This is a genomic window from Paenibacillus sp. JT31N17 (assembly GCF_056269255.1).
The window spans coordinates 980,416-1,038,086 of sequence record NZ_JBWDNP010000001.1 but is presented as its reverse complement, the minus strand read 5'-3'; the positions used below and the strand labels follow the sequence as shown (position 1 = coordinate 1,038,086).

The 57,671-nt window shown below is 50.5% G+C and carries 48 protein-coding genes, 3 tRNA genes and 1 pseudogene (1 of these 52 running past the window's edge); 12 read left to right on the top strand and 40 right to left on the bottom strand.

Annotated elements, in window-relative coordinates:
* Nucleotides 1-125: 125 nt before the first annotated feature.
* Nucleotides 126-935, bottom strand: a complete 810-nt coding sequence (coaW, locus tag AC0YOB_RS04495) for a type II pantothenate kinase (RefSeq protein ID WP_475791732.1) — start codon at nucleotides 933-935, stop codon at nucleotides 126-128.
* Nucleotides 936-1,451: 516 nt separating this feature from the next.
* Here coaW and AC0YOB_RS04490 point away from each other — a divergent pair.
* Nucleotides 1,452-2,612: an L-dopachrome tautomerase-related protein gene (locus AC0YOB_RS04490; protein ID WP_475791731.1), complete on the top strand. Its 1,161-nt coding sequence runs from the start codon at nucleotides 1,452-1,454 to the stop codon at nucleotides 2,610-2,612.
* 21 nt (nucleotides 2,613-2,633) lie between these two features.
* Here the strand turns inward: AC0YOB_RS04490 and AC0YOB_RS04485 are convergent, their stop codons facing one another.
* On the bottom strand, nucleotides 2,634-3,080 hold the full coding sequence (locus AC0YOB_RS04485; RefSeq protein WP_475791730.1) for a hypothetical protein: 447 nt from the start codon (nucleotides 3,078-3,080) through the stop codon (nucleotides 2,634-2,636).
* Between the two features lie 403 nt (nucleotides 3,081-3,483).
* Here AC0YOB_RS04485 and AC0YOB_RS04480 point away from each other — a divergent pair, with 403 nt between their 5' ends.
* On the top strand, nucleotides 3,484-4,374 hold the full coding sequence (locus tag AC0YOB_RS04480; protein ID WP_475791729.1) for an ABC transporter ATP-binding protein: 891 nt from the start codon (nucleotides 3,484-3,486) through the stop codon (nucleotides 4,372-4,374).
* Entirely contained in the window at nucleotides 4,371-5,183 is an 813-nt protein-coding gene (locus tag AC0YOB_RS04475; protein ID WP_475791728.1) for an ABC transporter permease subunit, read from the top strand. Before AC0YOB_RS04480 ends, AC0YOB_RS04475 begins: the two co-directional genes overlap by 4 nt.
* A 131-nt stretch (nucleotides 5,184-5,314) precedes the next feature.
* Here the strand turns inward: AC0YOB_RS04475 and AC0YOB_RS04470 are convergent, their stop codons facing one another.
* The 7 genes from AC0YOB_RS04470 to AC0YOB_RS04440 form a co-directional block, all read right to left on the bottom strand.
* Nucleotides 5,315-6,085 (bottom strand): phytanoyl-CoA dioxygenase family protein, encoded by a 771-nt coding sequence (locus AC0YOB_RS04470; RefSeq protein WP_475791727.1) that lies wholly within the window; start codon nucleotides 6,083-6,085, stop codon nucleotides 5,315-5,317.
* A 39-nt stretch (nucleotides 6,086-6,124) separates the two neighbouring features.
* Nucleotides 6,125-7,000, bottom strand: a complete 876-nt coding sequence (locus tag AC0YOB_RS04465; protein ID WP_475791726.1) for an SMP-30/gluconolactonase/LRE family protein — start codon at nucleotides 6,998-7,000, stop codon at nucleotides 6,125-6,127.
* 28 nt (nucleotides 7,001-7,028) lie between these two features.
* Nucleotides 7,029-8,681, bottom strand: a complete 1,653-nt coding sequence (locus tag AC0YOB_RS04460; protein ID WP_475791725.1) for a response regulator transcription factor — start codon at nucleotides 8,679-8,681, stop codon at nucleotides 7,029-7,031.
* Nucleotides 8,656-10,425, bottom strand: coding sequence for a sensor histidine kinase (locus tag AC0YOB_RS04455; protein ID WP_475791724.1), 1,770 nt, complete (start codon nucleotides 10,423-10,425; stop codon nucleotides 8,656-8,658). Before AC0YOB_RS04455 ends, AC0YOB_RS04460 begins: the two co-directional genes overlap by 26 nt.
* Nucleotides 10,426-10,504: 79 nt before the next feature.
* Nucleotides 10,505-11,380, bottom strand: a complete 876-nt coding sequence (locus tag AC0YOB_RS04450) for a carbohydrate ABC transporter permease (RefSeq protein ID WP_475791723.1) — start codon at nucleotides 11,378-11,380, stop codon at nucleotides 10,505-10,507.
* Between the two features lie 10 nt (nucleotides 11,381-11,390).
* The gene (locus AC0YOB_RS04445; protein WP_475791722.1) at nucleotides 11,391-12,287 is read right to left on the bottom strand and encodes an ABC transporter permease; all 897 of its coding nucleotides are present in this window, start codon (nucleotides 12,285-12,287) and stop codon (nucleotides 11,391-11,393) included.
* A gap of 30 nt (nucleotides 12,288-12,317) precedes the next feature.
* On the bottom strand, nucleotides 12,318-14,024 hold the full coding sequence (locus AC0YOB_RS04440) for an extracellular solute-binding protein (protein WP_475791721.1): 1,707 nt from the start codon (nucleotides 14,022-14,024) through the stop codon (nucleotides 12,318-12,320).
* A 313-nt stretch (nucleotides 14,025-14,337) separates the two neighbouring features.
* Here AC0YOB_RS04440 and AC0YOB_RS04435 point away from each other — a divergent pair, with 313 nt between their 5' ends.
* Together AC0YOB_RS04435 and AC0YOB_RS04430 are read left to right on the top strand one after the other, a co-directional pair.
* Complete coding sequence (locus tag AC0YOB_RS04435) at nucleotides 14,338-14,835, top strand: hypothetical protein (protein ID WP_475791720.1); 498 nt, start codon at nucleotides 14,338-14,340, stop codon at nucleotides 14,833-14,835.
* A 1-nt stretch (nucleotide 14,836) separates the two neighbouring features.
* Entirely contained in the window at nucleotides 14,837-15,457 is a 621-nt protein-coding gene (locus tag AC0YOB_RS04430) for a TetR family transcriptional regulator (RefSeq protein WP_475791719.1), read from the top strand.
* A gap of 50 nt (nucleotides 15,458-15,507) precedes the next feature.
* Here AC0YOB_RS04430 and ald read toward each other — a convergent pair whose 3' ends face one another.
* The 3 genes from ald to AC0YOB_RS04415 all read right to left on the bottom strand — a co-directional run bounded on the left by ald (nucleotide 15,508) and on the right by AC0YOB_RS04415 (nucleotide 19,437).
* Nucleotides 15,508-16,641, bottom strand: coding sequence for an alanine dehydrogenase (gene ald, locus AC0YOB_RS04425; protein WP_475791718.1), 1,134 nt, complete (start codon nucleotides 16,639-16,641; stop codon nucleotides 15,508-15,510).
* A 154-nt stretch (nucleotides 16,642-16,795) separates the two neighbouring features.
* Nucleotides 16,796-18,031: a PucR family transcriptional regulator gene (locus AC0YOB_RS04420; RefSeq protein ID WP_475791717.1), complete on the bottom strand. Its 1,236-nt coding sequence runs from the start codon at nucleotides 18,029-18,031 to the stop codon at nucleotides 16,796-16,798.
* Nucleotides 18,032-18,063: 32 nt separating this feature from the next.
* Nucleotides 18,064-19,437, bottom strand: coding sequence for a hypothetical protein (locus tag AC0YOB_RS04415; RefSeq protein WP_475791716.1), 1,374 nt, complete (start codon nucleotides 19,435-19,437; stop codon nucleotides 18,064-18,066).
* 147 nt (nucleotides 19,438-19,584) lie between these two features.
* Between AC0YOB_RS04415 and AC0YOB_RS04410 the strand changes: the two genes are divergently transcribed.
* The 4 genes from AC0YOB_RS04410 to AC0YOB_RS04395 are packed head-to-tail and all read left to right on the top strand — an operon-like array spanning nucleotide 19,585 to nucleotide 23,483.
* Nucleotides 19,585-21,030 carry a spore germination protein gene (locus tag AC0YOB_RS04410; RefSeq protein WP_475792301.1) on the top strand — a complete coding sequence of 482 codons (1,446 nt, stop codon included), beginning with the start codon at nucleotides 19,585-19,587 and terminating at the stop codon, nucleotides 21,028-21,030.
* A gap of 14 nt (nucleotides 21,031-21,044) precedes the next feature.
* Nucleotides 21,045-22,172, top strand: a complete 1,128-nt coding sequence (locus AC0YOB_RS04405) for a Ger(x)C family spore germination protein (RefSeq protein WP_475791715.1) — start codon at nucleotides 21,045-21,047, stop codon at nucleotides 22,170-22,172.
* A 13-nt stretch (nucleotides 22,173-22,185) separates the two neighbouring features.
* Nucleotides 22,186-23,289, top strand: coding sequence for a GerAB/ArcD/ProY family transporter (locus tag AC0YOB_RS04400; protein ID WP_475791714.1), 1,104 nt, complete (start codon nucleotides 22,186-22,188; stop codon nucleotides 23,287-23,289).
* Nucleotides 23,286-23,483 (top strand): hypothetical protein, encoded by a 198-nt coding sequence (locus AC0YOB_RS04395; protein WP_475791713.1) that lies wholly within the window; start codon nucleotides 23,286-23,288, stop codon nucleotides 23,481-23,483. Before AC0YOB_RS04400 ends, AC0YOB_RS04395 begins: the two co-directional genes overlap by 4 nt.
* 67 nt (nucleotides 23,484-23,550) lie before the next feature.
* Here the strand turns inward: AC0YOB_RS04395 and AC0YOB_RS04390 are convergent, their stop codons facing one another.
* From AC0YOB_RS04390 to AC0YOB_RS04370, 5 genes are all read right to left on the bottom strand, one after another.
* The gene (locus tag AC0YOB_RS04390; RefSeq protein WP_475791712.1) at nucleotides 23,551-24,225 is read right to left on the bottom strand and encodes an SDR family NAD(P)-dependent oxidoreductase; all 675 of its coding nucleotides are present in this window, start codon (nucleotides 24,223-24,225) and stop codon (nucleotides 23,551-23,553) included.
* A gap of 150 nt (nucleotides 24,226-24,375) precedes the next feature.
* Nucleotides 24,376-24,945: a YdeI/OmpD-associated family protein gene (locus AC0YOB_RS04385; RefSeq protein WP_475792300.1), complete on the bottom strand. Its 570-nt coding sequence runs from the start codon at nucleotides 24,943-24,945 to the stop codon at nucleotides 24,376-24,378.
* A gap of 172 nt (nucleotides 24,946-25,117) precedes the next feature.
* Nucleotides 25,118-25,309, bottom strand: coding sequence for a YgaP family membrane protein (locus tag AC0YOB_RS04380; RefSeq protein ID WP_210045300.1), 192 nt, complete (start codon nucleotides 25,307-25,309; stop codon nucleotides 25,118-25,120).
* Between the two features lie 103 nt (nucleotides 25,310-25,412).
* A complete protein-coding gene (locus AC0YOB_RS04375) occupies nucleotides 25,413-26,084 on the bottom strand; it encodes a Crp/Fnr family transcriptional regulator (protein ID WP_475791711.1) in 672 nt (223 codons plus the stop codon).
* A gap of 153 nt (nucleotides 26,085-26,237) precedes the next feature.
* On the bottom strand, nucleotides 26,238-27,848 hold the full coding sequence (locus AC0YOB_RS04370) for an alkaline phosphatase family protein (protein WP_475791710.1): 1,611 nt from the start codon (nucleotides 27,846-27,848) through the stop codon (nucleotides 26,238-26,240).
* A gap of 215 nt (nucleotides 27,849-28,063) precedes the next feature.
* Between AC0YOB_RS04370 and AC0YOB_RS04365 the strand changes: the two genes are divergently transcribed.
* Nucleotides 28,064-29,725, top strand: a complete 1,662-nt coding sequence (locus AC0YOB_RS04365) for a CBM96 family carbohydrate-binding protein (RefSeq protein WP_475791709.1) — start codon at nucleotides 28,064-28,066, stop codon at nucleotides 29,723-29,725.
* A 75-nt stretch (nucleotides 29,726-29,800) separates the two neighbouring features.
* Here the strand turns inward: AC0YOB_RS04365 and AC0YOB_RS04360 are convergent.
* The 4 genes and pseudogenes from AC0YOB_RS04360 to AC0YOB_RS04345 all read right to left on the bottom strand — a co-directional run.
* Nucleotides 29,801-30,195, bottom strand: a pseudogene (locus AC0YOB_RS04360) (fructose-bisphosphatase class II); the annotation flags it as partial.
* A gap of 32 nt (nucleotides 30,196-30,227) precedes the next feature.
* Nucleotides 30,228-31,712: a glucose-6-phosphate dehydrogenase gene (gene zwf, locus AC0YOB_RS04355; RefSeq protein WP_475791708.1), complete on the bottom strand. Its 1,485-nt coding sequence runs from the start codon at nucleotides 31,710-31,712 to the stop codon at nucleotides 30,228-30,230.
* A 287-nt stretch (nucleotides 31,713-31,999) separates the two neighbouring features.
* The gene (locus AC0YOB_RS04350) at nucleotides 32,000-32,578 is read right to left on the bottom strand and encodes a TetR/AcrR family transcriptional regulator (RefSeq protein WP_475791707.1); all 579 of its coding nucleotides are present in this window, start codon (nucleotides 32,576-32,578) and stop codon (nucleotides 32,000-32,002) included.
* Between the two features lie 140 nt (nucleotides 32,579-32,718).
* A complete protein-coding gene (locus AC0YOB_RS04345; RefSeq protein WP_210045306.1) occupies nucleotides 32,719-33,516 on the bottom strand; it encodes a helix-turn-helix domain-containing protein in 798 nt (265 codons plus the stop codon).
* A gap of 227 nt (nucleotides 33,517-33,743) precedes the next feature.
* Between AC0YOB_RS04345 and AC0YOB_RS04340 the strand changes: the two genes are divergently transcribed.
* Nucleotides 33,744-35,897: an alpha-amylase family protein gene (locus AC0YOB_RS04340; protein WP_475791706.1), complete on the top strand. Its 2,154-nt coding sequence runs from the start codon at nucleotides 33,744-33,746 to the stop codon at nucleotides 35,895-35,897.
* Between the two features lie 81 nt (nucleotides 35,898-35,978).
* On the opposite strand, the gene AC0YOB_RS04335 is transcribed toward AC0YOB_RS04340, so the two are convergent.
* The 17 genes from AC0YOB_RS04335 to AC0YOB_RS04255 form a co-directional block, all read right to left on the bottom strand.
* Nucleotides 35,979-38,114, bottom strand: a complete 2,136-nt coding sequence (locus AC0YOB_RS04335) for an alpha-amylase family protein (RefSeq protein WP_475791705.1) — start codon at nucleotides 38,112-38,114, stop codon at nucleotides 35,979-35,981.
* Between the two features lie 59 nt (nucleotides 38,115-38,173).
* Entirely contained in the window at nucleotides 38,174-38,584 is a 411-nt protein-coding gene (locus tag AC0YOB_RS04330; RefSeq protein WP_475791704.1) for a Rieske (2Fe-2S) protein, read from the bottom strand.
* Nucleotides 38,585-38,625: 41 nt separating this feature from the next.
* Nucleotides 38,626-39,654: an amidohydrolase family protein gene (locus AC0YOB_RS04325; RefSeq protein WP_475791703.1), complete on the bottom strand. Its 1,029-nt coding sequence runs from the start codon at nucleotides 39,652-39,654 to the stop codon at nucleotides 38,626-38,628.
* 21 nt (nucleotides 39,655-39,675) lie between these two features.
* Complete coding sequence (locus tag AC0YOB_RS04320) at nucleotides 39,676-40,728, bottom strand: amidohydrolase family protein (protein ID WP_475791702.1); 1,053 nt, start codon at nucleotides 40,726-40,728, stop codon at nucleotides 39,676-39,678.
* A gap of 40 nt (nucleotides 40,729-40,768) precedes the next feature.
* Complete coding sequence (locus AC0YOB_RS04315) at nucleotides 40,769-42,799, bottom strand: alpha-amylase family protein (protein ID WP_475791701.1); 2,031 nt, start codon at nucleotides 42,797-42,799, stop codon at nucleotides 40,769-40,771.
* A gap of 96 nt (nucleotides 42,800-42,895) precedes the next feature.
* A complete protein-coding gene (locus AC0YOB_RS04310) occupies nucleotides 42,896-44,908 on the bottom strand; it encodes an alpha-amylase family protein (protein ID WP_475791700.1) in 2,013 nt (670 codons plus the stop codon).
* A 23-nt stretch (nucleotides 44,909-44,931) separates the two neighbouring features.
* Nucleotides 44,932-45,822 (bottom strand): carbohydrate ABC transporter permease, encoded by an 891-nt coding sequence (locus AC0YOB_RS04305; protein WP_475791699.1) that lies wholly within the window; start codon nucleotides 45,820-45,822, stop codon nucleotides 44,932-44,934.
* A gap of 22 nt (nucleotides 45,823-45,844) precedes the next feature.
* Nucleotides 45,845-46,735, bottom strand: a complete 891-nt coding sequence (locus AC0YOB_RS04300; protein WP_475791698.1) for an ABC transporter permease — start codon at nucleotides 46,733-46,735, stop codon at nucleotides 45,845-45,847.
* 73 nt (nucleotides 46,736-46,808) lie between these two features.
* Entirely contained in the window at nucleotides 46,809-48,527 is a 1,719-nt protein-coding gene (locus AC0YOB_RS04295; RefSeq protein WP_475791697.1) for an extracellular solute-binding protein, read from the bottom strand.
* Between the two features lie 143 nt (nucleotides 48,528-48,670).
* The gene (locus AC0YOB_RS04290) at nucleotides 48,671-50,089 is read right to left on the bottom strand and encodes a response regulator transcription factor (RefSeq protein WP_475791696.1); all 1,419 of its coding nucleotides are present in this window, start codon (nucleotides 50,087-50,089) and stop codon (nucleotides 48,671-48,673) included.
* Nucleotides 50,082-51,845: a sensor histidine kinase gene (locus AC0YOB_RS04285; RefSeq protein ID WP_475791695.1), complete on the bottom strand. Its 1,764-nt coding sequence runs from the start codon at nucleotides 51,843-51,845 to the stop codon at nucleotides 50,082-50,084. The genes AC0YOB_RS04290 and AC0YOB_RS04285 overlap by 8 nt, the downstream gene beginning before the upstream one ends.
* Before the next feature lie 519 nt (nucleotides 51,846-52,364).
* A complete protein-coding gene (locus tag AC0YOB_RS04280) occupies nucleotides 52,365-53,354 on the bottom strand; it encodes an aldo/keto reductase (RefSeq protein WP_475766624.1) in 990 nt (329 codons plus the stop codon).
* Between the two features lie 72 nt (nucleotides 53,355-53,426).
* Entirely contained in the window at nucleotides 53,427-54,380 is a 954-nt protein-coding gene (locus tag AC0YOB_RS04275) for an aldo/keto reductase (protein ID WP_475791694.1), read from the bottom strand.
* A gap of 295 nt (nucleotides 54,381-54,675) precedes the next feature.
* A complete protein-coding gene (locus AC0YOB_RS04270; protein WP_210045320.1) occupies nucleotides 54,676-55,254 on the bottom strand; it encodes a ribonuclease H-like YkuK family protein in 579 nt (192 codons plus the stop codon).
* Nucleotides 55,255-55,523: 269 nt separating this feature from the next.
* Nucleotides 55,524-55,597 (bottom strand) — tRNA-Gln (locus tag AC0YOB_RS04265).
* 24 nt (nucleotides 55,598-55,621) lie between these two features.
* Nucleotides 55,622-55,698: transfer RNA gene (locus AC0YOB_RS04260), tRNA-Pro, on the bottom strand.
* Between the two features lie 92 nt (nucleotides 55,699-55,790).
* Nucleotides 55,791-55,865 (bottom strand) — tRNA-His (locus tag AC0YOB_RS04255).
* A 243-nt stretch (nucleotides 55,866-56,108) separates the two neighbouring features.
* Between AC0YOB_RS04255 and AC0YOB_RS04250 the strand changes: the two genes are divergently transcribed.
* Nucleotides 56,109-56,264: a hypothetical protein gene (locus AC0YOB_RS04250; protein ID WP_475791693.1), complete on the top strand. Its 156-nt coding sequence runs from the start codon at nucleotides 56,109-56,111 to the stop codon at nucleotides 56,262-56,264.
* 177 nt (nucleotides 56,265-56,441) lie between these two features.
* On the opposite strand, the gene AC0YOB_RS04245 is transcribed toward AC0YOB_RS04250, so the two are convergent.
* Entirely contained in the window at nucleotides 56,442-56,573 is a 132-nt protein-coding gene (locus tag AC0YOB_RS04245) for a hypothetical protein (protein WP_475791692.1), read from the bottom strand.
* Nucleotides 56,574-56,831: 258 nt separating this feature from the next.
* Nucleotides 56,832-57,671, bottom strand: partial view of an MATE family efflux transporter gene (locus AC0YOB_RS04240; RefSeq protein WP_475791691.1) — the 3' portion only. 540 nt of this gene lie beyond the right edge of the window; 840 of the gene's 1,380 nt are visible here — the last part of the coding sequence; its start codon lies beyond the right edge, outside the window — the gene reads right to left on this strand; its stop codon occupies nucleotides 56,832-56,834.

Below are 57,671 nucleotides of genomic sequence, written 5' to 3'. Positions count from 1 at the left end.
CTTCCTCTCGGGATAATCAGACTTCATACCCCTACTTTAATCCCCGATCATAACCCCTATGTGAACAAATTTTTAAATGATTGTTAAGGTTTGCTTTCATTTGCAGGAACAGCTTGACCGGTTGGTCATATAAGAGACAATAATGCTCCAATGGCTCCACAATACTCGCCATTCTCAATAAACAAGGGTGAGGCCCCTCTCAGCTTCGTATACCGTTTTACAACATCCTGAAGAAGGTCATTCCCGATGAAAGTGGAGCCGATGAAAATAACAGATGAAACTCTGCATTGGCCGGCAGCAAGAACGCTGACGGTCGCTGCCGTTTCCCCCACCAGACCCATTACGGAAGCCAGCCGTTCTTCCTCCGTCAAATCGTCTATGGATGTCAACTGCAGAACATGACCGAAATTACTTGCTGTCAAATCACCCGGAATTGGAGGCTCAGCCCCCTCGTAAATATGACTTACCTTCAGATCTATCCGATCTCGGGCGCCCTTGGCTGCCAGCTGTACAATGGCTTCATAGTCTGATAAACCGGTTAACAGCCTCGATAATCCCAGTATGGTTCCGCCCCCGACTCCCGTTCCGCCAATCCGCTGCTGCTTGTCGTCTTCCACATGGTGAATCGATGTGCCGGTACCCACGTTGGTCAGGATGTAGGATTCCTCGGATATCGCGTTCCTGGCGAGAAGAAAACGCACCCCGCTGCAAGTTGCCTCGAATTCGACCATCTCTGCGGCTTTTTGATTTATTTTCGATTGTAATAGCGAGGCTTTGCCTCCGGTCATGCATATCCTGGCGTTCCCCAGCTCGTTGATCCAAGCGGCTGCCTCTTCCATCCGGGCTACGGGGAATTTTTTGAATTCGGGCGAGCCATTCTTCATCCAGGCGACCTTGATCAGCGTGCCACCGGCATCAATTCCAATATTCATCATGAAGTTCACTTCGCTTCCTTTTGCTCTGGCGTGAATAGTATTCCCAATGCTGGATCCATAGCTTCATTGTAGCTCTCAGGACGAGCTCTAAGTCAACAGGACCACGATAGCAAGAAAAAAAGCCGCTGATTCAGCGGCCTTTAAATGAATTATATTCGTTTATTGAGCGGAATGCCAGCCGATCCGGTCAACCAGACTTTGTCATGAGACTATATCACTTCGCAGTCTACCATGACGTGAATTAAATTGTTCGATCTGGGTGTGCCGGGCCTGTTGATACAAGACGAGGTATTATCATGAACTCATCGGATTTGGGCTGGTCTAACGTGGACATTGAGGAAATGGTAAATAAAAAGCATGGTTGGCCTACCGTGGCCATAAACAGGCATCATGCCTTCGGGCTTTCCGAATGCCGGTTCGGCTCTGGAATAACCGGAGCCAGCATCTTCTTCCGCAACAGACATATATCTATAAGACCAGGCTATTATCGTTAACCACTTGCGGGAGGTTAAATTGATGCAATCCCAACTCAGTCCTATAGGGCAATATCGAATGATCTTTCATTGGAGCCGATTGGATTGGAATTTTCCCGACCCTGACATGAAGCAGGACTTTGAAGCCAATCAATATTGGAAAAAAGCGCCGGCTTGCGGAGTAAAGGTGGATCAGCAGGGGCGCTATTATGTTTCGGTGCCGCGCTGGGCCGCGGGTATTCCCGCCACCATGAACCGAATCGTGATCAAGGACGGAAAACCGCTCCTCGACGCTTTTCCAAGCTGGGAGTGGAATCAGGCGGGAAATGTCCATGCTCTTCAATCCGTACTGGGTTACGAGATTGATGAGTTTAACCGGATTTGGCTGCTGGATCAAGGAAAGATCGCCTACGAGCCGTCTCCCGAAGGGTCGCAAAAGCTGGTCGTCTGGGATTTGAATACCAATCGGATGATCGATTCCATTACCATCCCGGATGAGATCGCATCTTACCGGACTTCGTTCCTGAATGATCTGGTCGTGGATAACAAGAACGGCTTTGTCTATATAACCGATTCCGGCAGCGGGTGGCCCGATCACCCGCTGGACGGGGGAATCATTGTGTACAACATGAGGACGAGAACGCTCAGGCGGGTGCTTGACCGGCATTACAGCACTCAGGATTTTCCCGGTTTTCAATTTCAAATTGACGATAAACCGATATACAAAAATCAGCCTGTACGAATCGGTGCAGACGGCATCGCTTTATCCGCGGACCGCTCCACCTTGTATTACTGCCCGCTCACAGGTCGCAATCTGTATGCGATTGATACCTCGCGATTAAGAAATTACAATACGCCCTTGGCGGAAATCAGCCAGGCTGTGCGGGCCATCGGCAGCAAGCGAACGACCTCCGGAGGAATTCACGCGGATAATAGAGGTAATGTGTTCTACAGCATGCTGGAAGGCAAGGGAGCAGGAGCCTACAGCCCTTTCAGCAATACCTTCCAGGATTTTGTGTCCGATGACCGCATGCTTTGGGTGGACGGGGTTGCTTTTGACCAGAAGGGCTCTCTTCTCTTCAACAGCAACCGGCTTTACGGGATGTTTGGGGGCTATGAAATGGATTGGACCTATCCCTATAACCTGATCATCTGGAAAGCCTTTGTCGGAAATGGCGTAAAGTCGTACCTGTATGCCCATTGATAACATAATCTTCCGCAGAAGTTAATCAATCAAATCATGTTCCTTCAATGCCGCTTCCTCATCACCCGCGATGTAAGCAAAGATTTTGGGGGTATCCCCGATAAATTGAAGCAGGTAGGTCTCATCAAAATCGATGCTGATCTCCTCCCCATCCTTCTGACGGCAGTAGACCGCTCTCCAATGGACAGCAGCGGCCGCATGCAAATCATCCATCTTGACGGTATGGATTGACGTGATGCTCATTGACTTTGTCCCGATACGCCGTTGCTTCTCGAACGCGGGCTTCAGTGCTTCCGCATATTGTTCATCATTCTGGAAAACTTGAACCCCTTTGGGGTTGGCCTCCAGGAAACTTTCTGTATACGCGGCAGTCATGGCCGGCACTTCTATGCTTTCGGGATCTGCAAGGGCATCATTAATACGCTGCTCATACGCGCGGAAGAACTGTGTTACCGTTTGAGTTCGCATGTTTCGGTCCTCCTCTTGAAATAGTTCATTCCTGACTTATTACCCATATCCCAGGGATAAGGATCCTATCATTGAAAAATCTTATCAAGACCGCCCTTTGGAGAGAGCGGTCTGATTCGGGCTGCGTTAGTAAAGGCAAGACTCGCTTTTCGATAATGTTCAATATTGGGCAAGAAACACATCCCCGATATCCCTGCGCATTCATCCTGCCAAGTCCATCCTCCCCTTCTAATCTTCAATACTCGGTTTACAGCCGAAGAATGCCCTGCATCGTCTCTAATTGATGAAATATAAAATTAAATATATTTCACAACCCATTGACTTCTTTATCCTGCAGATCTATCATAATTTATGTAATAATAAAATAAAATAATTTCATAATTAAGTTCGAGGTGAGCAATGCATGTTGATTGTGGAGGGACTGACCAAGGTTTTTGCCAATGGCAAAGGAATAGCGGATGTATCATTCACGGTGAACAGAGGCGAGATATTCGGATTTCTCGGGCCTAACGGTGCGGGCAAATCGACGACGATCCGTCATATTATGGGATTCATGAAGCCGGAACGGGGAAAAGTGTCCATCAAGGGGCTTGACACCTGGACGAAGCAGGGGATTGTGCAGAAGCTGGTCGGATACCTGCCTGGAGAGATCGCTTTTATCGAAGGCATGACAGGAAAGGATTTTCTTGAATTCATGTCCAGGATGCAAAGAGTCAATAACTCGGCCAAGCGGAGCCGTCTGATCGAAAGACTGCAATTCGACGTCAATACGCCAATCCGCAAGATGTCCAAAGGAATGAAACAAAAGGTCGGAATCGTGGCGGCGTTCATGCATGATCCCGAATTGATCATTCTGGACGAACCGACTTCCGGCCTCGATCCGCTGATGCAGCAAATATTCATTGAGCTTGTGCTTGAAGAGAAAGCGCAAGGGACCACCTTCCTCATGTCCTCCCACAGCTTTCCCGAGGTTGAGCGAACCTGCGACCGCGCCGCCATAATCAAGGATGGCAGGATCATAGCGGTTAAAAATATTCATGAGCTTCAATCCATGCAGCGGAAGCTGGTCGAGATCGTATTTGAGCATGAGGAGGATGCCGGGAAATTTGCGTCAGCGGGCAATATGCCGGTCGAATCGCATGACGGCCGCCGGATCACCGTCGCCGTGCAGGGCAATTATAACGATCTGATCCAGGAAACAGCCAAATTCCCGGTTCGCAGCCTTGATGTCAAAGCGCAAAATCTTGAGGATGTTTTTATGCATTATTATGACCGGAAGGAGAGCGTCCGATGAACCTCCCTCTTTTCAAGCAAATGATGAAAATCAATCTCAAAGGCATCAGCAATTACGCCTTCGGCTCGGCATTCTATATTCTGCTCATGTTCTGGCTTTATCCCGGAATCGCTGAGAATACAGGTGCTCTCAATGATCTGATGGAAGCGATGCCCGACGGTCTGGTGAACGCGTTCGGCATTCAGGGCGGTTTCGGAAGCATGGAAGCTTTCATCTCCGGAGAGTATTACGGGCTCATCCTCCCCCTCCTGCTTGCAATATTCAGCGTTATGCTGTCGACGCAGCTTATGGCAAGGCTGGTTGATCAAGGCTCCATGGCGTATCTGCTGTCAACCCCGACGACCCGGCAGCGCATTGCCGCGACCCAGGCTGGCGTGCTGGTTGCGGGACTTCTGCTGATTATGGTCGTTGCTACAGCGGCGGGCTTTCTTGGATATGCCTGGTTTATCGGCGATCAGTTCGAATTTGACGGCTCCCGTTTCATACTGATGAATGCGGTCGCTTGGACGCTGTTTATTGCGGTCAGCGGGATCTCCTTCCTCGTCTCCTCGCTTGCCAACGATGAGAAGAAAGCATTGGGAATTTCCGGTGTTCTTACCTTCGGCATGTTCGGTCTGGATATGCTCGGCAAAATAAGCGACAGCGTCGAATGGCTCAGGTTCGTTTCAGTCTTTTCTCTATACAAGCCCGGAGAAATTGTAAATGGCGGCGGCGACCCGCTGTTGGCCTCGATTATTCTGCTTGTGATCGGCATTGCCGGCTTCGCCGCCGGAATCGCTGCATTCAGCAAACGGGATCTGCCGCTCTAATTAAAATCCCCCCAGACTGACAATGCCGGGAGTCTTATTATAGACACCTTGAAGCATTGTCTGCCTTGGGGGGATTTTCCGGGTTTGAGAAGGCCCGGTCCTTCCGTTCTATTTTGTTAATCCGCAGCTTATCAGCTGTTAGTGGATAACAGCATCGGCTGCATGCCCGGCCAGTGCCGCCACATATCGATAAGCGGCGCCTTCCAGTCATTCTTGCGGTCAATATGATCGACCCGGAAGTACAGGGAATAGCGGATGCGTTCGGATACGTTCATCCCCCCCGCATGGATAAGCTGATAATGCGTAAGGATCAAATCTCCGGGCTCCCCCGTAATTTGCACCGGCTTGGGTAGAGGCACCCTGGTTGACCGGTGGATCTTCTGAAACCCTTCATCCTGGAATAAAATCTCGGGGCCATGCTCGCGGAAATAGGCCTCATAGGCCCGATGGGTTCCCGGATACACAGTGAAATTCCCCCGGTGCTGCCCGGTTTGATCGCTGAGGATAAGCCCGACAAGTGCAGTGAAGTTCTGGGCAATGCCGTCTTTGACGCGAAGGACGCCGTCCAGATGCGCACCATGATTATCATCCGCAGGATGATCCGGATAATCAGGGAAACGAAGCGCAATCTGTCCGAGTTGAATAGGATGATAGCTGTCTTCTCCGACAAGTGAATCGACAAGCGCTTTTGCAGGTGTTTTGTTAAACAAATCCGTAATGATCTGCTCCGACTCCAGTTCTCTGCAGTAGTTGGCCCCGCGATGATCAGCAGGAATGCCTTTGCCGATCGAATGATTAATCGCCTTCATGGCCTGCTCTACCATGATCCTGGGCACCACGCCCGGCACCTTGACATAGCCCTGCTCCAGAAGCTGCTTCTTCTGCTCATACGTTAACTGCATTTGATTGCCTCCTTGGAATTTAGGATCATCATTTCTTGGTCATGAGCCGAACGGATAGCTCGGCAGCCCTTGTACCCCTGGCTTCAAGCGGAAAATTCCGCCTGACAGCGGCCGCTGTCGAAGCTCCTCTTCGGGCAGCCCCGTCCTTGCCGTCGTAATGTAGAGCTCATCAAGCAGGTCTCCGCCGAAAACGCAAGAGGTTACCCGCGCGGCCGGCACCTCCACTTTAAGCAGCCGCTCTCCGGTTTCCGGATTGAAGCGGGATACACAGTAACCGTCCCACTGTGCGATCCAGAGCATGCCCTCCATGTCCGTTGTCATGCCGTCCGGCGATCCCTCGCCCTCCGGAATCGTGATGATGACGCGCCCTTCTCCAAGCCGCCCGGTATCGAGGTCAAACGGATAGGCCCTGACCTGCTTCGTCGGTGAATCGATATAATACATCATTGTGTGATCAGGGCTCCACGTGATGCCATTGGAGCAGGTAATGCCTGGCACCTTCTTCTCGATCTCGCCATTCGGATATAGACAGTATAAAGCGCCGCCCGGACTCCGCTCGGTCAGCTCCATCGTACCCGCCCAGAACCTTCCCATTGCATCGCATTTTCCATCGTTAAACCGGTTGGCCGCAATCCCCGCCTCCGGGTCGCCAATCGGGTGCAGCAGGCCGCTTGCGGGATCGAACCGGAAGAAACCGTCCCTGGCGGCAATAACAAATCCGTTATTCCGGTCAGGCACGACCGCCCCGACATACTGGCCAATCTCGTATTTCAGGTCCGTTCCCGACCCGGGATCGAAGATATGGATCTGCGATTCCAGAATGTCCACCCAGTAGAGCAGCCCTTTGCCGGCATCCCAGCTTGGACCTTCGCCAAGCGTCGCCCTGGCGTCCAACACCAATTCCAAATTGTCCATGTGCATCCCCTTCTCAAAATATAGATAATTATTGCACTGCGCGGTCATCACGAAAATGCTGCGGTGTCATCCCGTAATGATTCTTGAATACCTTGGAGAAATATGTGGCGTTCTGATAACCGAGCGAATAAGCGACATCCATGATTTTATGGTCGCTGCTTCTCAGCAGCTGGGCGGCTTTCTCCATCCGCAGCTTCAGCAGATAATGACCGATGCTCTGGCCGGTTTCAAGCTTATAGACTCTGGATAGATATGCGGGATGCAGAAAAACATGATCGGCAATGGATTGAATCGACACGTCCTCCGATAGCTTCCGGTTGATGAAAGCATGAATGCGCTCAACGATCCCTGAACGATTGTCTTTCATTTCCCGCTCCAAATGATTCTGGATCCGCTCGAAGACCCGCACTGCCCAGCATTGCAGATTGGGCGGTGCGCGGTGCAGCGGATTACAAATGGGCTCGGCGTCTTCCCCGAGGAGCCCGGCTAATGAGAGGCCGCTCTTATGTACGATATAGGCGGCAGAGCTGGACAACAACAGAAAAACCTCCAGATGATGCTCGGCGGACACTTCCTGAAGCTGTTCCACTTCCCCGAATATTGCCCGAAGCTTCACCTGTACCGCATCCCAGCGCCCGGCATCCAGCAAATGCTGCAGGAGAGGCGGCTCATACAGGCTGGATAATGATTGCATCCGGGTCCTTGCTTCGCATTCGCGGGCAGCCATGATCATAATGATCTCCCGGTCCCGGCCCAGACGCTCGCGGACCATGGCGAGCAGCTGCTGGTAAAGACCAGCCATATCCGCCGGGAAAATCGCCCATTCTCCAACGACGATCGAGATCCCTCCTTTGAGATAAACCTTCACTTTGCCCTGGATCTGTAGGGCAAACTGTTCGAGCAGTTTCTGCCGGACTTCTTCCCCGTTTGCCAGCCCAGCAAGTTCACCGTACTTTTCGGCAGTCAACTTTACGCAGAACACCAGGTGATCGTTAACGTCCTTGCACGACCACAGCTCAAACACGCCTTGGCTGAGCTCCTCCGCAATATTGCCGATGGCATATTCCAGCAGCGACAAGCTCTGAAAGTCATGGCGGGCGAACTCCTCTTCCAACCGCACCAGTATCATGGAGAAAGCATCGCCCGATCCGAACGATAATTCAAACAGCTCCAGCTTTTCATGCAAAGCGTCAGATGTCATCCTCTTGCCCTGCAGAAGCTCGCTGAGCAGATTACCCCTAAGCAGGGGAAGATGGTCACGAAGCGCCGATTGCGCCCGCTGGAATGAACTGATGCTTTCCCATTCACTTTGGATTTGCCCGATAACGCGTTCCACCGCCTGCATGAGATCGCTCTCGCGTATGGGCTTAAGCAAGTAGTCCACGGTATGATTTTGAAGCGCCTGCTTGGCGTAGTCGAAATCCGCGTAGCCGGATAGAATAAGGCACTTGACGCGGCTCCACCGTTCCGCAATCCTTTTTACGAGTTCCAGACCAGACATGCCGGGCATGCGGATATCGGTGATGACAATATGAATCGGGTGTGCCTCCAGAAGCGTCAATGCTTCGGGAGCGGAGCAGGCTTTATGAATTTCTGCGATCTGAAGCGTCTCCCACGGCATAGTCAGCATCAAATTATCCACGACCGCTTCTTCGTCATCCACAATAAGCAGCTGATACATCGCTCTCCCCCTCCGCTTGATATCTCCTCCAGGCTAGGACGACCCTGACCCCTCCGGTCGGCAATACATTGATATCCAGACCGGAACCCTCGCCGTACTGGTAGCCAAGCCGTTGATGGACATTCCACATGCCGCATCCCATCTCTTCGTCCATGCTCCGTTTCAAGCTCCCATTGAGCGCGCGTAAAACCTCTTGACTCATGCCAACTCCATTATCCTCCACGATTACATAATGATAATCGGCATCCTGCCGGCAATGAATCCGGATCGTCCCACTGCCGGGTTTATTTTCTATGCCGTGGACAACTGCATTTTCCACAATGGGCTGGATAATCAGCCGGGGTACCGTCAGCTCCATCATATGCGGCGGAACATGAATCTCATAGTTGAACCGTTTCATCCGCATTTGCTGTATTTCCAGGTAATTCTCTACGAATCCCAGCTCGCCGCGAAGCGAAATGCTCTGTTTCTCGACGCGGGTGGTATAGCGGTAATACTCGCCAAGGTTAAGCGCCATAGTCTCGGCAAGATCAAGCACGCCCAGCCGGATCATGCTTTGAATATAAAACAGGCAGTTATACAGAAAATGGGGATTGATCTGTGACTGCAGCTGCTTCAGCGTCGCCTCGCGCGTCTGGATCTTCTCCAAATATACTTTTTCCACCAGCACCTGAATCTCCTGCGCCATCTCATTGAATCTGGAGAACACGAATGAAAATTCGCTTGCCCGGCGAGGGTACATCCGTATGGAGAAGTTGCCCCGCTTCATCTCCCTGAGGCTGTGTATAAGCTGTTTTATCGGAATCTGGACATTGCGATACAGCATCAGCAGCGCGAGTATGCTCAAGATGAGAAGCAGGCAGACGGACATGTAAAATAAGTTCCGCACCTCATGAATCGGATTCAGAATCTGCTCAATGGGCACGTAATCGACGACATACCAATTCAGGCGCGAAATGAGCGCAACACTGATCATATAATTCTGACCGTCAAGCGTTATCGTCTCGGCCTCTGCATCCCGAAAAGTCCTGCCCACCAGGGCTTGCTTCAGCGCATGGACGAGCTTCTCATCCGATGAGCGGTTCGTTATCAGCCCCTGGGAGGGGTTGAAGAGGAACGGATCATCGCCGCCATTGCGCTTGAAATCATCCATCATCTTGCGAAGATTATCCACAGGGAAGGTGGTCTGAATGATGACATTGGCTTCTCCGGGTTGAAGGTACATGGAGAATGGCTCTACGGTATACCGGCTGAAATAATCGTTATTCTGCCCAAGCTCCCTGCTTTTCGGGTGCAGCTTCCAGTCTGTCGTCGACACGTCCTGCATGAAAGCCTTGCGGTCGAAGGGAGCCTCCGAGCCGGTTGTGATCGCCAGATCGCTCGCAGGCAAGTACAACGTAATCCGGTTCTGATAGCTCGATGAGATGCTGCCGAGCAGAAGCTTCTCATAAATGGTGTTGATCGTTTTATCCCGGTCATACCCGCTGCTTGCGTTTATTGCGTTTTGAAATTCAAGCACATCGGAATCCCGCATAAGCTGCATGGAATACATCGACAGCTGCTCGATCTGTGTATTCACCTGATTCATGAAGACGGAGAGCTGCTTCAGCTTGGATTTGCGGATTTCATCCTCGACCAGCCGTGTGCTCCGGTTATTCACATACGTGAATATGATAAGAATCGGGATGAGCAGGCAGCAAATGAGAATGGCGATTTTTCCGAAGATGCTGAACTTGATCCGCATGCCCGCAGCCACCCTTCCGTTGAAAGTGCTTTCACGTCCAATTGTACCAAGCTATCCTTGCCTTCGTATAGACCCTTTCTTACTCTTTGACCGAACCAAGCGTCATTCCGTGTACGAAATATTTCTGCAGAAACGGATAAACCACCAGCACAGGCAGAGCGGAAATGAAGATCAGCGACGCTTTAAGCGTCCGGTCGGATAAATTCGAGAATTCCCGCGGATCCATACTGAGCTTCGTGAAATCCGTTGCGGCAACGACCGTCTGCAGGAAGGTGGACATCGGGTAGTTCCGGAAGTCGGACATATAAATTAATCCATCGAACCAGGAATTCCAATTCCCAACGATCGTAAACAAACCGATTGTAGCCAGAGACGGCAGGGATATGGGCAGGTAGATTTTGAGAAGGGTCATAAAATGTCCGGCACCATCAATCAGCGCCGCTTCCTCCAGCTCCTTCGGTATGCCGCGGAAAAAGTTCATCATCAGCACGATATTGAAAACATTCACAGCCGACGGAAGAATCAGCGCCGCAAGCGTGTTGTTTAACCCCAGATGGTAGACGACGAGATATGACGGAATCAGCCCTCCGTTGAACAGCATGGTAAATACAATGATCCAGGCATACAGCGAACGTCCGCGGAATACACGGTCTTCTTTGGAAAGCGCATAGGCCGCCGTGCAGGTAAGCGTCATAGTCAGCAATGTGCTTAACGTTGTCCGTTCCACCGCGATCCAGAACGACCGGATAAAATTCGCATTGTCGAAGGTTTTCGCATAGGCGCTCAGGGTGAAATTCACCGGCCAGAACGTAACCATTCCCGCATCGGCCGGCTCCTTGGAACTGAAGGAAATAGCCAGTACATTGAGCAGCGGCGCAATACAAAGAAGGGCGAGGAATGCAAGAAAGACCATGTTAAGCCAGGTGAATATGCGATAGGATGGCGTGCTGTGCATGGTATCCTCCTTAGAAAATTCTGTAGTTGGCCACTTTCTTGGCTGCCCCGTAGGTCATCACGATCAGGATGAAACCGACCACGGACTTGAAGAGCCCCACAGCAGTCGCAAAGCTGTAATTGGAACCCTGCAAACCCACCCGATAAACGAAGGTGTCGATGATATCCCCCTTTTCATAAACGAGCGGGGAATACAGGTTGAAGATTTGATCAAAGCCTGCATTTAGTATATTGCCCAGAGATAGCGTCGCCAGAACGACAGTAATCGGCAGCAAGGATGGTATGGTGATCCGCATGGTCTGCTGCCAACGGTTCGCCCCGTCAATGCTTGATGCCTCATAAAGAGACGGGTTTATCCCTGTGAGCGCGGCCAGATATACAATCGTCGAGAATCCGAATTCCTTCCAGATATCGCTGATCACCACAGTCGCCCGGAACCAGTTGCCATCACTGAGAAACATGACCGGCTCCACGCCGAACACGGATCCGAGCAGACGGTTAACCAGTCCTTGCATCGAGAGAATATCGGTCAGTATTCCGCCCAATATGACCCAAGAGAGGAAATGCGGCAGATACACCAATGACTGGATGGTGCGTTTGAAGACCATCTTCCTGACTTCATTGAGCAATAGGGCAAACACAAAAGGCACGAACAGGCCGCCAACGATTTTCATAAAAGAAATCACGAAGGTATTCCAGATAACCTGAACGCTGTCCCTGTAGGTAAACATATATACGAAGTGGTCAAAGCCGACCCAAGGCGAGCCCGTAAAGCCAAGCCATGGCTTATAATCCTGGAATGAGATAACCAACCCCAGTATCGGCACATAGTTGAAAATGATCAGGAATACAAGCGTTGGCAGCAGAAGGATGTGCAGCTGCCATGTTTTTTGCAGATAAACCTTCATCAGCGTCAGCACCTTATCCTTTAAATATTCTTACTTTACACTTACCGCCTGCCACCATTCATTGACTTCTTTCGTGATCTCGTCCCCGCCCCCGGCTTTCCATTCCTGAACAAAACGGTCAAACTCATCGACCGGCGCTTTGCCGTAGACGATTTTGATGAATGTCTCCTTCTCATTCTTTTCCAGGAGCTCCGCCTTCGAGCTCATCGTCTTGGTGCTGGCGCCTGTAAAGTTATTCGCAATACTCTTCCCGATCAGATCGTCGTTGATGACCAGTCCCTCCAGTACCGGTTTGGGATCCTGCGCCCTCGATTGCAAGTATGGCGTGGAGACATCCCCTGCAAGTACCTTTTTCACCAAATCGTCCTTGGAGAATTGTCCCGCGGATACGCCGCCAACGATCGGAACAGGCGCATTCTTGCCCGGCAGCGATTCCTTCGGCAGGAGCTTGCCATCCTGCAATTTGTAGTCGTAATCCTCCGAATACCCGTATTTAAAAGGAGAATCCGGGTCAAGGAACGCCGGTCCGTAGAGGACGTCAAAATAACTGAAGAAGGCTTCATATTCCTTGAATTCTTTGCTGAATACCATAAAACCGTTTGCGCCTGCGGTTGATTTGCGGGCAACTTGGCCGCCGGCGCCTTCTGGCAATTTGATAGGCGCATAGGTGGCTCCCTTCACATTGGCTGTCACGTCCTGCAGCGGCCAGCCGCCCATCCATGCAGGTCCGGCAATGATGCCTGCCTTGCCCTTCTGCCACCATTCGGCTGCTTTGTAGGCGTCATTCAATGACAAATCCTGAGCCAGGTAGCCTTTGGCATACCAGTCATGCAGCTTGGCAAGTCCTTGCTTGATTGATGGCTGCACGGACGAATACTGAAGCGAGCCGTCGGAGCCCTTCGTCCAGAGGCCCGGAATCTCATTGCCGAAAGAACCAAATACCCAATCCGTCGAGGCCATCCAATCAAAGAGTGAATCCTTGCCGGCCACTGCGAGCGCGATTGTATCCTTCTTGCCATTGCCGTCTGGATCCCGGGTTACGAACGCCTCCATCACCTTCTCCAGCTCATCGAACGTTTGTGGAATTTCCATCCCGACCTTCTGCAGCCAATCTGTCCGGATCCACAATATATTATCGAACTGATGGGTCCAGATGAACGGAATGCCATACCGCTTTCCATTAATCGTAACGGAGTTCCATACATCACTGTTCTCCGCGTACAGATTCTTGAGCCGCTCGGAGGCGTATTTATCGAACATCTCGTCAACAGGCTGGATATTGCCGGAATCGACGAGATCCTTCAGAAGCACCTTGTCGCCGAAGTTCAGCACATCCGGCAGCGTCTCGCCGCTTGACATGGCCAGCTTGATCTTGTTTTCCAGTGTTTCCCCCTGCTTGGCGACAACCCACTGGTATTTCAAATCGATTCCAAGATTGTCGTGGGCCCAGCGGATCATCGGGGTATTGTCAATCGAATCCCCATTCACGAACTTCGTGTCTCCGCCGATCCATGCACCAGTAGTAATCGTTACCGGCGGACTGAATTTGCCGTCCTTCATCGTGGAGCCCCCCTCATTGGACGGCAAGTTCTCCGCATCTCCGGCAGCATTCCCGTCTGCCGCAGGACTGCTCTGCTGTCCAGGAGGATCCCCCTTCGCACAACCGGCCAGCAGCAAAATACCGCTTAATAAGAGAACCGAGGCAATTGTAAAGACTTTTCCCTTCCATCCCTTCACGCTGATTCCTCCAATTCAGTTTTTTCTATCGAATCTATTCTGAATTGTAAGTAAACGCTATCGGTTTGTAACCTATAAAAAAACTGACCTGGGTGTAAAAATCATGACTTCTTGGTGTTGAGGCGCTTCCCGTTTCAATTAGAAGAGTCCGAAGTTTTATATAGTAGTTCCGCGATGCAATGTGCCACTATTAATAAAGTTTCCTTTGAGACGCCTATTGACACCGGAAGCTTCACAAGCTATATTCTGATTAATCGATCAAATTTTTATTTTATCGATCAAATAATTTATCAAAGAATGGATGGTGCTCCACATGAATGAAAAAAACGGGGAACAGCGGGGAACCGGGGAGCCGGACTGGAATGCTAAGCTGCTGCCGCTCATTAGTGCGTTGGCCGGTATTGTCGTCTTGTGGGCGACCTGGTTTTTCTACAATAGTGCGCTGGACGATCCCGGATTTCCCTGGTATCGTTGGATACAGCCGGTCCTGATGCTGCTTGGCGGCGTTATGTGCCTTATTGCGGCGGTATTATTACTGATGCGCAGGGATTCCGGCCGGGATCTACTGCGAATGGCCGTTGTCATCATTCCGGCCATACTCGCTATAAGATTGCTGATTGTCGGCATTCTCTTCCTCGTGAAACTTGTCAGCAAGCTTTCCGACGGGACAGTAAAGGTCTGGTTTGGCGGTATAACTGATTTGAATCCCGTCAAAATTGGCATTAACATTGCTGTAGTGGCGGTCGTTATCCTGTTTGTCTTATGGGGTAAGGCCGCCTCTAAAGCCAAACAGACAACCAAGGAGAAATAGCATGACCAAAAAAGCGGACGAAAAACAATCATTCATCACCGAGGCGAGACGCACACAAATTGTCGATGCAGCGATCACCACGCTGGATGAGATCGGCTACGTCCATGCAAGTCTCGCCCAAATCGCCAAAAGAGCCGGAATCAGTACCGCTTTGATCTCTTACCATTTTAAAGACAAAAACGATCTGATGGACCAGACGCTGATCATGCTGGTCTCCGATGCCGCAGCTTATGTATTGGAAAGAACCCGCGCTGCAGCAACCGCCCGGAAAAAGCTGCACAGCTTTATCGCCGCCAGTCTCGCTTATCAGGTTACGCGTCCCAAGCACCATACCGCGTTGATCGAGATTGTTTTTCATGCCCGGACGCCTGATAATATTCCCTACTATAAGCTGAGCGACGATGAAGAGGAGCCGCTTCTTCATGAGCTTCATCAGATCTTGTACGATGGGCAATCGAGCGGGGAATTTCGTGAATTCAATGTTCATGTCATGGCGAGCGCTATTCAGGGGGCCATTGGAGAATATACGGCGCATTCGGGCATTGCCAGCAAAGTCGACCTGGAGTCGTATAACGCGGAGCTGGCAGTTCTATTCGATAAAGCGGTTCTTGGCAATAAATAAGGACCGCCAACCAGGAAGGCTAGCGGTCCTGACTGTAAATCATAAAGCGGTCAGGCTGTCGGGCCGGCTGCGGCCATTTCCGTGACCGGAACGTACCGGAGCTTCATCTCGCGTGCGACCGCTTCGTGGGTAATGGAGCCGCAGGCGGTATTGATGCCGCGGGCCAGCGATTCGTCAGACGCCGCGGCTGCAGCGATTCCCTGACCGGCGATCTTCAGCGCGTAGGGCAGCGTCGCATTCTCCAACGCGAGCGCCGAGGTGCGCGGAACGGCGCCCGGCATGTTCGCCACGGCATAATGAACGACTCCGTGCTTCACATATGTCGGATCGGAGTGGGTCGTAATCCGGTCGACGGTCTCGATGGAGCCGCCTTGATCGATAGCCACATCGACGATGACTGAACCGGGCGCCATCCTCTTGACCATTTCCTCGCTGATCAGCCTCGGAGCCCTTGCGCCTGGAATGAGAACCGCTCCGATCAGCAGGTCAGCCTTGCGAACCGCCCGTTCCAGCTCGTATGGATTTGACATCAGCGTCGTGACCTGGCCAGTGAACAGATCGTCGATCGTCCGCAGCCGTTCCGCGCTCACATCCAGCACCGTGACGCGGGCTCCCGCTCCCAATGCCCGTTTGGCGGCATTCATTCCGACCATACCACCTCCCACGATCACGACTTCACCCGGCTGAACTCCGGGTACGCTTCCCAGCAGAATCCCCTTGCCTCCATGCGTCTTCTCCAGAAATTGCGCGCCGATCTGCACCGCCATGCGTCCCGCTACTTCGCTCATTGGCGAAAGAAGAGGCAGCGAGCGGTTGTCCAGCTGAACCGTCTCGAATGCGACGCCCCATACTTCCCGATCCAGCAACGCACGGGTCAATTCCGGTTCCGGAGCCAGGTGCAGATAAGCGAAGAGAATCAAATTTTTCCGAAAATAACCGTATTCCTCCGGCAGCGGTTCCTTGACCTTCATGATCATATCCGCATGGCCCCATACCTCAGCAGCCTTGTCCAGAATCCTCGCTCCCCGGGTTATGTATTCCGCATCGGCAAAGCCGCTGCCGGTACCGGCCGAACTTTCCAGCAGCACCTCATGTCCTTGTCGGGTCAATGCACTCACACCTGCGGGCGTTAAAGCTACCCTGTTCTCGTTATTCTTGATCTCCCTCGGCACGCCAATTATCATTTGAATCATCCTCCAACTGGTAAGTTATATCGATTTGAACCCAGTATATAGGAGAAGATATATTTCCACATCGTGGCGCACATAGAAAATGCCGGGCGGTTTTTGTGAAATTCCACAAACCTTCATCCGGCATATCTGTCTGGTTGGGTGCTCTTCAGCCGCCGCACTGCAAATACAGGAAAGCGGCGACCTTGTCCGCCATGCTTTTCAGATTGATGCCGCTGATTTCATTCATCCGCACCATCCGGTAGCCCAGCGTATTCGGATGGATATGCAGCCTCTCGGCCGCTTCCCGGACGCCGCAGTCGCAGTCAAGCAGCACGGAGAGCGTATGGGTCAAATCCGCCTGATGCTCGCGGTCATATTCGCGCAGAAGCCTGACGTGGGGATTCATGATAGCTTCCGCCTCAATCGTCTCCGCTACAGCGGTCAGGTAATGCCGGTAGCCCAGCTCTTCATAGACAAACTCCTGGACTGAATCCCGCGGAAACCTTCTGCGGATGCCGATCACCTTGAGCGCTTCCGCATAGCTGCGCGGGGCCAGGCTGTACTCCCTTGCCGTCAAACCGCCGGCTCCGACCGTTGCCTGCACGTCCGGGAACGCCTTGCCTAGCCGATCGGCCAAATGTCCCAGCGATATCTTCCATTCTCCCGGGCTGCTGAGCATCTTCGCATCACCGGCAAGGAACACAACGCGCTCCCCGATTGCAGCATGGGCCAGACTGTAGAGGCCTGTCTCCTCTTCAATCACTCCGGCGGCCTGATTAAGGAGCGGCCACACGGCCGAAGCGTCGAGATTGAAGTCGACTGCAACAATGCGGTAATATTCGGGCAGCGGTCGCTTCAGGCAGCCGGATTGGTGCCGGATCTCGGCCTCCGTAGCAAAATACCCTTCAACGAGCCGGCTCATGAACATATCCTGGCTCAGATCGGAGCGCCAGCGCGATTCCGTCTGACGCTGCAGCTCGCCCGCGATGGAACCGGCTGCCCGGCGCAGCTTCTCCATATCTGACTCTGACAGAGGCTGGTCTGTCTCAGCCGCCCATATATAGCCGATGACGCGTTTGCCGCTTCTAACGGCGATGGCTACGCGGGAACCCAGGCCAATCTCTTCATTCGCCTCGATACGCTGCGGACCTTCTTCCTTCTGTAATCTCCGGATGATTCCGCCCTCATGGAAGCTGCGGATGACATGCTCGGGCACCCTCCGGCTCATAATCGTCGCGATCCGGATCGCATCCGTGCTTCCGCTGTGCATGCTGTATGCCAGCACGCGGTGCTCCGCATCCTCGATTGTAACCGGGCATTGCAGCATATGGCTGATCTCGTCGGCCCGGCGCTCCAGCCAGCCGATGCTGCCTGCCGGAGATTCTGCAAATGTCATCGCCATCACCTTTCCTCTCGCTGATCGTTTCTTGCTGCTTATGACCTCAGGCTGATTCCATGCTCCGACAGATGCGCGCGCAAAAAGGAGAAGACGAATACCTGGGTAGGGCGTCCTCTCCCCGCTTTGCGCACTTCCGCCTGCTCTGCCAGACCGGCGTCCGCCCATTGCACCAGCAGACGGTTCGCGCTGCGGGTCGTCAAATCCAGCAGTCCCGCCAGCTCGCCGGCGGTATAGTCCAGCTTGCCATGCCGCGATGCGGAGGCGAACAGGCGGCTTAAGTACGCTGTAGTCAGTCCCGCCTCCTCCGCCGTCTTCAATAATGCCGAGTCGCGAAAGCTGAGATCGTACTGAATCGGCTCGGACATTTCGAGCGGCCCGATGAAGGTTTGATCCTCACGGACGATGAAACAGGTGCCTCCACCCGCATCTTTCGTGCTGCGCAGAGCAGCCCGGGCGTTCGTTCCTGCCGCATTGGCCGATACGCCGAAGCCGATGCCGACGCTAAGCGACAGTCCGAACCGTTTCTGGGCTTTCGAAGCAAGCGAGATATATTTGTACCCGCCTGTTTCCCGTTCGAACAGTCCGCGGGTCGTGAAGAACAGGAATTCGTTGGGACCAAGCGGAGTCAGGCAGCCGTCCAGCTGTTCGATAAAATCGAGCATGGTCCGCTCCACGTCGAGCCGCAGCTTCTGTACCTCGTGCTCGGAGCTGCAGCTGCGTATGACAGCGTCGAAGTTGTCGATGACAACCATGCCGACAACGATTTGCGATTCCTTGCTTCTCCTGGTTTCCGTGGACAGCAGGGCGCGCTCCAGGGCAACGACGATATCGTTGTCGGCCGGCTCCATATAGGCACAGGGAATACCGATCGTCTCCAGACGCTCGGCAACGCGGCGGTTCGCCGTCAATGCCGCCGAGCTTGTCCCATCCTGATAATGCCGGAGGTGGAACTGGTATATCTCATCTGCCGAGGCCCCGTCTGACTGGCGAATGCTTATCATTCGCATCGAACCAGGCTCGGTCCCATTGATCATGTGCCTGATCATGTCCTCCGGAAAGGTATCGACCGTCACGCCTTCAAGCGCGGCCGATCCTTGCGCAGCCTGCATCAGCAGCCGGCACAGCGCCTTGAAGAAGCCCGCGCCCGATAACGGCAAATAATGCATCGGCACGGCCGATGGCAACCTCTCCTTCACAAGCCTGAAAGTATCCGGGTCGGTCATGAAAAGCACCTCCACTTCGCCAAGCAGCCCGGCTGCGCTGCGGATCAAATCCTCGACATGCTCCGCCTGGCGAACAATGGGCCGGAACGATGGAAAAGACCGCAGAACGCGGAGAATGGGTTCCATCAGCTCGGGAGCGCCTATGAGGCCGATTGGAATATCTTTGTTATTATGAAGCTCCAGCATGAAGAGGGCTCCTCCAGTCGAAAGCGGTAATGCGCTTTTTTTCTATATCATAAGTGGCACAGCCGCTCCAGTGCAACTGCCCGCCGCATAATATTTCCTGAATTGGATAATGATAAACAAAACCGCAAGTTGGCTGGTTAGGAGGGCATCATCCTGATTCTCAAAGACACGGGCAGACAGGTCGTCGATCAAATTAAGGAACGGCTCGGACAATCGCCGGATTTTGTCAGCCATGAATTCGAGCTGATTTCCGGTTTGAGCTTATCCTGCCTCTATATCTCAACAATCGTATCCTCGGAACAGATTGACGAATTCATCTTAAAGCCTGTAATGGTACGAAGTCAGGGGGCGGAACCGCCGCATGACCCCATCGAGTGGTTGAAATCATTCATACCCAGGGTGCAATCGAGAGAATGCTCGGGAGCCTCCGAAGGCATCCGCAATCTTCTTGAAGGACACTGCCTGCTTATTCCTGCCTTCGGCGAGTACTATCTTAGCTACGATGTAGCCCAGGCACAGGCGCGGAGCGTATCCGAACCTGCAACAGAGGCCTCCATTCGCGGTCCGCGGGAAGGCTTCGTCGAAGATATCGAGCGGAATGTCGCATTAATCCGAAAAAGATTGAAATCCGAGCATCTGGTGTTTGAGCAATTGGTGATCGGAACTGAAACCCAGACCCAGGTCTATCTGACCTACATCGACAACATCGCTTCGGTGCAAACCGTGGATGAATTCCGCAGACGGCTCAAGTCCATACATACGGACAGTATTCTGGAGAGCTCTTATATCGAAGAATGGATTCAAGACACGGCGTTGTCGCCGTTTCCCCAGCTCATCAGCACAGAGCGCCCGGATTCGCTCACAGCCAAGCTGCTGGAGGGCCAGATCGGAGTCGTTACGGATGGCACGCCGATTGTGCTTATCGGACCGATTACCTTTTTTCAGCTCTTTACTTCGCCCGAAGATTATTATCAGCGGGCGGATATCGCTACGTTGTCGCGCTGGCTGCGGATGCTTGCCTTCCTGCTCTCCATATTCGTGCCCGCTCTCTACATCGCGGTGGTAAGCTATCATCAGGAGCTGCTTCCTACTTCGCTGCTAATCAGCTTGGCCGCGCAGCGCGAGGAAGTGCCCTTCCCAGCTTTTGTCGAAGCTACGATCATGATCATTACCTTCGAGATTTTACGCGAAGCGGGACTGCGCATGCCGCGGATTGCCGGACAATCCATATCGATCGTGGGAGCGCTTGTGCTGGGCCAGGCTGCGGTGGAAGCAGGACTTGTCTCGGCTGCTATGGTCATTGTCGTTTCTCTGACGGCCATCTCCAATTTCGTCTCACCCAACTACAGCTTCGGGATTTCCCAGAGACTCGTACAGTTCGCATTTATGATTCTGGCCGGATTAATGGGTTTGTTCGGTTTAATGTGCGGCGTTTTTTTTCTCCTGGTGCATCTTGCTTCATTGCGGTCGTTTGGCGTGAAATATCTCACCCCGCTGGCCCCCGTCGTCTTCTCTGACTGGAAAGATACGCTGGTTCGGGTTCCACGGTTTATGATGAAGCGATTTCCCAAAAAACGGATGGTCGATAAATAAGTAGGTGACTTGATATGAGAGTTATATTCATCGCTGTGCTCATGCTGGTGTTGTGTACCGGCTGCTGGGATTTGAAAGAAATCAATTCACTTGCGATTGTCAGCCTGGCCGGAGTCGATAAGGATCCGGAGTCTAGTGAATTTCTCGCCTATTACCAGGTCATTAATCCGACCGGTCTGTCAACCAGACAAAGCGCTGCGACGAAAGCTGCTGTGTACACCTTTCACTTTAGGGATTTTAGCCACGGAAGATTCACAGAGCAGACAGGCACCTCTATGCCAAGGCGCTTTTTTACGGCCCATCTGCAGAGCTATTTGATCTCAGAACGCTATGCCCGGGAAGGGATACTGGATCTGATCAATTTTATCGAGCTTAACCCCGAACGCCGGTCAAGTCTGATTGTATTTATTACGGATAGTCCAATGCACACGGTCATGAACAGCTTCACGCCTTTGGACAGAGTACCGGGCCGGTTTATCCGCGCTTTGTCGAATCAATATAAACCCAACTTTAGTATGAGTGTTTATCCAATCCGGTTCAAAGACTTGGCGAAGGATATCAATCTTCATACGCCAACTATCCTCCCCATCATTCATTATCATGGAGAGAAGCCTTCCTCCAATAGCGACAGAGTGGAAGAAATCGATGCAAGCGAAGACGGAATCAGCTTCAAAGTAGGAGCCGTGCTCATCCATTCCCGTATGGTTGGCCGTATCGATGAGCAAACGAAGGTTCTGTTCTTCATCATGAATAAAAAGTACAGAGAACTGACAGAAACTGTGGAAATCAAGGGCAGGCACGTAGATGTCACTGCGAAGAATTTAAATGTTAAACGCAAATGGATCAAGCCCGCATCGGAGCTTTCTTTCCAGATTACTGGCGACCTGAAAATATTGAACAACCAGCAAACGAGCAAGATGACCGTACAGAATCTGCATTTAATCGAGGAGGCATTTAACCGGAAGCTGGAAGAAAGGGTGCTCGCATTGGATCGGATGGGCAAAACAAAAGGCTGGGATATGCTCGGCATCCAGGATAATGGCGGCAGCGAAAAGACATGGCGTCAGACCAAGGTCACGATTAAGGTCAACTCCAGGATGACAACGACCGGGAACACCAGCACACCATATCTTGAAGAATAGAGGGAGCCAATAGATGGAGAACGCTCAATTGAGTGGGTGGCAGTTATTTAATCTGACCTTTGTATACATCATCGGCACCTCGTTTATCCTGCTGCCGGGGAGCCTCATTGCGAGTGGCAAACAGTACGGCTGGCTTATAATTGTCTGGGCTGCTCTGTACGGCCTGATATTGTCCTGCTTCTGGCTGTACTTGTCCAGCCGGTTTCCCGGGATGAGCATTGTTCAAATCGCAGTGCAGGTGCTTGGCAAATGGGCCGGGGGATTGGTTTCCCTCCTGTACATCCTTTTCTTCATCCAAGTCGCATCCTGGGTAACGCGCAACCTCAGTGATTTCATGCATATCAATCTGATGCCCCGGACACCGCTGTCGATCTTCAATATCATGATCCTGCTCGTATGTGCGTATGCGGTGGTGAAAGGAATCGAAACCATCGCTATGGTGAGCGAGTTTTTGGCCCCAATTGTTAATCTGGCATTCTGGATTCCCTTCTCGGTGATGATCAGAGAATGGGATTGGCAGAATTTCAACGTTCCTGGCGTCTTTCATCCTTGGGACACGCTCATCCATACCCGCTATGCGCTTGCTTTTCCCTTTATGGAGACTGTCATTTTTATGATGATATTTCCATTTGCCCAGCGCCGGTTAAAAGTGATATTCCTGTCGGGAATCGGGGGTGCGGGACTCCTTCTCAGCATGTGTGTTTTTTTTACGATTGGCATTCTGGGAGTAGAGCGCAGTTCTCACCTTATCTATCCCGTATTTATCATCTTTCGCGAAATGCAGTTTACGAATTTCGTCGAGCATCTGGAATCGATTATTTCCGTGAACATCCTTCTTATCGTCTGCCTTAAATTAAGCCTGTTGTTTTACTGCGCGGTACTTGCCATATGCCAGCTGTTCCAGATTAAAGAGCGGGCCGTTGTAGCCTATCCGCTGGTATGGATCATTTCCGCCTATTCCCTGTTGTTCAAAAACATTGTCGAGAACGTCGATTGGATCCAGAAGTACTTATTCAATTACTACACGCTATATGCGATCGCGTTCCCCGCCATTCTCATTGTATGCTCATGGCTGAGGAAGACAAATCATTCGCAGGGAAGTGAAACGGCGACATGAGCCTGATGATTTTTTTATTCATCTTGTTTCTGGCAGGCGGTATATGGATGATGCGGTCCAATCAATCAGGCAAGAAGGATAAAGCGCTTTTTGTCAGCATTACGACGCTTGGCGCCGCTCTCTGGGGGAGCATCATCGTCCGTCATCCGTTCGATTTGAATAAGTTGATCGCCTGGATGTTTTATTGGCAATGAAGCAAGAAAAAGAACATCCTCACGTTATGCTGCAGAGGATGTTCTTTTTCTGCCATCTATCTGATCATTAATTCAAGTGCTGCATGACGCCTTGAGGATAAGTTTCTTCATTTACCGTCTTCTGTTCGTAAAGATTGTACCAGGCTTCAGCTACGTAATCAGGGTCAAAATTGGTTCCTCGTCTTATTAACGGGCTGATGGAAAGATGGCCTACATAAATCCCCTTCGGCGACAGCTTGTCGTGAAGATTCAGAACATAATTCCGCAGGCCCGCCATCGCGATCCCCACGTTGCCGAAGATAGGACTGGGATTCATCGCCGACAGGTCGGTTGTGAACAATAAAGCCCCGCTTCCTCTCTCAAGCATTCCGGGTATGACTTGTCTTGCGCTGTTGACAGCCCCGAGAACCAGATTGTTGTAAGCTTGAATAACCGACTCATCTGTCGTGTCCAGTATCGAAGTGACCGGCATATTACCGCTGTGAGGGCTGTACTCCAGGACATCAATGGCACCATATGTATGATGAATACGCTGAAAAGCTTGAAGGAGCTGATTCTTATTGGTTATATCGGCTGCGAATCCTGCTGCCTCAATTCCCATTTCCTTTAACTGCGCACAGTATTGATCCAGCTTCTCCTGTGTTCGCGACACCAGCGCAACTTGAAAACCATGATTGCCGAATTTCTTGGCTAATGAAAGTCCAAGACCTGGACCTGCTCCGATGATTGCCAGAGTTTGCAAAATGAATCACTCCTCCCGATGACTTTTTTGTGGGTTAATTTACCATTAATCAAAACTATTATATCATTTATGTACCTTAAGATAAATAAATATTTTATAAGCAACAAGAAAAAACGGCAAATAATTTCTCTATATTCGATCCAGCGCATCTTAGTAATCCAGAAGGCGTCCGTTATCATGCCACTGACCGTACATTTTGTTTTCTTTAGTGTTGGTTATGAATTTATCTAGTCTGCTCTCAAATAATACCGGCTGATTTTTATTGCTTTGTATCGTGTCAATCCGAACTCTTGTATAAAGCGCAGAGAATGCCATAAAATTCTCATACACTTGCTTATCCTCTTTTAGCCTTTGCTCTATAACCCTGTCAATTTTAAAAGAATCGCAGCCCATGTCAGGAAGCACCTTTCTTCCTTCTTCTTGCATGAACCCCAGCTTTTCGAGGCGGCGGACACGTTCTTTATTCAATTCGGTCCATGAACTCTTTTTACTTCTGGGGGACAGTCTCTGCGCCAGCCCCGTTTCAGATATTTTCTTTTTGACTCCATCGATCCATCCAAAGCACAGAGATTCTTCGACCACGTCCAGATATAACAAAGTATCGGGGTGAGGCGTCATACTGACGACTACCCAACAAAATTTTTCAGTCTTACAATTCACCTGTAACCAATTCCTCAAATCTTCTCTCGATTTTACTGTAATCAGCTTTTCCATTTCCATTGATAACATAACATGCTCCTTTCCAGGTCGATCTCCTATTGACAAGGCAATGTATGTGAATCATTTCTGAGAACATGATATAAGAAGAAGTATGACAACAGACTGTCATACTTCCTCTTAAAGCTTGGAATGTGCGCCCATCCCTAATGCCGCATCACTCACCTGATATGATTTAGCGAATCCTGCAGGTATTGCGTCCAAGCAGTTGATTGATGGCGCATCTTTGCGTGAGTCCCGTGAACAGGAACGGCAGCGAAACAAGACCGGTCAGCTTCCAGTAACCGGGCATAAAATAAAACAGCGACAATAATGCGATACCCAGCACGATGCGGATAAAACGATCTGCTCCTCCAACATTTTTCATGACCAGCGGCTCCTCTCATTTCGATTTGTTTATCTCGCTTCCACAAGACGATAATAGCAAATTGAAAAAGAGCCATCCGTAACAATGTCACATAACGAGCCAATTATTCTACATACACTTTAAGCCCTTCCCGTCTGATATCGGAAATTCTTCCCCGGGACACGTTAAGAAGACCTTCCTTCTCCAAGGTTTTCAAGGTCCGGCTGATTACTTCCCTGGCCGTTCCCAGCTCTACGGACAAGATATCATGGGTTATGGCCAGACTTTCGCTCCCGTCCTCGGTCATCAGGACAAGGTATTCGGCAACCCGTCCACGGATGGATTTGAAATTGATGCTGTCCAGCAGATTGGACATAATGAATAACCGCTTGGCGAACATTTTGAAAATAAACTGTCTGAAGCTCTTGTACCGGTCCATCCAATCCCTGAATATATGTACCGGGATGGCGAGCACAACGCTCGGGCTCTCCACGCAGGCCGAGGCTTCATATTCGCTCTCGCCCAGGATGCTGGCCATCATGAGGGGGCAGCACTCGCCGCCGTTGATTCTGTAGAGGGTGATTTCTCTTCCGCTGCTGCTGATTTTATACATTCTTACCGTGCCTTCGAGAATGAGTACCGCATACTCCAGAAACCGGCCTTCGTCAATGACATAATTGGGCTGAATCTCCATGATGGCGATCCCCTCTTCGCTCCAATCCTGATTGGATATATCGGCTAAGCTCGGGAAGAGCGCGGTTATATGAGAAACATGCTGCAGGATATCGGAAGACATGGATTCCATCCTTTCAAAAATCAGGTTTAATTATTCCATATTATCAAAATTAGCAATATAGCATCTCTCCTGAGAAATTGCAACCGCAGAATGCTTCGATTTGCCCGGGAATTCCGGGGAATGAATGTCAAAAGCCCGGGAATCCCTCCCGGGCTAATGGTTAATTTGCGTTTTTTTCTTTAACAGCTCAAGCAAATATGCCTTTAAATCAACCATTCGCAAATATTGCGGCTGTTTCTTTGTTCCGCTGATGATCAGGGGGACAAGGGATTCCCTTTTGCGGATAGACCCGTGACCCCCGCCTCCCTTATGCGTCGGAGAGCTTCTGTCCGCCAGTTCGTAACCGGGCTTGGCCGTGACCACCAGAAACTCGCCTTGATGGGAATTCAGCGCGCCTGACAGCCGTTTCAGCACATCGGGGTATTCACCGTAAGCGAGGGAATGATCGGCAGCATTCACCTTCAGATCCAGTACCTCATTGTCCTGTTCGACTTTCCACGATTGATGATAGGGATCGGTTAGATCTCCGTCTGCTTTGAATCGGAGTTGTTTGGCGGTTGCCCCTTGCTGCGCGTATATCCATCCCTCTTCCTTCCATGCAATCAGATCGATGCGCGAATCTTTTTGTAATCCCTTGGCCACGTCTCTTATCGGACGGTCTGCATGTACGGCATACACATAAGCCATTGTTTCATTGACGGCGAGGACAATGTCGGTGCCCTTGGCCACAGTTTCTCCGGGATTTAAAACACTCGCGCCTTCAAACATATTGTGGATATTGATTACCGGATTCTGCACATCCGGCAGGATCTGGGTCATTCCGCTATCACCGGCAATGATAATGATCGCGTCCTTCAAGGCTTGCTCCGGCGAGCCGAATGCCTGAAGCAAGGATTGAAGCTGCTGATCCACCTTAATGACCCCATTCTGATCGGAAGGACCGTTGCGGTGAAGCTTGCGGTCCAAGTCGGGCAGGTATACATACAAAAAATCCGGCAGTTTATTGGATGTAATCAAATATTTGACGGCTTCTACAGCAAAGTCATTATTGAACCCCATTTTATTGATCAGACCATCAGGCAGATCGATGGAGCCATCAAAGGGATTGGACAATGAACCCAGGGCCAATAAATCCGGTCCTTTCACCTTGATTTCCCTGGGCAAAGAGGTTGGGCCCTTCACCCATGCCGGAATTGATATGGTATGATTGGACATTCCCCGGTAGACCAGCCCGTTGATTGACCCGGATGTCAGCCCCCGCCCGGCCAAATCCTCATAGATCGTGGGCAGCTTGCTGTTTAAGTGACTCCCGTTTAAATGGATCAACGCATCGGCCAGTACCGGGTTGATTCCCTGTCTGACCACTTCCATCGGACCGGTCCCGTAATTGATCAGTTTCTTGAGGTCGGCTGAGTACCAGGTGAGACCCGGCACATGATGATCATCGGGGTATTCTCCGGTAATCAGCGAGCTGTCGATCGTGACGGACATCGTGGGAAACGAGCTGACAAGCTCTCGGTAATATTGACCATGTTCGATTAGAAATTCAATAGCCGGAAGCTTGTGCTGACGGATTCCCCGGTCGATCGCTTCAGGCATTAAGGAATCCACCAGCAGCAAAATGACCTTTTTCGGATTGTCTTTGTCTGCGGATTTGATCCGCATCAAATCATGTTCTTCCGGCTTCGGATTGCGGCATCCGATTATCAAGAGCAGCATCAGGATCGCCAGTACGATTCGGTTCTCTTTTTTCAGCAAGACCATACACCCACTTTATGTATATTTTGCCGCTGGGCTCTGGATGTTATACAGGGCATTTTATGTCACGGTCTGTTTGAATCGGATAAATTGGCGACAATTTTGCACTGTGCAGAAGACCGTTTTCGCGGTACGCTCCATACCCAACTTTGATACCGTAATGGGTGAAGGGGGTGAAGGCGCTTATTGAATAAAAATCCGCTCATTTAGGAGGAATTTTAATGCGCAAAAAGTACATGGTCATGCTGATGGTCTTCATGCTTTTTACAATGACGCTCTATCAAGGCGGTTCAACCGCGGAGGCGGCTGCGATCACAACCATCACTCCTTCTGCCGATACGGATACACAAAGTGACGGTACTGCCGGTACAAATGCGATTTTGTATGCCAGTCAATGGAACAGCATTTTCACAAAATTCAGTTTGACGGGCTTATCCGGAACGGTAACGAATGCGAAGGTCCGGATTTATCATTCCTCACATGTCCTCAACCATACCCTGATCGTCAGCGGCGCGTCGACGGAAAGCTGGAACGAAGGCGGAGCGAAGCCAAGCCTCGGCACGCAAATCGCCAGTCAATCGGTTACAGGCACCGGTTACTATGAATTCGATGTCACCTCTGCCGTTCAAAACAAGCTCAGCGCATCGCAATCTTCCTTGACGCTGGGCTTCGGCACCAATATCGGAACTTGGGAACAATACCAGTCCCGGGAAAGCGGGAATAAGCCGCAGCTTGTCATCACAACAGACAATAATGGCGGAGGCGGTAGTGGCACGATGAAGATCAGCACCAACTTCTGGTTCCTTGCTTCATGGAGTGGAGAAACACCATTCAAAACCAGTGTGAACTGGTCGACCGCGTATGCAAGCGGGACGGATATTTGGAATCCTGTCTTTATCAGCGAGCTGGCTCCGTATTCGACCCTCCGGTTCATGGATTGGGGAGGAACGAATAACTCCAAAATCCAGACCTGGTCGCAGCGGAGGCTCCCGACAGATCCCGGAAACAGCGATATCGGTTATATCGGGTCGGGTGATCCCATGAAAGCGGGTCTCGCCTACGAATGGATGATTGATCTATGCAACAGGACGAATAAGGATATGTGGATCAACCTGCCTCATCTGACAGACGATTCGTATGCACAGCAGCTCGCAACGCTCATCAAGCAGAAGCTCAACACCAATTTGAAAGTGTATGTCGAATATTCCAATGAGACCTGGAACGGGGGATTCACGCAGTTCCAGTATACCCTCGACCAAGGCGTCATCAATGGTCTGCCGGGCTCCAATCAATGGTATCAGGGCGGCGCATTCAGTCTGTACCGCTCAGTTCATATCTGGCAGCAGTTCGCCAATGTCTTCGGCAGCCAATTGTCTTCACGAGTCGTGAGAGTAGCCTCGTTCAGCGGCAACTATGATATTTTCGATCAGAGCTACAACAGCGTCATCAACAGCACCACCTGGAACCCGACTAGTCAAAAAGCGGATTTATTTGCCATTGCGCCATATGTCGGCAGCGGCCTTGACGGGGCAAGCCCGAACATTCAAAGCGCGTTCCATCAGGATATTGATGCAACGTTCAACGACCGGGTACTGCCAGCCGTGACGATCGCTCAAAAATATAATGTCCCGCTCGGCACCTATGAGGGCGGACAGCATCTGCTGGTCAACGCCGGCCAGTGGAGCGGCAATCCGGACATTTATAACGAGTATACCTACATGCTGAATAAATTCGCACCTTATTTCATTCTCTTCAGCCATTACACGAATGCTGGAACCTGGTCGACGGGCGGAGCTTGGGGCGCCAAGCAATTTACGGGGCAACCGGCTGCGAATGCGCCTAAATACCGGGCAATTGCCGATTGGATCGCGGCCCATCCATAATATGAACGCAGCTGCTTCATGGAAAAAAAGCGGTTGAGGAGGATGTAACCCTGCTCAGCCGCTTTTCATTTTCGTTTATGTCTGCAAGCCCCCTGTACGGAGATTGAGGTTCATCCAAACAGTATGGATTAATTTCGGTGTCTGACCTGATATGTTTGCAGAGCTTCCTATTCGCTGCAGGTTTTTGTTCGGCAAATAATGAATTGCCTTGATAAAACGAATGGTTCTCGTTTTGGCGCGCATAACCATTGAATGAGTTTCCGCGTGTTGATCAGGGAGGTATCGTACACCCTTGAGTAACTCGCCATCCGTCACGCCGGTGGCCGAGAAAATCACATCATCTTCCCCGACCAAGTCCTCCATAGACAGAACTTTGAGCGGATCCGGAATCCCATCTCGATGCAGCGGTCGTATTGCGCTTGATTCTCGGGCATCAATCTGCCCTGGAACTCACCGCCCAGACACTTCAATAGTTCTTATAACAGATATGTTCGTCCGAGTGTCAGGCATACGCTTCTCTTGGTATCCTCTGAGCGAGGGGAACAGGTTTGCTGTCAAACCACCAATGATTGCCGTCCTCCGCGAGCAGAAGATCGGAAGCGTCCGGCCCGTAAGTGCCTGCCGGATAGTGATGAAGAGGAACAAGATCCTCTTCAAATGCTTCCAGGATGGGCTGAACCCATTTCCAGGCTAATTCGACCTCATCCCAGTGGGCAAAGAACGTCGGGTCTCCCTGTAGAGCGTCATAAATCAGATTCTCATAGGCTTCCGGCTCGCCGCTCTGATTGAAATGAAGATCCACTGGGATGGTGGAGGTCACACCTTTATTTGGCAGATCTTTATGGTTTATTTGTAAAGTAACGCCTTCGTTCGGGCTTATTTCAAAAATCAGCAGATTCGGTGCCGTCCGCTCCTGCGCTGAATAGCTGCGCTTGAATGGCTGTTTGAATTCAATCACGATACGCGTTGATTTTTCCTTCATTCTTTTTCCTGTACGAATATAAATGGGAATATCCCGCCAGAAAACATCGTCGATTCGTAAACGGACCGCTACGAAGGTATCATTCGTCGAACACGGATCAATACCGGGTTCTTCCTTATAACCGGCTGCAGGCTTCCCTTGAATGCTGCCGGCAGTGTACTGCCCGCGAACCACATCATTAACAACGTTTTCCTTTAGTAAAGGCGCTACGGATTCCATCACTTGACGTTTGCTGATTCGCCCGTCATTCTTTCCTAGCGTCATTAATAGCTGCAGCATATGGTTCTGAAACATATCGCGGATCGCTCCGACATGATCATAATAGCCGGCTCTCTCCTCAACGCCGACCGTTTCACTGGCTGTTATTTGAACATTGGCAATGTATTGATTTGTCCATATGTCCTGAAGGGCAGGATTGGATTGCTCCAGAACATCAAGCTTCTGCACCATAGGCTTGCCGAGGTAATGATCAATACGGAAAATTTCTTCCTCTTTGAACGCTTTGCCCAATTCCAGATTCAATTCCTGGGCCGACTTCAAATCATGTCCAAACGGTTTTTCGATGATGAGCCGTTTCCAGCCTTTCGCCGAACCAATCCCGCTTTCCTGGATGCTTGCTGCTATCTTCCCGAAGAATTCGGGACCAACCGACAGGTAGAACATCCGATTGCCCGGCAAATGCAATTCCTGCTCACGCTGCTCGACGACCTGCAGAAGCTTGTGGTAATCTTCAATGCGTTCCACATCCATTACGCTGTAGCGGAAAGCTTTGACAAAAGCCTTCATTGTCGCGGAATCGTCAGCTGATCTTCTGGAGAACGTATGCAGCGACTGCTCCACTTGTGCTTGAAAAGCTTCATCAGACCATTCTCTTCTTCCGAGACCAATGACGGTGAATGACTTGCTTAATTTATGATCAAGGAACAAATTATATAATGCAGGATAAATTTTGCGCTTGGCCAAATCTCCTGTGGCTCCAAACAAGACAAATGTTGTTGCCTCCATTTTTATCACTCCTTATGAGAATCATTGCGGGTACAACGTAATTAACTAACATTTATATAGTAGCACAATTTATTTCGTTGTCTAGACTAAAGATATTTTTAGCATTTCTTATGGAGGAGGCTGGAAAAAGGAATACACATGCTTCCCGGAGTGTGAGGGATCCGTGCGGAGGACTAAATCGAATGTTCGTTCTTTCCTGCTTTGGAAGGAATATATGAGCTTGAACAGAACGTTCTTTCGATTCATCGCAACAAAAATCAGGTTAAAAACCCTGATTTTCGCTTTTTTTACTTGAGAACCGAATTCCAGCAGGATTGAATGATCCTGTGTATATCATCATCTGTCAGCTTGAGATAGTTTTGCAGATGCCCTTTAATCGTGTAAACTGCGGTGCCGATATGCATCTGAACCATGAGCCTGGGTTCAAGATCAATAAATAATTGCTGTTGAACAGCTTCCGTATAAATTTTCGTCATGGGCCCGCACCAGCCGCCCTTATAGGCTTCATCCTTTGAGGACTGATAAATATATGGCGAGAAAGAATACTGCTCAATAAACTGAAAGCCCAGCGGGTATTCCAGGCTGAGCCGAAAATAATTTATCCATGCCCGTTGAAATTTCTCCTGAACGCTATCAAGCTCATGGACACCCTTCATTACGGCTTCCCCGTTAAACATGACGATGCCTTTAAATAATTCATTGATGATATCTTCCTTGCTGCTGAAATAGTGATAAATACTTCCGGTCGATATCCCTGATTCTTTGGCAATCAGAGACATTGAGGTTGCCTGCAGCTCTTTTTCATTAATAATTCGAAGGGTTGTCTCCAGAACAGCTTTCTGCACCTTATTATATCTCTCAAACATATCGCGTTCCTCCATAAAAAATCATTTGCAAAATAAAAGACCGAACGTTCACTCTGAGTATAGACAGGGCAATTCTTATTGTCAAGATCCCTTTATTACGTCAAATTTGAGAGTCATGAGTATCTGGAACGGCCCTCCTATTATCCTTTATATATTCTCAGCTCGGTTAAAAACCGGGTAGGTGTCACACTCGTCACTTTTTTGAAAATACGATTGAAATACGCCTGATCGCAAAAACCGGTCAATTCGGCAACCTCTCTGATCAGGATGGACGGATCGGACAGCATCAAATCCTTTGATTTCGAGATCCTTATATAATGAAGGTATTCAATGGGAGCAGCTCCCGTCACCTCTTTGAACAAGTTGGTGATATAGCTCGGAGAGCGGTCGATCACATGCGAAAGCTCGGTTAACGTAATGGCCTTCCTATAGTTGTGCTGTATATATTTTTTGAGCTCCTCGACAAGCATGAGCTTTTTGACCGGAATCTGCCTGCGCTCGTGGTCCTGATTCATAATGATCAGCATTTCCAGCAGGATGGCGTGACATAGCAATTCCTGATAGGCTCCCTCCATCAGCGAATGATGGTTCAGAAGCGAGAACCGCTGCTTGAAATAGTCCTCTCCATGTACCCTGGTCTTTAGCCACTTCCCGCTTTTGAGCAAAGGCAGCAGTTCATTATTGTCGTCCCCGTTCAGGCTGAAATGGGTTGCAAACCGCTGATGGCCTGCACCGGATGCCGCTTCCCCGCCACGCACCGACCCGGCCGGAATAAACAACACATCGCCTTTCTTCAAATGAATCGTGTCCCCATTGACCCAATAGGTCAAGCTGCCTTCCGAAATATAAATCAGTACGTTCAGCGCGACCTGGGAAGGCTCCATATGCCAGTCTTGTTGATTATCCTGAAAAATGTAGCAAGTATGCAGCTTGAACACGAACAACGCCTCCTGAAAACTCTTTATCCAGTATAACGCAATCATCCATCGGCCGCTATAAAATGCTGGCCCCATAGCCAGCATTGAATTATACAAAAAATAGCTTGATCGTTAATAGATATTCCCCTATTTCCGATTTAAAATAAAGGGTGAAAGCGAATTCAAATCAATTCCTACAAATACCAAATCATTGATTTGTACAAGCGGACTCGAAAGGACGGATGACCATGACAATGGAAAACAACAAGCAGACAATGCCCGATGCAAAAAAGCCTTGGTATGAGCGCACTCTTAGATGGGGACAAACGAATCTGACGGAAATGGACCCTATCAACTGGGACAAGGAGTGGTGGAAGGAATACTGGGAGCAAACGAGCGTACAGGGCGTTATTGTCAATGCAGGCGGCATCGTCGCTTATTATCCCAGCTCCTTCGCTCTTCAATATCGGGCTCAAGGTCTCGGAGACCGCGATTTATTGGGAGAATTCGTCGCGGAGGCCAGACAAGCCGGTCTGGCCGTGCTTGCCAGAATGGATATTAACCGGGCTACCCGGGATTTCTATGACGCCCATCCGGACTGGTTTGTCGTCAACGACAAGGGAGAGCCGGTGCAATCGAACGGGCGTTATATCTCCTGTGTGAACAGCGGTTATTACAAGGACTATATCCCTGAGGTGCTGAAGGAGATTATAGCAAACTATCATCCCGACGGTTTCACCGACAACAGCTGGACCGGAGCGTCCCGCAAAATCATTTGCCGCTGCGGCAACTGCAAGACGAAATTTAAAGCGGAGACGGGACTTGACCTTCCTTCCGCATCCGATTACAACGATCCCGCATACCGGCAGTGGATCAGATGGAGTTATAATTGCCGCATCGAGAACTGGGATTTGTTCAACAGGATCACACATGAGTTTGGCGGACCCGATTGCTTGTGGCTGGGCATGTTCAATGCCGATCCGTTCAACCCTCATACTGCCTTCTGTGATCTGAAGGAGGTAGGAAAGCGCTCGAAAATCATCATGTGCGACCACCAGTCCCGGGATGGGAATACGGGATTCGAGCAGAACGGCCTCAATGGACATTTGCTTCATAACCTTGCAGGCTGGGATACCGTCATTCCCGAGAGCATGTCCAATTATGTTCGCGGGGTCCGTACGTTCCGTCAGGGCAGCAATCCACCGGAGGAATCCCGCTTGTGGATGATCGATGGAATTGCAGGGGGCATTTCCCCCTGGTACCATCACGTCGGCGCCCTGCAGGAGGACAGACGACAGTTCGAGAACGCCCCTCCTGTCATGCAGTGGCATAAGGTTAATGAGTCATACCTGTACAACCGGCGTCCTTGTGCGAATATCGGCCTTGTCTGGAGTCAGGAAAATACGGAATTCTACGGTCGCGATCAGGTCGAGGAACGGGTTGCCCTGCCCTGGCATGGCTTCGTCCAAGCGATGACCCGCGCCAGACTGCCGTTCGTGCCTGTACATGCCGACCATATTGCCAGAGACGCGGATGGTCTGGATGTGTTGATACTTCCCGATCTGGCGGTAATCACCGATTCGCAGTATGAGGCGATCAGGGATTTTGCGGCAGCCGGGGGCAGTCTGGTCATTACAGGTGCATCCGGCACGCTCGACGAATGGGGAGAACTGCGGGAATACTTCCCGCTGCAGGAGATTACCGGCGTTACGCTGCTGGATAAGGCCAAGGGCGGCGCGGGAAACCTGAGCGGCAGCTGGGAGTTTCATGAAGCGCATAATTATTTCCGGCTGCCTGAGGAACGCCATGCCGTACTGAAGGGTTTCGAGAAGACAGCCATTCTCCCTTTCGGAGGAACGATCCGGCGCGTAGAGTCGAAGGGGATGCTGCAGGCGCTTGCGACTTATATCCCCTCCTATCCCATCTATCCGCCGGAGTTCAGCTGGATGAGGGAGCCGCGCACGGACATTCCGGCCATGCTGGCGGGGGAGCATCCCGCAGGCGGACGCATCTTCTATTTTGCCGGAGACGTAGATCGCATTTATGGTCTGTCGCGTCTGCCGGACCTTGGCGATCTGCTCGCCAATGCGGTGAAGTGGGCAGCCGGAGACAAAACTCCCTTCACAGTCGAAGGCCCGGGCTACCTGGACTGCAAGCTGTACAGCCAGGAAGGCAGACGAATGCTCCATCTGGTTAATCTCAGCGGCAGCCGGAATCCGGGTTATCTGGAAGAAATTCTGCCGGTTGGCCCCATAGAGGTTTCCATCAAATTGGATGGCTTTACCCCGGTTCGCGCTGCACTCAGGGTGAGCGGCATGATAACAAAGCCTGAAATCCGGAATGGCTGGGCGAAAATCCGAATCGATTCCCTGCATATGCATGAATTAATTGTCTGGGAATAAGCCAAGCGTCAACAAAAGAGCTGTCCCCCAGCCGTTTCATGGCTGGGGGACAGCTCTTTGCAGTGAAATATGCGCCAAGGCTCAATCCAATATTATAAGTTCATGGTCGGTTATCGAATCGATTTGGAATGTAACCCAGGAATCCTTTATTTCGGGTTTTACACTGATATTCCGGACCTTCAAGCTTGCGCGGCCCGGAACGGTATCATCAACTTTGATAGAAACCGAGATCGGACCTACAGGGAGGTTCTCCTCCAGATAGCCGAGCATCTGATTAGTTCCGCTAAGATTGACCAGATGAAGGATCAATCTTTCATTCTGGCGATATAATTTACAATCCAGATAACCGGGTCCCTCCACCTTGAGCGGAATGGTATCGGCTGCGGCCCATTTAACGGCATTGGACAAAAGATCGCCCAGATCCGGTATTTGCAATCGGCCGTAACAACGGTCTACATCTCCCGCGAAGTAGAACAGCCGTCCTCCCGAGGCATGCTCTCCGGCAAGCATGGCTGGAATATTGGATCCGGACTCTCTCATCCAGCTGAACTCCGGCGGGTAGATGGGGAAACCCGGGATATAGGCAGCGACGCTTTCCATTTGCGCGCCTGTTTGTACAATATGGACTTTTCCGCCAAACGGGAGAATTGCCGTATTTTCAAAGCTTTGGATCACCGGATGCCGGTCATCGGGCAATCTCAAATAATTATGACCGTCATAAACTTCCAGATTAAAAGGCTTGCTTGCTGAATTCCCCTCTATCTGATGGAGATGCTTCATCCCGGTTATGGATTCCAACGGAAATTCACTTCTTGCTTCACCCCACTGGTCCAGTGTCGCGGTGGCCCCGGTAAATACCAGGCTTCCGCCGGCTTCCACGAATCCACGGACCGCCTGGCACTGCTCGTCGGTCATTGCCGCCAAGTCCGGCAAAATCAGGACATCCAGGCTTTGCGCGTCCCTTGCGATATGATCGGCGTTAACCGGCACATAAGGAATTCTTGCGCGGGTCAGAGACTTGACGAACCCGCTCCATGGGAGCGCAATCTTCTCCTTAACGTCTTCCCGGCCGTAGAAATCCGTATTGTCCTGACTCCAAACGAGCCCGATATTTGCTGCCGGCAGGCGGTTATATAAATATTCTTCATTCGCCTCATGCCATTGCATGACTGGAGGAGCATTGTCAAATTGGCGCTTGTCCTCATGGACAGCGCCGATGTGGTGATACCAGGGGGAAATGCCGCCGGAGATTCCCTCGATCATCCACATCCGGGTTTCTTTCGGCGGATTGCTTGCTTTTCGAAACATATGCGGTCCGCGCAGATAACTGGCCATGCTTTCCGTAACTACATTATCCCAGCCTGCAAGCGTGTGAAGAAGGTTGCCGCTTAGTCCGTTCATTTCAAACCCGTTCAGAGCATCCCGCGATTGATGGTCGCACATGACAATTCTGGATCGTTCCCCGATGACCTTCAAATCGCAGAAGGAATGAGAGTTGATCGGGCTGCCGTGAACCATCCCCAGCCATAAACAATGGGGGCCTCCCGCTTCCTGAGCGGCTTTATTGAACAGGTCCCAGTTTTCCGTCCGGCAGCTATAGCTCCACTTGACCCAGCTCCGGTAAACAGGATTATCCCAATCTTGCGACAGCGGAAGATCATGTCCATACTCCCTCTTGAATTTCTGTTTGCAATTATCGCAAAAACAAATAATTTGCCGGTTGACGCCGGTCCAGCTGTTATCGGCAAAGCCGTCAGGTTGATACAGGCGGATAATCTCCCGCAGCACCTGAGGAATGTATTCCTTGTAATAAGCGCTGTTCACACAGGAAAAATAGCGGCCGTTGGAGGTATGAGGTTCACCCTGGGCATTCACCACAAACCAGTCGGGGTGCCTATCATAGAAGTCTTTAGTCGCCCTGTTTACATCCATTCTGGCCAGAACGGTCAATCCTTCTCTTCTGGCAGCAGATGTAAACTCGCCGAAAAAATCCCGATCGCCCAGACCTTGTGCCCGGTACTGCAAGTCAAAGGAGCTGGGATAGTAAGCGACAATGCCTCCCGCGTTGACAATAAGCCCCTGAACCCGCGTTTCGCGCCAATATTCTCTCCACATGTCCATGTCGATGAGGCAGGGGTCCAATTCCGTAAAATTGGTCTGCCCCCACCGCAAGGTCCGCCGATACCAAGGAGTTTCCGTGGCCGTTTCTTCTGTCATATTGGTTACATCTCCTTTACTTTCCAAAGCTGATCAGGTCATTCGACCCTGGCCCAAAGCTACGATACGATTACCACGATCCAACCCGACTCCACTTCGACCGGAAAGGTTTCCACGCCGGGACTTGCCTCGTCATCCTCCCCTACAACCTCCACTGCATAGGTTTTGACCAGGCAGCGAAACGGATCGAATACGGATTTGCCATTCGTAATATCAAATTCCCAGCCGTGCCAAGGGCAGCGGACGATTTCGCCTTCCCTGCCATACAGGTACTCGCCGGGATCTGAGGGCAGCATCATGCCCTGGATTTTCCCTTGGCACAATTCCGCGCCCTGATGAGGGCAGCTGCTTCGAATCGCGTAAAATTTTCCTTTTATATTGTATAACCCTATCGAGCGGTTTCCGATTCTCTCGATTCTGCTCATTCCCGAAGGCAGCTCCTTGACCAAGCACACCTTATGTCTTCCCATTGATCTCCCCCCTTATGGAGCCTGGCTTGTTTCTTTTCCGCTTACAAGCGGTACAATTGTTTTGCATTTTGGGCAAATATCTTGGGCTTGAACGTCTCGGGCAGAAAATGCAAATCCCGGGGAGATGCGCAGTATTGATGCGGATAATTGCTAGCATAGAGGAGCAGGTCCTCGCAATTCATCATGGCCAGCACCTCCGTCAAATCCCCGTCCTTCTCGGGACGCTCCAGAGGATGCGTCGTAAAACGGACATGCTCCTTCAAATACAGGCTCGGCATTTGCTTCGTCCAGGGAATTTCCGATCGAAGTCCCTTATATTCCTGATCGAGACGCCACATCAATGCCGGAAGCCAGGCAATGCCGCCTTCCACAAATATCATCTTCAATTCAGGAAAACGCTCGAATACGCCTTCCGTCAGCAAACTGAGCAGATGCACCTGCATCGACAGCGAAAATCCTGCATACCACTCCAGAAAGTGGGATGGATATCCCTGTGATGCCAGTATGTTGATTCCCATGCCGTCTGTGCCCGGATGGACCGCAAGCGGAAGACGATGCCGGGCGCATGCTTCATAAATGGGATAATAATGTCTTTGGCCGAACGGAGCGCGCGCTCCCGTATCCATGATGACCTGTACCATATGCGGATGGTCTGCCCATTTTTCAATCTCTTTCGCTGCAGCAGCGGGATCCTGATGCGCGATCGTGATCGAGCCCTTGAACACGCCATCCGGATTATGCGAAGTCAACCAGGTGTCGCTGAGCCAGTTATTATAAGCGCTTGCCTCCATGGCGGCCTGATCGGGATCGTGATGGATGGATACATTTGCCCGGGGGAGGAGAATAGCTTGTGCAACACCTTCCTCCTTGATTAGCTGCCGGATCAGAAAATCCGGATCTGTTCCCGGTCCTGCACCATTCGGGGGTACCGTTCGGTTAGTTCCCACCTTCTCCGCATAGTAGGCGTTGCTCCATATATGAAACCGGTGTTTCCACGGCTGCGGCAAATATCGCTTGATTTCCTCCGCATTCCGCGGATAAACATGAACATCGCAATCTATGATTTCCATTGGCACTACCTCCTTTCGGTCCTATAATTTGTAGAACTCCTTGGCGTTTTCGTAGAAGATCCGCCGGTGCAGCGCCTCGGGAAGCTTGGGAAAGGCCAGGCGGGGACTGTCGAAATCCCAATGCGGATAATCGCTGGAAAACATCAGAATATGCTCGGCATCCGCCAGCTCCAGCATGCGAAGAAGATGCCGGTCGTCATCGGGTCTCTCCAGCGGTTGGGAAGTGATGCGTACATGATCGCGGATATACTCGCTTGGCTTTCGCTTCAGCCATGGAACTTCATTGCGGTATTGCCGATACAGCGTATCCAGTCTCCAAAGCAAGGCGGGGAGCCACGATACTCCTCCTTCAACCAGCACTACCCGCAGACGGGGGAACCGTTCGAACACGCCCTCAATCAGCATGCTGATCAGATGGGTTTGGTAACCGATCGAGTGAGCGGTGCTCCATTCGATATAATGCGACGGGTAACCGACGGATGCCTGAAGATTGATGCCCATGCCATCCGTCCCTACATGCGTCGCAAACGGCAAATCATATTTTTGGCAGGCTTCATAGATGGGATCGTACATCCGATTCCCGTATGGAGCCCGCGCTCCTGAATCAGACAGCACTTGCACCATATGGGGATGTCCCGCCCATCTCTCAATTTCCCGTGCGGATGCGGCCGGATCTTGATGAGATATTTGAATCGAGCCCTTGAATACGCCGTCGGCGTTGTATCTTCCGAGCCATGTTTCCGCGACCCAATCGTTATAGGCGCTTGCCTTGGCGGTCGCAAACTCCACGAAGGGCATCGGGTTGCCGAAAGAACGATGCAGCAGAATCGCATGGGTAATCCCGTATTCATCAATTAACTGCTTGCGCAGAAACTCCGGATCGGAGCCTGTCGGCAGCCCGTTTGGAGGCGCTGCGTCCGTCCGGTCCACATAAGTAGGATGGCGGAACAAATCACGGCCGCCTGTCAGGGGCCGCCAATGCCATTTCGGGTCAAGATGCTTTCGTATTTCATCCAGATGCTGAGGTGCCACATGTACGTCGCAATCTATCATTTTTTTGCTGCGGGCGGTCATTTTTATTTATTCCTCCTCTGCGCCGACAATTTTCGGAGCTTTATGCTTCCATTGTGGAAACATGAATACATTCCCAAGTCTTCAGAAGATCCACCTTTATCCTTACCCTGTTCCCCTCTTGTCTCCATTCAGCATCGCCTGCAGACAGAAGCTTCTTAACTTGCTTGGCCTCCCGGTCAAAGGGAACAGCAAAGGAAACGGCGACATCACGCAGCTGAACGCAAGAAGCCAACGGCCGCCGTCCGGTACCGTTCACCAGATGTATCAGGTAATCATTATGCTTTTGGAAGACGCTTGCCTGCACCCCTTCGGCATCCTGGATTTCAATGACCGGCTTACCCTTCAGCAGCATGATTAACGTGTTTGACAGCAACGTATGATGGTCAGGCAGCCCGTACTGCCTCAACAGCTGCCCCAGGGAAAATGGAAAGTACATGATGTTTCCTTGTCCGTATGGATTTAGCATTGCCAAGGGAATATCCGTTTTCTCCGCGGGCAGGGAAGCTCTCTCCGGCGGAGCGCCTACACTTTCCAAAGGAGAGAAAGGGGGGACCAGCGTCGCTAATACCTGCGTATTTCTGCCTGGCCGGCAGTACGTTACCCGGCCTCGAAGCGGGATTAGCGAGGTATCTTCCAGACCCGTTCTCAGGGGATTGGCAGGTCCGTCCAGGCGGATATAGGCTGCTGCAAGCTCTTCGCTCAATTGCGAGCCCTGAAGACGCAGTATTTCCTTCCATTCATCCGGATGATGACCTTCCAGGACAAGATTTCCGCCCCCGGCTGCATAGCCGGACAGGTCTGCAGCTTGTTGCTCGGAGAGGCTCGTGCCTTCCGGAATAATGACCGCTGCATATTTCGACAAGCGGGCTGTGGAGATATGGCCGGGAATCAGCAGATCGAACAAGAAATGCTTCTGCATCAAGGCATCGGACCATCCCTCTCCCGATGGATCATCATTCCAGACCAGAGCCAGCTCGTAGAGCGGTTTGGCATCCTCCATGTATGGCTCAATGACGGCGGTGTCATGATTGATCGAGGCTACGGATTGAAGAATACGCTTGTCGGCAATGGTATCGGGAATTCCCGTCAAGGAATGCCAGATATGGCCGCCATTCGCCGGAACCTGCGACATCCAGAACCTGTGCTCGGCAGGCGGCAGGCCGGTATGACGCCAATCCATTCCGGGAGAGGTATGAATAATCCCGAATGGACTCGGCAGCCCTTCCATCGTCCTGCCCAGCTTTACCGAAAGAGCAGGATTATACCATTCGGGAAGGCTGCTCCTGCCGCGGGACAATACATCATGCGGTTCGGTGCACATGATGTCCGCCAAAGGTGACCGGTCGAGAATCGATTCCTCCCGGGATAATTGGTAATATAAAATAAGCGGCATTTCCGCTTTCCTGCTCTTAATCGCCGTACGTAGCAAGGAAAGGTTATCGTGATAACAACGGGCAGCCCAATCCTGGGCAAACCGCGAAACATCATCAGGCAATTGTTCGCCGTATAGAGCAGCATATTTTTGCTTGCACTCATGGCAGTAACACGTCGTATAATTCGGTGCGTTCAGAAAAATCCCGTCTACCGCGTAATGATCCAGCACCTCCTGCAGGACCTGAACCGCAACCTCGTTACCTCTGTACCCGCCATTGATGCAGGTGTGCAGGAGCAGCGGCCATCCGCCCGGACGATAAACACCGATATAATTTGGTTTTCCGTCCTGCTGCCTTGCAAACCATTCCGGTCTTTGCAAATAAACACTGTCTTCCGCCTTGCCAAAGTCAAATCTGGCAACAAATCTCAACTCCTGCTCCCGGCAGGCATCGATTACCTCCTGCAGGAGGTGCCGGTCCTCACTCAAATATTCATTCCTTATATGATAACGAACCTGGCTGGGATACCAGGCATATATTCCCCCGACATTAAAAACAATGGTGTTTGCCCCCAGCTCCTTTAATTGATGGACCAGTTTTACCGGGTCAATCCTCTCCGTATCTCTCACCTGCAGGTTTGCTTGGATGACTCTTAAAGGCTTGCGCCACCACAAGCTGCTATCGGTTCCCTTCGACATATAAGGCGCCTCCCCTTTACGCTTCTCCAGACTATTTCCGCCTGCTCCGCCAGTTAATCACCGGACTTCTAAGAGAGCGGCCCCATCTTTCAGCTTTCACTGCTCAGCAGCAGCAGTCCTGATCAGTATCGCCGCGAAGTCGGTCAATGTCGGTAAATGCACAGTGGCTCCGCCGCCTCCGTTGTCGAAACGAACGGCAGACTGGCCGGCCAGATTGGTCGTTTCAGTGATCGGGCCGATATTGGCAAGCTTCACATGCATGCCCGAAACAGGCAATGGATCGAAATAGGTGACGCCATTGAAGCCTGACAGATTCAATACATGCAAAATGCAGGTATGCGCATCCAAACGGTTGAAGAAAACCTCAACATTCTGCGGTGCGTTCGTTTCCAGTTCCCAAGGCGTTTCCGTCATATGGTAAAGAATATCCAGCACAATATGCTTATGATCGGCGAAGCCGTGATTATAGTAGAGCTGCCCCGGCTGCCAAGGGATATAAGCGGTCTTGCGCAGCTCCTCTTTCTTCAGCCCTGCCCCGTAATATTGGCCTGTAATTTGGTGCCCGAATGCCCGTTCAGGCGGACCGAACGTGGAGGAATCCACATAAGGAAGCTGGCGGCCGACATCCGGTTCCATTTCGACCCGATGGAATTGCTCCCCCAGAAAAATCCAGTCGCGTTCCGTAAAGCGCTTGAACACTTGTTTATCCTCCGTAAACAGATAGGCCGATTCTTTCCGGATCAGCTGAAGGCTTTCGGGAATGATCCCAAATATCCGCCGCAAAAAAGCCCGGTTTTCATCGCCCCCGGTAAAGGAACCGCCGGTTGCAATCAAGCATGCGCCCTGCAGATGCGCATTCGTCAGCTGCTGCATTTCCAGTTCGGACATTTCGGAAATACCGGGGATGACAATCGCTTTGTAACGCTTGAGCTCCTCCCCTCTTTCCGCTAATGCATGTTGATGGACCACATCGAACAGGATGTGGCGCTCCTTCAGCATCTTGAACAATCCCAAATATTCATTTCCGTTTTCCCGGGAATGCTTCCCCGGCTTAATCAAAGCAACGTCGGCGACGGACAAGAAACGCCCGTAGTACTGCTCGTTGTCCCGGTGATACTTGAAGATCTCCGCGACCGTATTCAGATTATGGCGGTCCGGATAATCCTCGAACGCGCCGATAATGCAGAAGTCCAATCCTGATCCGCTGGCGAGACTCTCTTTCAAACGAATATTGACCTCATGCGCGGATACGCCCGTAAATCTGTGCACCAGCCCGACAGCATTGATACAGCAGTTGCTGACCAGCTTGTCATCCCAGGAATCCTCGAGAGATTTGACGTTCTCGGAAGCGGAATACAGCCACAGTGGATAAGGCCGGCCAATTTCGGTATTCGATTCCTTGCGGACAATATCGACCTTATGTTCATGATAGGTAGATATGGCAATATCTTTTTTCTTGCTTTGGACCAGATCGTAGATGCTGTCGAGCATCGACCTTGTCGTCATTTCCTGAAATTCCCGATATTTCAGATTTCCCGGATCATCCGGTGCTGACAGCTCCAATCCGTATAGATCCCTGAACCGCGATCGGCAATTGTCACAATAGCAGGCTCCATACTGCGTGCCGCTGTAATCCCATGTCTGATAGCCGAACATGTTGAAGAAGATGCCATCCACCTCGTAATTGGAAAGAACCTCGTCAAGAATCTTGAGCGAATATTCCCTTTGGTAGTAGCCGTTCACACAGGTATGGACGATACCATGATAATTCACGGCTTCGCCTGCCCGCGTCCGGTAAAACCAGTCCGGCTGTTTCTCGTAAATCGTTTCATGCGCTTTGCTGAAATCGAAACGCGCGATGAATTTCATGCCGTTGGCATGGGTCTTCTCGATGGCTTCCCGGAGCAAATCCTTGTTCTGGCCGGCCGCGCGATAGTGATACTCGAGTTGAGTCGGATAGAAAGCCACGATACCGCCCGCATTCAGCATGAGTACATTTGCCGATAAGCGGTTCAGATCATCCATTAATCGGTCGACATTCAAGTTGGCGTCGGATTCCCGCAGGTTGTTTTGAATCATCCGCAAGTTATTGTTCTTCCACCAGGTCAATGGGACGAGCCCTCCTTCCACTTCTATTCTTTGACGGAGCCAAGTGTAATCCCGTGAATGAAGTAGCGCTGCAAAAACGGATAGACGATCAGGACGGGAATCATGGCGATAAAGATTTTTGAAGCATTCAGGGTGCGATTGGAGATTTGACTAAGCCTTCTGTATTGATCCTCCGTCATCGTGGACGGATCCAGCATGACGACCATCTGTTGAATATAGGTTTGCAGCGGATAGAACTGCTCCCGCGTCATGAATACCAGGCCGTATAGAAACTCATTCCAGTGCATGACAATGCTGAAGAGCGTCACCGTTGCAAGAACCGGAACGGATAAGGGAATAAATATTTTAAACAGCAAGGTCCACGGACCCGCTCCATCCACCAGCCCCGCTTCTTCCAGCTCCTTCGGCAGGTTGCGAAAGAAGTTCACCACCAATATCACATTGAACACGAGCCCCTGCGCTCCCGCAACCAGCACAAGCGCCCAAATGCTGTTGATCAAGCCCAATTGCTTGACGGTCAAATATAAGGGAATCAATCCGCCGTTGAACAGCATGGTGAAAACCAGCACCCACATAAGCACATTCCGCTGACCAAAATCCCGGCTGCTCTTCGACAAGGGATAAGCAAGCAGTGCAACCACAAAAAAATTCAATACCGCGCCCAATGCCACGCGTTGTATGGAGATCCAGAAAGAATGAAAAAATTGGTTGTCTTTCAGAATCTCATGATAGGAATTGAAATTGAATTCAACGGGCCATAACCAAACCTGACCGGCGGCAGCCGCTGTCTTCGAGCTTAACGAGAGGGCCAATGTATACCAGATCGGCAGTATACATGTGATCGTAATTGCAAGTAAAATCAGAATCAGCAGCACATCAAACACTTTGGAGCTGACCGTCGTATCTTTGACCATATCCCTCCACCATCCAATCTGTTCAGAAAATGCGGTAATTCGTAAATCGGTAAGCCAAAATATAAGAGACGGAGATCAAAAGGAATCCGGCGACCGATTTCAGCAAGCCGACAGCTGTAGCCAGGCCATACTGAAGATTCAGCAAACCTGTTCGGTACACCCAGGTGTCGATAATATCCCCGGACGTATAAACAAGAGGATTATACAGATTGAAAATCTGGTCGAATCCGGCGTTCATGACGTTTCCGAGACTCAATACTGCCAGAAGCACAGTAGTGGTGCGTATGCCAGGCAAGGTCACATGCCAAAGCCGTCTCGCCCTGCTCGCCCCGTCTATGGCCGCTGCCTCATATTGGGATGGATTGATACCGGTCAAGGCTGCCAAATAAATAATGGTGTTAAAGCCGAAATCCTTCCACACGTCGCTGCCGACAACCAGGTAAGGAAACAGATCCGCTCTGGCAAAAAACAGCACCGGATCCACGCCGAAAACAGCGAAGATCTGATTGACGGGTCCTTGAAACGAAAAAATATCCAGAAAAATACCGCCAAGGATGACCCAGGATAAAAAGTGGGGTAAATAAACCACCGTTTGAATCCATCGCTTCATAACGGCGATACGCAGTTCATTCAGCATTAATGCAAAAATGAGCGGCACCACCAAATTGCCGATGATTTTCAGGACAGCGATAAAGATGGTATTAAAAAAAATGGTCTTGGTGTCATTAAGCGTAAACATATAACGGAACGTATCCAGTCCGATCCATTCGGACCCCAGCATGCCCTTGCCCGGAGTGAAATCCTGAAACGCAATGACGACTCCGAACATCGGAATGATGCTGAAGACGATGACCCAGAGGTATCCGGGAAGCAGCATGAAATAATAGTGCTTGATAAATGATTTGGTGCTCATCTGTCCCTCTCCTTTCCCTGGACTTGTGAGGCAGGGGCGCTAGGTCAAACCTGCGCCTCTGCCTGGAGTCCGCTTACTTTTCCTTAATGAACTCTTCTACTTCAGCGGTAATTTGGTCGCCGCCTTGTTTTTTCCAATCCGCAACGAATTGATCGAAGGAATCAAGAGGTGTAAAACCCATAATGATATTCATGAACGTTTCGGATTCGAGCTTCTCCAGATTGGCCCATTTGCTTTCCATTGATTTGGTTTGAGAATAAATCAGGCTGCCTACTTTATTCATCGGCTTGTCGATCAGCGGGGCTACGCCGATCAACCGGCAGTAGGCGCGGGCGAAAGCGCCCCAATCAGCCTCGGGATTCCAATATTCGATGCTGGGGTTGTCATACGGTTCCAGCTTGACTTTCAGAATCGCATCATATTCGTTCGGCAGATTCGGATCATAGGGCTGATCCGCCAAAACCTCCTTCGGCTTCTCGCCGGCAAGCACTTCCTGCAGGAGCTTGACGCTTCCTTCGAATTTATCGTATCTGGACATAACCAGGCGCAGCGGGGAAAGTCCCGGATCCAGACCCGTATCGCTTTCCAATTTGTCGCTGTCCCGGAAAACCACATTATTAATTTTCGCGATCGCTTCAGGATGCTCGAACCCTTTGCGGACAACCAGGAATTCCGTTGTCGGCGCGTTGATATGCGGATTGTACTCCCCGTCCTTATCAAGCGGCAGGGTATAGGCCAGCATATTGGCATCCGGATTGGTTTTAACCATATCCACGATTGGACCGTAACCCATCCACCAAGGTGCGGAGAACATGCCTGCTTTGCCCGAAACTATGGGCTCGGCTGAATCTTTCCTTATGCCCATCTCCTTATCAATCCATCCTTTGGCGTACCAGTCGCGCAGCTTGGCCAGTGCTTCTTTGGTTTCAGGAAGCGTGGAGCCGTATACGGGCTTGCCGTCCGCACCCTCCAGCCAATAACCCGGATGGGAGTCGAAAGCGGAGAAGATCGGATCAAATCCATAGAGATTATTGCCGGATTCAAGGAATGTAGCATTCAATTTGCCGTCACCGCTTTGCGGACCCGATAACCCGAACGTATCGTTCTGACCGTTGCCATCCGGATCCTTCTCCGTCATCGCCTGAATGGCTTTTTCGAACTCATCTATCGTTTTCGGCGGTTCAAGACCCAGCTTGTCAAGCCAGTCTTTTCTCATATACATCAGGTGAACGCCGTCTGCGCCCCCTTTGGAGCCCGGGATCGCCATCAGTTTTCCGTCAAACGTCGCCGCATTAATACCAAAGCCTTCCGTTGCGTCAATGACGTCCTTCACGCCTGGTGCAGCATATTTCTCATATACCTCTGTCATGTCCTCAAGCTGTCCGGCTTCCACCATTGCGCGAAGCGCTAATTGATTGACGACCATCGCATCGGGTAAATCTCCGCTTGCAATGGATATGCCCAATTTTTGATCCCAGTTGGCTCCGCAAGCGACACTCCATGCATACTCGATGTCTACATTGAGCACTTCTTCCACGTTTCGGGTGAATACGTTATCCTCCGGCGTATCCCCTTCCGGCAGACTGTTGTTCGTCGGATCGGTACATTGGCCAATCGAAACCTTGACGGTTTCTTCATACTTGCCGAACGGATCGGGCGCCTCCCCCGTATCTGCCGTATTGCCTGGCGTGGCCGTGGCCGCAGTGTTGCTGCTGCTTGGCGTATCCGACGTGCAAGCGCTTAACAAACTGATCGCAAAAACCATAAGAATGATGAACCCTTTTTTCGCCATCGTTGCCATCTCCCTTCTTGTCTCTGGTAGGAATATTGATTATTCTATCACTGTTGAAAGCGCTCTATATCTGAAGCATGATCATAAAAATGGGTGAACATTGGACGAATATCTCCGGCAGCCGGTCATCTTTCTACCCAATCTCAGACATTCATCGCCCTGCTCTTGTTTTTTCGGTATTCACTGGGCGTCATGCCGGTAGATTCCCGGAATATGCGGCTGAAATATTTTACATCCACGTACCCCGTCCGCTCAGCGATCCATTGAACCGGTTTTCTTGACTGCAGCAAGTATTCTTCGGCCCTTTTCATTCGCACCTGCCGCAAATACTCGTTGAACGATTGACTGACAATGTCCTTGAAGCATTGATTGAAATAACTTCGGCTCATATTGACCCTTTTGGCAACATCAATGGCATACAGCTGCTGATCCAGCTCATCCTTCACAATCTTGACTGCCGTCATGATGCTGTTGACAACCTCCCAGGAATACTCCGAGCCCTGCAGCAGACATGCCGTTTCACGGACATGCGCAAGCCAGCCTGCAACCTCTCCCCAGCTTGTAAACATGGCGGGAAGCTCGATGTTGGACTCCAATAGCTCGCCGTAGACCCGATTCCAATCCATGGCAATTTCATGAAGGAAGTGATTGAGCCGGGAAGAGGGCAGCCGCAGCCTTATAAGCTCCGACTTCAGACCTTCGAGACTTTCCTGTTGGGTCCAGTCAAAGGACAGCCAGCGAGCCTTCAGCGAGGTGAATTCCTCTTCCTCCAACGATTTTGGTTTGCCCGGCAGCTCATGAATGCTTTTCTGCAGCAGATCGTTCCGGCTGTCATCAAAATCATAAAACAAATCCCCCATCCGGTAATTCCTCAGCAGGCTCAATACTTCCTTTTTGGACTTCCCGGCCAGCCCCTCCAGACGCATGACCAGCCATCCGCTGCGATCAAGAGCTTGATTTATCATGATCTCAAAAGATTTTCCGTTATCCGGCTCATCCCCGGGAAGCCACAGCCATATATAATGATCAATTCCGTTCAGTACCCAATCGGAGATGCCGATGAGTTGGTATAACCATTCCACATCGTCAGGTTCACCTACTGGTAAAAGCGCAAATCCCGTATCGGTTGCAAAAGGATCCATGCCGGCTGCACTTGAAGAAACAACCGTTTTCTTCATTTGCTCCTGGAGAATGCGGTTGTGAATCCGACCCAGCACTTCCTCGAAACGTTCTTCTTCAAGCTGCACCTTCACAATAAAATCAATCGCTCCGAGCCGCAGGGCTTCCTGGATGTAATCAAAATCCTGGTGCAAAGTAAGGACCGCAATATGGATATCTGGAAACCGATTCCGTACAACCCGCATCAGCTCGAGCCCGTTCATAACGGGCATAGCCAGGTCCGTCAGCAATAAATGAATTCTGTGGGTTTCCAGAAGCTCCAGCGCTTTTTCTCCATTATTGGCTTCTCCAACCACCTTCATATCGAACTCTTCCCACGGCATGGACGAAATCAAACCCTTGCGGACCAATTTGTCATCATCTACTACAAGCACATTAATCATTTCGCGCCTCCTCTTTCTGCACCGGAAGACTCAAACAAACCGTTGTGCCTTCTCCTGGCATGCTGTTGATGTCTAATCGTGCTCTGCCTTCGTAATGCGAATCTACCATGCGCTTCACATAATTGATGCCAATTCCCATACCGAGCTTCTCCTCTGCCGGGCTGTCCCGATCCAGCAGCTTGTCGATGGTTTCTTGTGACAGGCCGATTCCGTTGTCGAAAACCGAAATCAGGATTCCTTGATCGAATCTGACCTCCACCAGAATGCAGCCGTTATCCTTTATTCCATGATAGAGAGCGTTTTCAACCAAGGGCTGCAGAATAAATCTTGGAACAGGTTCACTCAATATTTTGTCATCCACATGGATTCTAACAACGAATTCAAAATCATAGCGGATCTGCTGCAGTATCAAATAATTTTTTAACGACTCGATTTCCTGAGAAATAGTGGAAACCACTCCCATTTTCCCAAGATTATAATGCAGTAATTTATTAAGCGACAGCACAAGGCGGTCAATTTCTTTCTGACCGTTCATAACGGCCAGCCAATGGGCCGTATCCAATGTGTTCATAAGAAAATGAGGGTTAATTTGGTACCGGAGCTTTTCAATTTCCAGATCCATTCTTCGTTTTTCTTTTAGCTCTACTTCCACAAACAGCTCCCTGATCTGTTTTTTCATTTTTTGAAATTGAATGAGCAGAAAGTCGAATTCCGGAATCCTGGTTTCTTCATACCTGGAATCAAAATCGCTGTGAGCCATGCTGCGGATTTCCAGACTGAACCGGTTGAGCGGTTTATATACCATCTTCCATAACATCCAAGCAATCAACAGACTGATAATGGCGAACATAAGAGATAAAACAACCATTTGTGTGATCCAGTGTCGTTTTTCCTTGTTGTATTCGGAAATCGGGATCAGGGTCACGAATTCCCATCCCTGGTTGCTTTTTTTGCCGAACCAATAATAATCGCCAATCATACCGGATTGCTTCCCGGACATGCTGCCCTGAAAACGGGAACTAACCGGAAATATGGATTCCAGCTCGCTGTACCCGATTTTTCCGTTGTTGTCCATAATCAGGTTAAAGGTATTCTTGGCGCTCCGGTCGGCATGCAATATGTTCTGGGTAAGCTTATAGCCGGATTCGATATAGATGTAGAGGCTTTCCTTGCCGGGGATATCTACCTCCCGCGTAGCCGACAGCACGTATTCATTCGTGAACCGTTGATTGCTGATATGCGGTCCAAAATACGTAATTTTATAATACTTCGCCAGAGCAGGGAGATTCCCGATGTCAAAACTGTCTTTCAGGGGGAAATTTTCGAAAAGCACCTGGCCATTTTCCCGATAATACATGGTTAAACCGATACTGGGATTGGTGAACGTAGCATGATTGATTTCCTGTTTAATTTGATCGACCAAATTGCGGCGTATATTGGGGTTGCCGGTATCCAGATAGGTTTCCAGTTTGACCGCTATGCTCCCTGGATAAGCAAGCTGCTGGGAGATATGATTGATATTGTCAATGGAATTTTCAAGCGAGAGCACAATTTGATCAAGATTGCTCTCAATGCCGGATTCGAGTCTGCTCGTCAGAATCGAATTGATTGCATTGTAGGAAATAACTGCCGTACAGAAAAACGGAATAAAAGTACTAGCGGCAAAAATGAAGACAATTCTTTTTTTCAAGGTGAGTTGGCTGTGGTGATTTAAGATGGATTGATAGAGGTTTACGAAATAACCATAGATGTTCAATGAATCAGCTCCTGCTCATTGGCGTTGAAAAAACGATTGCCATCGACAATCGCATTGACCAGAGTTGTATGATGTTAACACGGTCTCAAATTCATCTTAAATGTCATCACTCCCTTCCCGGGCAACCGTTCATTATAATGAACGGTGTTTAATACTATAGTTCAATGTATCACGCACGCTTTAAATTGACTATCTCTATCTGGTAATTATCATTTGAAATTCAGATTATTAGGAGGGTATGCCAGGCGTTGAAGAAAGCGTAAAAGGAATGTAGGAACTACTTCTAAATAACAGATTTATATCTACAATAATATGTAATATTATGTTTTTATTTCTTTTATTAGTTAATTATCCACAAATGAAAGAGGGCACAAAAAAAGCCGGCGCTCGCGATCGAGCCCGGCTGCCGTACTTTATCTAAACCGCTTGTACATGGAACTCTGCTCAATTTCCCGAAGCGGCCCTTTCTTAGAAAGCAATTTTGAAAAGGCCGCACCAGGATTTACGTTGCTCGACTTCTTATTCCCAGTGACGTTTCCCGCCAACACGGGATTTTGGCGGAATCGCCGCATCGATACGGTCGAGATCGTCTTGGTTCAGTTCAACATTAAGCGCACCCAGATTATCGTTCAATTGTTCCATGGTTCTTGGCCCGATAATCGGCGCAGTAACGCCAGGCTGTTGAATCAGCCAGGCCAGAGCCAGCTGGCTTAAAGTAATTCCCTTCTCTTGCGCAATTGGCATCAACGCCTCGATCGCGTTCAGACGATCCACGATGTAGCCTGAATTCAAATCTACATTTTTGCGGGAAACGCGCGTATCCTGCGGGAAAGGCTGATCCTTGCGGTATCTGCCGGTCAGCCAGCCTTCAGCCAATGGCCCCCAAGGCATAATGCCAAGGCCGTATTTTTGGCAAACCGGGACCACTTCCTCCTCCACACTGCGGTCAAACAGGTTGTATGGCGGCTGTTCGGCCACAAACTGCTCCAGATTCATTTGCTTGCTGATCATAATGGATTCCATCGTCTGCCAGGCCGGAAACGTGGAAAGACCGATGTAGCGGACTTTTCCCTGACGCACCAGATCATCAAGCGTTTTCAACGTTTCATCAATAGGCGTGTTCAAGTCGGGACGATGAATCCAGTACAAATCGATATAATCGGTTTGCAATCTGCTCAGGCTTTCTTCCACCTGCTTCAAAATATGGACGCGGCTGTTCCCTTGGTCATTGGGCTTCTCGCCCATCCTGCCATGCACTTTGGTTGCCAGGAAAACCTCATCGCGGCGGCCCTTGATCGCTTTGCCGACGAAGCTTTCGGATACTCCCTTGGAGTAGACGTTAGCCGTATCGATGAAATTCAAGCCCTCGTCCAAAAAGCGGTGAATGATCTCGACAGATTCCTTTTCTTCCGTTCGCGAACCAAAATTCATCGCACCCAGACAGAGATTCGAAACCCTGGCTCCGGTACGGCCTAATTGACGAAAATCTACCTTATACGTTCCTGCCATTTTGTCATTCCTCCCGAAATATAATGAAAATGCCTGCATAAAGCGCCCAATCCGAGTCTTCTTCCGCCGTAGTTAAGCAGGGAAAGCGTCGCTTAGCAGCTTCATATGTTCCTCGGAAAGCTTCCAGCCAACCGCACCGACATTGTCCTGCAGCTGTTCCAGGCGGCTCACGCCCATAATAGCCGAGGACACGGCAGGGCGATTGATGATCCAGTTCAAACTGACCTGCGCCGGTGTTTTGTCCAGCTGCTCCGCTATGTCCTTCAGCTGATTAACACTGTTCTGAAACCTCTGCGCCTTCTCGACAACTGCAGGCTCGTCAGCGCCTCTGCTTCCTTCCGGAACGCTGCCTTCATATTTCCCCGACAGAATGCCTCCGCCCATCGGGCTGTATAAAATCATGCCGATCCCCTGATCAACGCACAGCGGCTGCAGCTCCTTCTCCACCGCACGGTTGGTCAGGCTGTAATTGGGCTGTACCGACACAAAGCTTGCCAGCTTGTTCACATCGCTGACCCAAAGCGACTTGGCCAGCACCCATGCCGGAAAATTCGAGCAGCCGATATACCGCACTTTCCCTTGACGGATCAAATCATCATATGCGCGCAGCGACTCCTCGAGTGGCGTATCCCAATCTACGTTATGAGCCTGATACAAATCGATATAATCGGTGCCCAGCCGGCGCAGGCTGTTTTCGACTTCCTTCATGATATGGGCCCGGGACTGGCCTTTATCGTTAGGACCTGGACCGACCTCTCCGTGAACCTTCGTAGCTACAATAACCTCATCCCGTTTGCCTTTGATCGCTTTGCCGAGAATTTCCTCGGCTTCTCCGCCTGTGTACCGGTTGGCGTTATCGATCAGATTGATCCCCATGTCGATGGCGGCATGTATAATTTGTATCGAATCCTCGGGAGTGACCTTGCCCGCTTTCCCCCAGGGCGGGTTCGGGCTTCCGAAATTCCAGCAGCCAAGGCTGATTCTCGAAACTTTAAGTCCGGACTTTCCTAATCTGACATATTCCATGATCCGTATTCTCCTCTCTTGAATCCGCGTTAACAGTCTCTTGAAAATGCTTTCAATCTTCTATGCGTTTTTTGCAGCTCAGAGGAAGCATCCGAAATTTGCCCCTGCCTGTCCTATTATAAATCACATGGAAGCAGGTGGAAATGACTGAATTGTTTGAAACTTAGTAACATTCAGTATAGTGAGTGAAGGCCGGTTTGGGCTTCTTCCTGGATAGCCGTGCAAATGGCCAGTCAAAAAGCCCTTGAAAAGCAAGGGCTTTAACGCAACCTTTTTTGTCATTCGACAGATGCCATCAGATCGAACTTGCGGGAATCTTGCTGCTTTTCGAATATCGGTCTGCATAAGAAGAGGCTCCGAAAGAGTCAGGCTTGATGACGGGCAACCAGCCCAGGGATTCCACACGATCCACCATTTCGGCAACAAAGAACGCAGTTTTGCTGATGAATTTGTCACTGCCGGCATCGATATGGATCGACACCTCGAAAGAGGCTCCCTGATAGACATAGGGCAGGATGATATCCTCCAGTTGACTCCTTTTGCGATTATCAAAATAGCATGCAATCTCCTCGCTAAGGCTGGTCTCCGTGGAAAGTTTGTTGCGCACGGATCGGATCTCCCGCGGTATAATGACCTGCCGGTAGCACGCCCATGCTCCCCTGCTTTCACGGCGGATAATGATCCCCGTGATCAGTTTTGTAAATCCCCGATGCACTTGGCCGTCCGAACCGATGATCAGATTGTAATTGGCATGAGGCTCCTTCTTCATGAAGGACTCAATCCGCGAGAAGACCGTATTCAAGTCCATGCACCGCTCTGTGGTGTTCATAAATTCCATGCTGTGAATCCAGGGTATTTTCGGGTTACTTTTCATATCATCACCTATACCTCAACGGGTCTATCTTCCTTTCCGTGGTTTGACGAAGACGCCGCGTTACCGCCTTTGCTACACCCATATGGTATGACGAAGCCTCCGAACCTATGCGTTTTTTTACAGATACAAGGGTAAGCCGGTTTATGTAATTGGTGCAGAGGGATGGAATTTAACCATCTATGATGCAGGGTGGGTGACTGTCTGTCCACCTGCACTCTGCTTCGCACGGGAGAACTGTATTCAAACCCGCGCTTGCCAACTAAAAAAGTTGGCTGCCCCTCTTGGAATCGAACCAAGGATCACGGTGTCAAAGACCGTTGCCTTGCCACTTGGCTAAGGAGCAATATGATTCGTGGCGGATAAAGAATGGTCGGAGCAGCAGGACTTGAACCTGCGGCCGCGTACTCCCGACATACGCGCTCTACCGAACTGAGCTATGCCCCGATGGAGGATAGGAGCGGACATGACCCGCAAATCTGTCAGCCGCCGTTTTGAAGCGTCAGCCTATCTGATCATTTCCCATCCGTATGAAAGATTGGGGAGACCAGCGGGAATCGAACCCGCGTTTTACGGTGCCACAAACCGTCGTGTTGCCATTTCACCATAGTCTCCATGAACGATGGATCCGGAATCAAGCTTTAAGTCCGGATTCACTCTCCGCGTAAACTTCTCATGACTTTATATCGATAGAAGAACACTTGTTCGTTCTTAAGGTATAATAAAAAGCTACCTTCAACGCTCCTTTCTTCATTTGGGCATGAAGAAAGGCCACCTTGGAGAGCAGCCTTTACGCTTGAAGATATCCTGTTGTCACGAGAGTATCATCCACGGCTGAAATGAAGCGGGACAATCTCATGAAACGAAAGATTTCTACGAATTGCAGCGTAAAAGGCCAATCTGTAAAATTGGGATATACTGAACCCTTGCTCGAACGGATTGATATTTTCATCGGAAAACGGCTGGTTCCGGTTATCCGGATGAATCTTGATCCCGTAGGCATTCATGCTTGATTCCCTCCTTCATGCTTTTCTTGTGACCGATCTTATCACAGGATATTTTTTACTGTCAACCCTTATTTTTCAATATAATAATTATGTTCTCGAATTCGTCTCTGAACATAAAAAGGGCCGCCGGGATCGTCTGTTGAACGATCCTGGCAGCCCTCTGGCGTGTCAAACCGGAGGCAGCTACACCTCGTTAAACTTCCGCTTATATAGGGAGGTCGGGATCGCGATATGCCGGAATAAGGGCTGCTCAAATTGCCCGCATCCGTTCGGCTGATTGTTCTGATGCTGTTCAATGCCGTATCGGTTCCACATACCGTTCTCACTCCCTCTATCCGTTTGGTTTGTTGAAGCCAATCATAATTGATAGTATTTCTATATGTCAAGAAATTTTTAAAAAACCCAAAAAATCCCTGGTGGCATTCGGTTTTTGTTCAACTATAGAAAGTATAAATTCCCCACACATGCTTATAATTCTGAAACAAAAATCTTGCCGTGCCACCAGAGGACGGCGGCATGCGCTTCTTTTTGCTTAACCAAAAAAAAATAATCCCGGCTGCCCATGCTCGCGGGTTAAGCATCTGCCGCTCGAACGGCAGGCTCCCTCTCGTCCATCTGCAGCAGTGATCTCTTCTGCCACGCCCTGCTTCGCCAGCGCAGGTAGAGGATGATGCCCCGCATCCATTCGTCGACGATGAAGGCAGACCAGATCCCGATCAAACCGTACCCCATATGTATCCCGAGCAAATATATAACAGGCATGCTGAACAGCCACGATACCGAGATGGACGCCACCATAGCAAAGCGCGCATCGCCTGCTGCCTGCAGCGACCGCTCAATGATAATGTTGAAGTTGCGGCCCGGCTCCAGAATAAAGCCGAGCAGCAGCAGCGATGCGCCAATCTGAATAATGGGTGCCTCATGTGTGAACAGCCCCATTAGCTCTTTGCGGAACGGACTGATCAGGGCAACGGCGGCGAGTGTGATCAGCATGCTTGACCACAAATTTCGGAATACCTGGCGGTAAGCCGTTTCGCTCTCACCCGCACCTATCAGATGGCCGATAATGATTTGCCCGCCCCGTCCAATGGAAATCGCCAGCACCATGATAATGAACATGATGTTCTGGGTATATACACGGGTTGTGAGCGCCGTCGCGCCAAGCGACGAGATGAATGCCGTCGTCACAAACTGGCTTGCGGAATAGGAGCAATTGACGGCAGATGAAGGCAAACCGACTCGAAGCACCTTGTTCACATGCTCCCGCTTCCAATGCAGCAAATGCGACCATTGTATCTGGGCGCCAACGACCTTGCGAAGAATGAGCAGGTTGACGAGTAGCCCGACCAGCTGTGCAATCGTCGTCGACATCGCCACACCTGCCACGCCAAGCTTGGGGAAGCCGAACGGCCC

Excerpts from the sequence above, each read along its gene's own strand:
- AC0YOB_RS04455 (WP_475791724.1), bottom strand. The coding sequence starts at position 10,425 with ATGCGGATCAAGTTCAGCATCTTCGGAAAAATCGCCATTCTCATTTGC.
- AC0YOB_RS04315 (WP_475791701.1), bottom strand. The coding sequence starts at position 42,799 with ATGTCGAAGGGAACCGATAGCAGCTTGTGGTGGCGCAAGCCTTTAAGA.
- AC0YOB_RS04290 (WP_475791696.1), bottom strand. The coding sequence starts at position 50,089 with ATGATTAATGTGCTTGTAGTAGATGATGACAAATTGGTCCGCAAGGGT.
- AC0YOB_RS04420 (WP_475791717.1), bottom strand. The coding sequence starts at position 18,031 with ATGGCGATGACATTTGCAGAATCTCCGGCAGGCAGCATCGGCTGGCTG.
- AC0YOB_RS04450 (WP_475791723.1), bottom strand. The coding sequence starts at position 11,380 with ATGCACAGCACGCCATCCTATCGCATATTCACCTGGCTTAACATGGTC.
- zwf (WP_475791708.1), bottom strand. The coding sequence starts at position 31,712 with ATGGAGGCAACAACATTTGTCTTGTTTGGAGCCACAGGAGATTTGGCC.
- AC0YOB_RS04305 (WP_475791699.1), bottom strand. The coding sequence starts at position 45,822 with ATGGTCAAAGATACGACGGTCAGCTCCAAAGTGTTTGATGTGCTGCTG.
- AC0YOB_RS04300 (WP_475791698.1), bottom strand. The coding sequence starts at position 46,735 with ATGAGCACCAAATCATTTATCAAGCACTATTATTTCATGCTGCTTCCC.
- AC0YOB_RS04370 (WP_475791710.1), bottom strand. The coding sequence starts at position 27,848 with ATGGTCTTGCTGAAAAAAGAGAACCGAATCGTACTGGCGATCCTGATG.
- AC0YOB_RS04335 (WP_475791705.1), bottom strand. The coding sequence starts at position 38,114 with ATGACAGAAGAAACGGCCACGGAAACTCCTTGGTATCGGCGGACCTTG.
- AC0YOB_RS04415 (WP_475791716.1), bottom strand. The coding sequence starts at position 19,437 with ATGCTGGAGCTTCATAATAACAAAGATATTCCAATCGGCCTCATAGGC.
- AC0YOB_RS04385 (WP_475792300.1), bottom strand. The coding sequence starts at position 24,945 with ATGGAAATGGAAAAGCTGATTACAGTAAAATCGAGAGAAGATTTGAGG.
- AC0YOB_RS04465 (WP_475791726.1), bottom strand. The coding sequence starts at position 7,000 with ATGGACAATTTGGAATTGGTGTTGGACGCCAGGGCGACGCTTGGCGAA.
- AC0YOB_RS04365 (WP_475791709.1), top strand. The coding sequence starts at position 28,064 with ATGCGCAAAAAGTACATGGTCATGCTGATGGTCTTCATGCTTTTTACA.
- coaW (WP_475791732.1), bottom strand. The coding sequence starts at position 935 with ATGATGAATATTGGAATTGATGCCGGTGGCACGCTGATCAAGGTCGCC.
- AC0YOB_RS04470 (WP_475791727.1), bottom strand. The coding sequence starts at position 6,085 with ATGCAGTTAACGTATGAGCAGAAGAAGCAGCTTCTGGAGCAGGGCTAT.
- AC0YOB_RS04280 (WP_475766624.1), bottom strand. The coding sequence starts at position 53,354 with ATGGCAGGAACGTATAAGGTAGATTTTCGTCAATTAGGCCGTACCGGA.
- AC0YOB_RS04320 (WP_475791702.1), bottom strand. The coding sequence starts at position 40,728 with ATGACCGCCCGCAGCAAAAAAATGATAGATTGCGACGTACATGTGGCA.
- AC0YOB_RS04250 (WP_475791693.1), top strand. The coding sequence starts at position 56,109 with ATGAAACGAAAGATTTCTACGAATTGCAGCGTAAAAGGCCAATCTGTA.
- AC0YOB_RS04395 (WP_475791713.1), top strand. The coding sequence starts at position 23,286 with ATGAGCCTGATGATTTTTTTATTCATCTTGTTTCTGGCAGGCGGTATA.
- AC0YOB_RS04270 (WP_210045320.1), bottom strand. The coding sequence starts at position 55,254 with ATGAAAAGTAACCCGAAAATACCCTGGATTCACAGCATGGAATTTATG.
- AC0YOB_RS04445 (WP_475791722.1), bottom strand. The coding sequence starts at position 12,287 with ATGAAGGTTTATCTGCAAAAAACATGGCAGCTGCACATCCTTCTGCTG.
- AC0YOB_RS04430 (WP_475791719.1), top strand. The coding sequence starts at position 14,837 with ATGACCAAAAAAGCGGACGAAAAACAATCATTCATCACCGAGGCGAGA.
- AC0YOB_RS04400 (WP_475791714.1), top strand. The coding sequence starts at position 22,186 with ATGGAGAACGCTCAATTGAGTGGGTGGCAGTTATTTAATCTGACCTTT.
- AC0YOB_RS04380 (WP_210045300.1), bottom strand. The coding sequence starts at position 25,309 with ATGAAAAATGTTGGAGGAGCAGATCGTTTTATCCGCATCGTGCTGGGT.
- AC0YOB_RS04435 (WP_475791720.1), top strand. The coding sequence starts at position 14,338 with ATGAATGAAAAAAACGGGGAACAGCGGGGAACCGGGGAGCCGGACTGG.
- AC0YOB_RS04475 (WP_475791728.1), top strand. The coding sequence starts at position 4,371 with ATGAACCTCCCTCTTTTCAAGCAAATGATGAAAATCAATCTCAAAGGC.
- AC0YOB_RS04295 (WP_475791697.1), bottom strand. The coding sequence starts at position 48,527 with ATGGCGAAAAAAGGGTTCATCATTCTTATGGTTTTTGCGATCAGTTTG.
- AC0YOB_RS04330 (WP_475791704.1), bottom strand. The coding sequence starts at position 38,584 with ATGGGAAGACATAAGGTGTGCTTGGTCAAGGAGCTGCCTTCGGGAATG.
- AC0YOB_RS04485 (WP_475791730.1), bottom strand. The coding sequence starts at position 3,080 with ATGCGAACTCAAACGGTAACACAGTTCTTCCGCGCGTATGAGCAGCGT.
- AC0YOB_RS04350 (WP_475791707.1), bottom strand. The coding sequence starts at position 32,578 with ATGTTTGAGAGATATAATAAGGTGCAGAAAGCTGTTCTGGAGACAACC.
- AC0YOB_RS04325 (WP_475791703.1), bottom strand. The coding sequence starts at position 39,654 with ATGGAAATCATAGATTGCGATGTTCATGTTTATCCGCGGAATGCGGAG.
- ald (WP_475791718.1), bottom strand. The coding sequence starts at position 16,641 with ATGATAATTGGCGTGCCGAGGGAGATCAAGAATAACGAGAACAGGGTA.
- AC0YOB_RS04460 (WP_475791725.1), bottom strand. The coding sequence starts at position 8,681 with ATGTATCAGCTGCTTATTGTGGATGACGAAGAAGCGGTCGTGGATAAT.
- AC0YOB_RS04405 (WP_475791715.1), top strand. The coding sequence starts at position 21,045 with ATGAGAGTTATATTCATCGCTGTGCTCATGCTGGTGTTGTGTACCGGC.
- AC0YOB_RS04490 (WP_475791731.1), top strand. The coding sequence starts at position 1,452 with ATGCAATCCCAACTCAGTCCTATAGGGCAATATCGAATGATCTTTCAT.
- AC0YOB_RS04340 (WP_475791706.1), top strand. The coding sequence starts at position 33,744 with ATGACAATGGAAAACAACAAGCAGACAATGCCCGATGCAAAAAAGCCT.
- AC0YOB_RS04375 (WP_475791711.1), bottom strand. The coding sequence starts at position 26,084 with ATGTCTTCCGATATCCTGCAGCATGTTTCTCATATAACCGCGCTCTTC.
- AC0YOB_RS04245 (WP_475791692.1), bottom strand. The coding sequence starts at position 56,573 with ATGTGGAACCGATACGGCATTGAACAGCATCAGAACAATCAGCCGAAC.
- AC0YOB_RS04275 (WP_475791694.1), bottom strand. The coding sequence starts at position 54,380 with ATGGAATATGTCAGATTAGGAAAGTCCGGACTTAAAGTTTCGAGAATC.
- AC0YOB_RS04480 (WP_475791729.1), top strand. The coding sequence starts at position 3,484 with ATGTTGATTGTGGAGGGACTGACCAAGGTTTTTGCCAATGGCAAAGGA.